This window comes from Bacillus sp. FSL K6-3312, from assembly GCF_038007485.1.
GTDB classification, from domain to species: Bacteria; Bacillota; Bacilli; order Bacillales; family Bacillaceae; genus Bacillus; species Bacillus pumilus.
This window is the reverse complement of the sequence record NZ_JBBOXI010000001.1, coordinates 1,898,321-1,955,991: the sequence shown is the minus strand read 5'-3', so window position 1 is coordinate 1,955,991 and position 57,671 is coordinate 1,898,321. Positions and strand designations below refer to the sequence as shown.

At 42.4% G+C, this 57,671-nt stretch carries 46 protein-coding genes, 1 other RNA gene and 1 pseudogene (1 of these 48 cut by a window edge); 13 read left to right on the top strand and 35 right to left on the bottom strand.

The features are described 5' to 3' along the window. A protein-coding gene (locus tag MHI11_RS10260; RefSeq protein WP_445661861.1) for a beta strand repeat-containing protein crosses the window boundary here: on the top strand, positions 1-2,735 show its 3' portion. It extends 2,029 nt beyond the left edge of the window; only the last 2,735 of its 4,764 coding nucleotides appear in the window; the start codon falls outside the window, past its left edge; the stop codon is at positions 2,733-2,735. Positions 2,736-2,756: 21 nt separating this feature from the next. Here the strand turns inward: MHI11_RS10260 and MHI11_RS10255 are convergent. From MHI11_RS10255 to gltB, 7 genes and pseudogenes are all read right to left on the bottom strand, one after another. Further along, a pseudogene (locus MHI11_RS10255) lies at positions 2,757-3,316 on the bottom strand (CatB-related O-acetyltransferase). Between the two features lie 64 nt (positions 3,317-3,380). Beyond that, positions 3,381-4,748 (bottom strand): MATE family efflux transporter, encoded by a 1,368-nt coding sequence (locus MHI11_RS10250; RefSeq protein WP_340961005.1) that lies wholly within the window; start codon positions 4,746-4,748, stop codon positions 3,381-3,383. A gap of 19 nt (positions 4,749-4,767) precedes the next feature. Further along, the gene (gene dacB, locus MHI11_RS10245; protein ID WP_340961004.1) at positions 4,768-6,252 is read right to left on the bottom strand and encodes a D-alanyl-D-alanine carboxypeptidase/D-alanyl-D-alanine endopeptidase; all 1,485 of its coding nucleotides are present in this window, start codon (positions 6,250-6,252) and stop codon (positions 4,768-4,770) included. Positions 6,253-6,379: 127 nt separating this feature from the next. Continuing rightward, positions 6,380-7,360 carry a pectinesterase family protein gene (locus tag MHI11_RS10240; protein WP_340961003.1) on the bottom strand — a complete coding sequence of 327 codons (981 nt, stop codon included), beginning with the start codon at positions 7,358-7,360 and terminating at the stop codon, positions 6,380-6,382. A gap of 92 nt (positions 7,361-7,452) precedes the next feature. After that, positions 7,453-8,148 (bottom strand): DUF421 domain-containing protein, encoded by a 696-nt coding sequence (locus MHI11_RS10235; RefSeq protein ID WP_044141266.1) that lies wholly within the window; start codon positions 8,146-8,148, stop codon positions 7,453-7,455. A 348-nt stretch (positions 8,149-8,496) separates the two neighbouring features. Then, complete coding sequence (gltD, locus tag MHI11_RS10230) at positions 8,497-9,981, bottom strand: glutamate synthase small subunit (RefSeq protein WP_340961002.1); 1,485 nt, start codon at positions 9,979-9,981, stop codon at positions 8,497-8,499. 16 nt (positions 9,982-9,997) lie between these two features. Next, entirely contained in the window at positions 9,998-14,569 is a 4,572-nt protein-coding gene (gene gltB, locus MHI11_RS10225; RefSeq protein WP_340961001.1) for a glutamate synthase large subunit, read from the bottom strand. A gap of 153 nt (positions 14,570-14,722) precedes the next feature. Here gltB and MHI11_RS10220 point away from each other — a divergent pair, with 153 nt between their 5' ends. From MHI11_RS10220 to MHI11_RS10210, 3 genes are all read left to right on the top strand, one after another. Further along, positions 14,723-15,625: a LysR family transcriptional regulator gene (locus tag MHI11_RS10220; RefSeq protein WP_044141269.1), complete on the top strand. Its 903-nt coding sequence runs from the start codon at positions 14,723-14,725 to the stop codon at positions 15,623-15,625. 94 nt (positions 15,626-15,719) lie between these two features. Continuing rightward, the gene (locus MHI11_RS10215; protein WP_340960999.1) at positions 15,720-17,453 is read left to right on the top strand and encodes an ABC transporter ATP-binding protein; all 1,734 of its coding nucleotides are present in this window, start codon (positions 15,720-15,722) and stop codon (positions 17,451-17,453) included. After that, positions 17,450-19,279, top strand: coding sequence for an ABC transporter ATP-binding protein (locus tag MHI11_RS10210; protein WP_065098167.1), 1,830 nt, complete (start codon positions 17,450-17,452; stop codon positions 19,277-19,279). Before MHI11_RS10215 ends, MHI11_RS10210 begins: the two co-directional genes overlap by 4 nt. A gap of 47 nt (positions 19,280-19,326) precedes the next feature. Here MHI11_RS10210 and MHI11_RS10205 read toward each other — a convergent pair whose 3' ends face one another. After that, positions 19,327-20,148 carry a MerR family transcriptional regulator gene (locus MHI11_RS10205; RefSeq protein ID WP_111912769.1) on the bottom strand — a complete coding sequence of 274 codons (822 nt, stop codon included), beginning with the start codon at positions 20,146-20,148 and terminating at the stop codon, positions 19,327-19,329. Positions 20,149-20,234: 86 nt separating this feature from the next. Between MHI11_RS10205 and MHI11_RS10200 the strand changes: the two genes are divergently transcribed. Further along, a complete protein-coding gene (locus tag MHI11_RS10200) occupies positions 20,235-20,804 on the top strand; it encodes a GNAT family N-acetyltransferase (protein WP_340960997.1) in 570 nt (189 codons plus the stop codon). 58 nt (positions 20,805-20,862) lie between these two features. On the opposite strand, the gene MHI11_RS10195 is transcribed toward MHI11_RS10200, so the two are convergent. The 3 genes from MHI11_RS10195 to proC are packed head-to-tail and all read right to left on the bottom strand — an operon-like array spanning position 20,863 to position 24,093. Beyond that, the gene (locus tag MHI11_RS10195) at positions 20,863-22,131 is read right to left on the bottom strand and encodes a glutamate-5-semialdehyde dehydrogenase (protein ID WP_340960996.1); all 1,269 of its coding nucleotides are present in this window, start codon (positions 22,129-22,131) and stop codon (positions 20,863-20,865) included. Between the two features lie 18 nt (positions 22,132-22,149). After that, positions 22,150-23,268 (bottom strand): glutamate 5-kinase, encoded by a 1,119-nt coding sequence (gene proB, locus MHI11_RS10190; protein ID WP_044141275.1) that lies wholly within the window; start codon positions 23,266-23,268, stop codon positions 22,150-22,152. A gap of 27 nt (positions 23,269-23,295) precedes the next feature. Continuing rightward, positions 23,296-24,093, bottom strand: coding sequence for a pyrroline-5-carboxylate reductase (gene proC, locus MHI11_RS10185; protein WP_445661860.1), 798 nt, complete (start codon positions 24,091-24,093; stop codon positions 23,296-23,298). 471 nt (positions 24,094-24,564) lie between these two features. On the opposite strand from proC, the gene MHI11_RS10180 reads away from it, so the two are divergent. After that, the gene (locus MHI11_RS10180) at positions 24,565-25,761 is read left to right on the top strand and encodes a cytochrome P450 (protein ID WP_340960995.1); all 1,197 of its coding nucleotides are present in this window, start codon (positions 24,565-24,567) and stop codon (positions 25,759-25,761) included. 129 nt (positions 25,762-25,890) lie between these two features. Next, on the top strand, positions 25,891-27,927 hold the full coding sequence (locus MHI11_RS10175; RefSeq protein WP_340960994.1) for a molybdopterin oxidoreductase family protein: 2,037 nt from the start codon (positions 25,891-25,893) through the stop codon (positions 27,925-27,927). A gap of 49 nt (positions 27,928-27,976) precedes the next feature. Here the strand turns inward: MHI11_RS10175 and MHI11_RS10170 are convergent, their stop codons facing one another. The 3 genes from MHI11_RS10170 to xylA all read right to left on the bottom strand — a co-directional run bounded on the left by MHI11_RS10170 (position 27,977) and on the right by xylA (position 31,626). Then, the gene (locus tag MHI11_RS10170; RefSeq protein ID WP_034620516.1) at positions 27,977-28,663 is read right to left on the bottom strand and encodes a glycoside hydrolase family 11 protein; all 687 of its coding nucleotides are present in this window, start codon (positions 28,661-28,663) and stop codon (positions 27,977-27,979) included. A gap of 90 nt (positions 28,664-28,753) precedes the next feature. Continuing rightward, positions 28,754-30,253, bottom strand: a complete 1,500-nt coding sequence (gene xylB / locus MHI11_RS10165) for a xylulokinase (RefSeq protein ID WP_340960993.1) — start codon at positions 30,251-30,253, stop codon at positions 28,754-28,756. 35 nt (positions 30,254-30,288) lie between these two features. Beyond that, positions 30,289-31,626 carry a xylose isomerase gene (gene xylA, locus MHI11_RS10160; protein ID WP_340911132.1) on the bottom strand — a complete coding sequence of 446 codons (1,338 nt, stop codon included), beginning with the start codon at positions 31,624-31,626 and terminating at the stop codon, positions 30,289-30,291. Positions 31,627-31,839: 213 nt separating this feature from the next. Here xylA and MHI11_RS10155 point away from each other — a divergent pair, with 213 nt between their 5' ends. Beyond that, the gene (locus MHI11_RS10155; RefSeq protein ID WP_340960992.1) at positions 31,840-33,000 is read left to right on the top strand and encodes an ROK family transcriptional regulator; all 1,161 of its coding nucleotides are present in this window, start codon (positions 31,840-31,842) and stop codon (positions 32,998-33,000) included. Between the two features lie 44 nt (positions 33,001-33,044). On the opposite strand, the gene MHI11_RS10150 is transcribed toward MHI11_RS10155, so the two are convergent. From MHI11_RS10150 to csaA, 3 genes are all read right to left on the bottom strand, one after another. Next, a complete protein-coding gene (locus MHI11_RS10150; RefSeq protein ID WP_340960991.1) occupies positions 33,045-34,652 on the bottom strand; it encodes a glycoside hydrolase family 43 protein in 1,608 nt (535 codons plus the stop codon). A gap of 23 nt (positions 34,653-34,675) precedes the next feature. Further along, complete coding sequence (locus MHI11_RS10145; protein ID WP_065098176.1) at positions 34,676-36,067, bottom strand: MFS transporter; 1,392 nt, start codon at positions 36,065-36,067, stop codon at positions 34,676-34,678. 513 nt (positions 36,068-36,580) lie between these two features. Continuing rightward, the gene (csaA, locus tag MHI11_RS10140; RefSeq protein WP_113768470.1) at positions 36,581-36,913 is read right to left on the bottom strand and encodes a chaperone CsaA; all 333 of its coding nucleotides are present in this window, start codon (positions 36,911-36,913) and stop codon (positions 36,581-36,583) included. A 231-nt stretch (positions 36,914-37,144) separates the two neighbouring features. On the opposite strand from csaA, the gene MHI11_RS10135 reads away from it, so the two are divergent. After that, the gene (locus MHI11_RS10135) at positions 37,145-37,624 is read left to right on the top strand and encodes a site-2 protease family protein (protein WP_003216048.1); all 480 of its coding nucleotides are present in this window, start codon (positions 37,145-37,147) and stop codon (positions 37,622-37,624) included. Here the strand turns inward: MHI11_RS10135 and MHI11_RS10130 are convergent. The 7 genes from MHI11_RS10130 to MHI11_RS10100 form a co-directional block, all read right to left on the bottom strand. Further along, complete coding sequence (locus MHI11_RS10130) at positions 37,614-39,245, bottom strand: YndJ family protein (protein ID WP_340960990.1); 1,632 nt, start codon at positions 39,243-39,245, stop codon at positions 37,614-37,616. The two genes, MHI11_RS10135 and MHI11_RS10130, sit on opposite strands and share 11 nt — an antisense overlap. Beyond that, positions 39,238-39,843, bottom strand: a complete 606-nt coding sequence (locus MHI11_RS10125) for a DUF4166 domain-containing protein (protein ID WP_340911149.1) — start codon at positions 39,841-39,843, stop codon at positions 39,238-39,240. The genes MHI11_RS10130 and MHI11_RS10125 overlap by 8 nt, the downstream gene beginning before the upstream one ends. Next, positions 39,806-40,687 carry a hypothetical protein gene (locus MHI11_RS10120; RefSeq protein ID WP_340911151.1) on the bottom strand — a complete coding sequence of 294 codons (882 nt, stop codon included), beginning with the start codon at positions 40,685-40,687 and terminating at the stop codon, positions 39,806-39,808. The genes MHI11_RS10125 and MHI11_RS10120 overlap by 38 nt, the downstream gene beginning before the upstream one ends. Positions 40,688-40,833: 146 nt before the next feature. Continuing rightward, the gene (locus MHI11_RS10115; protein ID WP_340960989.1) at positions 40,834-41,406 is read right to left on the bottom strand and encodes a TetR/AcrR family transcriptional regulator; all 573 of its coding nucleotides are present in this window, start codon (positions 41,404-41,406) and stop codon (positions 40,834-40,836) included. A gap of 3 nt (positions 41,407-41,409) precedes the next feature. Further along, entirely contained in the window at positions 41,410-42,129 is a 720-nt protein-coding gene (locus MHI11_RS10110) for an MBL fold metallo-hydrolase (RefSeq protein WP_044141288.1), read from the bottom strand. Between the two features lie 37 nt (positions 42,130-42,166). Continuing rightward, the gene (locus MHI11_RS10105) at positions 42,167-42,640 is read right to left on the bottom strand and encodes a GyrI-like domain-containing protein (protein ID WP_050943935.1); all 474 of its coding nucleotides are present in this window, start codon (positions 42,638-42,640) and stop codon (positions 42,167-42,169) included. A gap of 54 nt (positions 42,641-42,694) precedes the next feature. Continuing rightward, positions 42,695-43,627, bottom strand: a complete 933-nt coding sequence (locus tag MHI11_RS10100; protein WP_340911158.1) for a helix-turn-helix transcriptional regulator — start codon at positions 43,625-43,627, stop codon at positions 42,695-42,697. Positions 43,628-43,745: 118 nt separating this feature from the next. On the opposite strand from MHI11_RS10100, the gene MHI11_RS10095 reads away from it, so the two are divergent. Further along, positions 43,746-44,270 carry a mother cell-specific membrane sporulation protein gene (locus MHI11_RS10095; protein ID WP_111912793.1) on the top strand — a complete coding sequence of 175 codons (525 nt, stop codon included), beginning with the start codon at positions 43,746-43,748 and terminating at the stop codon, positions 44,268-44,270. Between the two features lie 34 nt (positions 44,271-44,304). On the opposite strand, the gene czrA is transcribed toward MHI11_RS10095, so the two are convergent. Beyond that, positions 44,305-44,634, bottom strand: coding sequence for a Zn(II)-responsive metalloregulatory transcriptional repressor CzrA (gene czrA, locus MHI11_RS10090; RefSeq protein ID WP_007500691.1), 330 nt, complete (start codon positions 44,632-44,634; stop codon positions 44,305-44,307). 186 nt (positions 44,635-44,820) lie between these two features. Here czrA and MHI11_RS10085 point away from each other — a divergent pair, with 186 nt between their 5' ends. Together MHI11_RS10085 and MHI11_RS10080 are read left to right on the top strand one after the other, a co-directional pair. Beyond that, positions 44,821-46,146, top strand: coding sequence for an APC family permease (locus MHI11_RS10085; protein WP_044141292.1), 1,326 nt, complete (start codon positions 44,821-44,823; stop codon positions 46,144-46,146). Between the two features lie 97 nt (positions 46,147-46,243). Next, positions 46,244-46,906, top strand: a complete 663-nt coding sequence (locus tag MHI11_RS10080; RefSeq protein WP_044141293.1) for a lysozyme family protein — start codon at positions 46,244-46,246, stop codon at positions 46,904-46,906. Positions 46,907-47,140: 234 nt separating this feature from the next. Here MHI11_RS10080 and prpB read toward each other — a convergent pair whose 3' ends face one another. From prpB to MHI11_RS10060, 4 genes are all read right to left on the bottom strand, one after another. Beyond that, positions 47,141-48,058: a methylisocitrate lyase gene (prpB, locus tag MHI11_RS10075; protein ID WP_185108868.1), complete on the bottom strand. Its 918-nt coding sequence runs from the start codon at positions 48,056-48,058 to the stop codon at positions 47,141-47,143. Between the two features lie 12 nt (positions 48,059-48,070). Then, positions 48,071-49,507, bottom strand: a complete 1,437-nt coding sequence (locus MHI11_RS10070; protein WP_044141295.1) for a bifunctional 2-methylcitrate dehydratase/aconitate hydratase — start codon at positions 49,505-49,507, stop codon at positions 48,071-48,073. Between the two features lie 2 nt (positions 49,508-49,509). After that, complete coding sequence (mmgD, locus tag MHI11_RS10065) at positions 49,510-50,652, bottom strand: citrate synthase (RefSeq protein WP_340911166.1); 1,143 nt, start codon at positions 50,650-50,652, stop codon at positions 49,510-49,512. A 168-nt stretch (positions 50,653-50,820) separates the two neighbouring features. After that, entirely contained in the window at positions 50,821-51,360 is a 540-nt protein-coding gene (locus MHI11_RS10060) for a DUF420 domain-containing protein (RefSeq protein WP_044141297.1), read from the bottom strand. 204 nt (positions 51,361-51,564) lie between these two features. Between MHI11_RS10060 and MHI11_RS10055 the strand changes: the two genes are divergently transcribed. Then, complete coding sequence (locus MHI11_RS10055) at positions 51,565-52,071, top strand: hypothetical protein (protein WP_340911169.1); 507 nt, start codon at positions 51,565-51,567, stop codon at positions 52,069-52,071. 151 nt (positions 52,072-52,222) lie between these two features. Here MHI11_RS10055 and MHI11_RS10050 read toward each other — a convergent pair whose 3' ends face one another. The 6 genes from MHI11_RS10050 to MHI11_RS10025 form a co-directional block, all read right to left on the bottom strand. After that, positions 52,223-53,014 (bottom strand): LysM peptidoglycan-binding and 3D domain-containing protein, encoded by a 792-nt coding sequence (locus tag MHI11_RS10050; protein WP_003216022.1) that lies wholly within the window; start codon positions 53,012-53,014, stop codon positions 52,223-52,225. A 256-nt stretch (positions 53,015-53,270) separates the two neighbouring features. Then, the gene (recQ, locus tag MHI11_RS10045) at positions 53,271-55,052 is read right to left on the bottom strand and encodes a DNA helicase RecQ (RefSeq protein WP_340960988.1); all 1,782 of its coding nucleotides are present in this window, start codon (positions 55,050-55,052) and stop codon (positions 53,271-53,273) included. A 133-nt stretch (positions 55,053-55,185) separates the two neighbouring features. Next, positions 55,186-55,371: non-coding RNA, 6S RNA (ssrS, locus tag MHI11_RS10040), on the bottom strand. Positions 55,372-55,503: 132 nt separating this feature from the next. Then, positions 55,504-56,004 carry a TraR/DksA family transcriptional regulator gene (locus MHI11_RS10035; RefSeq protein ID WP_340960986.1) on the bottom strand — a complete coding sequence of 167 codons (501 nt, stop codon included), beginning with the start codon at positions 56,002-56,004 and terminating at the stop codon, positions 55,504-55,506. A 91-nt stretch (positions 56,005-56,095) separates the two neighbouring features. Then, positions 56,096-56,743, bottom strand: a complete 648-nt coding sequence (locus tag MHI11_RS10030) for an SDR family oxidoreductase (protein ID WP_340960985.1) — start codon at positions 56,741-56,743, stop codon at positions 56,096-56,098. 172 nt (positions 56,744-56,915) lie between these two features. Next, positions 56,916-57,254, bottom strand: coding sequence for a PH domain-containing protein (locus tag MHI11_RS10025; RefSeq protein WP_024422682.1), 339 nt, complete (start codon positions 57,252-57,254; stop codon positions 56,916-56,918). Between the last annotated feature and the right edge of the window lie 417 nt (positions 57,255-57,671).

The window sequence follows — 57,671 nt, the reverse complement described above, 5'->3', positions numbered from 1 at the left end:
GAGTTACTGGTGCTACCGGCGATACTGGTCCTACTGGACCAACTGGCGCTACCGGAGTTACCGGGCCTACTGGAGCAACAGGTGTAACCGGAGATACCGGGCCTACTGGAGCCACTGGCGCTACCGGCGATACTGGTCCTGCTGGACCAACTGGCGCTACCGGCGATACTGGTCCTACTGGACCAACTGGACCAACTGGTGCGACCGGAGTTACTGGTCCTACGGGATCTACTGGTGTAACCGGAGATACCGGCCCAACGGGAGCCACTGGAGATACCGGCCCTACTGGAGCCACTGGCGCTACCGGAGTTACTGGTCCTACTGGACCTACTGGTGTAACCGGAGATACCGGCCCTACTGGAGTTACTGGTGCTACTGGAGATACTGGCCCTACGGGAGCCACTGGCGCTACCGGAGTTACTGGTCCTACTGGACCTACTGGTGTAACCGGAGATACCGGGCCTACTGGAGCCACTGGCGCTACCGGCGATACTGGTCCTACTGGACCAACTGGCGCTACCGGAGTTACCGGGCCTACTGGAGCAACAGGTGTAACCGGAGATACCGGGCCTACTGGAGCCACTGGCGCTACCGGCGATACTGGTCCTACTGGACCAACTGGCGCTACCGGAGTTACCGGGCCTACTGGAGATACTGGCCCTACGGGAGCCACTGGCGCTACCGGAGTTACTGGTCCTACTGGACCTACTGGTGTAACCGGAGATACCGGGCCTACTGGAGCCACTGGCGCTACCGGCGATACTGGTCCTACTGGACCAACTGGCGCTACCGGCGATACTGGTCCTACTGGACCAACTGGTGCGACCGGAGTTACTGGTCCTACGGGATCTACTGGTGTAACCGGAGATACCGGCCCAACGGGAGCCACTGGTGCCACTGGAGATACCGGCCCTACTGGAGCCACTGGCGCTACCGGAGTTACTGGTCCTACTGGACCAACTGGTGTAACCGGAGATACCGGCCCAACGGGAGTTACTGGTGCTACCGGAGATACCGGGCCTACTGGAGCCACTGGCGCTACCGGAGTTACTGGTCCTACTGGACCTACTGGTGTAACCGGAGATACCGGGCCTACTGGAGCCACTGGCGCTACCGGCGATACTGGTCCTACTGGACCAACTGGCGCTACCGGCGATACTGGTCCTACTGGACCAACTGGTGCGACCGGAGTTACTGGTCCTACGGGATCTACTGGTGTAACCGGAGATACCGGCCCAACGGGAGCCACTGGTGCCACTGGAGATACCGGCCCTACTGGAGCCACTGGCGCTACCGGAGTTACTGGTCCTACTGGACCAACTGGTGTAACCGGAGATACCGGCCCAACGGGAGTTACTGGTGCTACCGGAGATACCGGGCCTACTGGAGCCACTGGCGCTACCGGAGTTACTGGTCCTACTGGACCTACTGGTGTAACCGGAGATACCGGGCCTACTGGAGCCACTGGCGCTACCGGCGATACTGGTCCTACTGGACCAACTGGTGTAACCGGAGATACCGGCCCAACGGGAGTTACTGGTGCTACTGGAGATACTGGCCCTACGGGAGCCACTGGCGCTACCGGAGTTACTGGTCCTACTGGACCTACTGGTGTAACCGGAGATACCGGGCCTACTGGAGCCACTGGCGCTACCGGCGATACTGGTCCTACTGGACCAACTGGCGCTACCGGAGTTACCGGGCCTACTGGAGCAACAGGTGTAACCGGAGATACCGGGCCTACTGGAGCCACTGGCGCTACCGGCGATACTGGTCCTACTGGACCAACTGGCGCTACCGGAGTTACCGGGCCTACTGGAGCAACAGGTGTAACCGGAGATACCGGGCCTACTGGACCAACTGGCGCAACCGGAGTTACTGGTCCTACTGGACCAACTGGTGTAACCGGAGATACCGGCCCTACGGGAGTTACTGGTGCTACTGGAGATACTGGCCCAACGGGAGCCACTGGTGCAACCGGAGTTACTGGTGCTACTGGACCTACTGGTGTAACCGGAGATACTGGTCCTACTGGAGCCACTGGCGCTACCGGAGTTACTGGGCCTACTGGACCAACTGGCGCAACCGGAGTTACCGGGCCTACTGGAGCAACAGGTGTAACCGGAGATACCGGGCTTACTGGAGCCACTGGTGCAACCGGAGATACTGGTCCTACTGGTGCGACCGGAGTTACTGGGCCTACGGGATCTACTGGTGTAACCGGAGATACCGGCCCAACGGGAGCCACTGGTGCCACTGGCGCTACCGGGCCTACTGGAGCTACTGGTGCCACTGGTGCTACTGGCGCTACCGGGCCTACTGGTCCAACTCAAACGGCTCTTTATGCCGGAAATACAACCGGTCCTACAATCATTACTGTTGTTGGTGGTGCTAACATTGCTTTACCAAGTAATCAAAATATCAATGGATTTACACCGAATGGTTCAAATGATACTTTTACCGTACAACAAACAGGTAAATACTATATCACATACCAAATTAATACAACAGTTGCACTTTTAGTTAGTGCACGGCTACTTCTTAATGGAGCCACTGTCATCCCAGGCTCTATTCAATCACCGGTGGTCTCAACCACAATGATCAGCAACACATTAATTGTGAATTTAACTGCTGGAAATACGATATCATTGCAATTGTTTGGGGCAATTGTAACAGCTATTTTAATTGGTGGAGGGGCAACCGGGGCATCCCTTACAATCATCAGACTCAGTTAACGAAAAAAAAGAAGGGCTAATTTAGCCTTTCTTTTTTGTTTCTTCTATTGCGTTTATACAAGTTTCAATATCATTTGATTGTAAGAGATGAAAAATGGACTGTATGCTTGAAAACTTTAAATTCCACCATTCCAATGACTGAAGTTGTTCAATTATGTTAGAAGAAAAACGATATTTCATTAGCTGCTGCGGGTTTCCTGCCACGATTGCATATGGCGGCACATCTTTTGTGATGACACTATTTGCACCAATCACTGCCCCGTTTCCGATACATACTCCTGACATGATCGTCGCTCCATAACCAATCCAGACATCGTGTCCTATATGGACATCTCCCTTCGATTTGGGATGTCCTTTAATGTGAGAAGCTTCCTTGAAAATTTGATTAAACGGATACGTTGTGACCTAATCTGTACGGTGTTCACCGCCAAGGAAAATTTTTACTTCGTTTGCGATGGAACAAAACTTTCCGATGTTTAATGTCGTTCCTTCCCCCACGTTAGCACTTGGAAATCTGGTCCGGCATAAGAAAAATCACCGATATTGTACAAGCTCAGTTCACTTCTTTGATTCAAATACATAGAAAATCATACCTCCTTAAAAGTGATAGATATTCGTATGTATATGCTGCTTCACACTTTTACATTATGACTGCACTAGCGCTACAATCTGTTTTTTCTTCCATACGAGCTGATAGTAGCCGTATTGAAGGAGTAAGTTCACAAAGAAAGCCGCAGGATAGCCAATCCAGATGCCCTTGATGCCAAGGGTTGTGTAGTGCGATAGCACATAAGCGACTGGCACTTCTACAAGCCAAATGGAGCAAATACTAAAGATCGTTGGCCATAGAACCGTCCCGCTTGCTCTCATCGTGGCTGCAAAAATTTGAGCCGTTCCAAAAATAAGATAGCTCCAAAGTGTTATGACAACCAAACTATAGGCAATGTCTATCGTCCCAGGATCTGTTAAAAAGATAGATAAAATCTGTGGTGCGAAAATATAAACGAAAATAATGATCAATCCGCCTATCGCAAAGTTAAGCCCTAGCCCAATTTTAATGACATCTTTCAGTCGATTCATATTCCCTGCACCAATGAATTGTGCTGCAAAGATAGAGACCGCGATGCCAAGACTTACTGCCGGCATCTGCACATAGCTCACAACTTGATTGACAACACCATAGGCAGCAGTCGCCTGTGATCCATAATCATTGACAAAGGAAATAACAGCAATTTCTGATAAAGAAATAAGGATCATATTAATGCTCGATGGAATGCTGAGCTTTAACAACGTTTTAAGTAGATCCCCTTTCATTAAAAAATGCTTTCTAACCGATGCATCGATGCGAAGCGGGTGTTTTGTTTTATATAAGTAAATTTGTAGAATGATAAATGTCACAATTGTTGATATCACAGAAGCATACGCAGCGCCGTATAAACCAAATGCCGGTAGCCCCAGCCAGCCAAATAATAAAATGGGTAGCATCAAAATATTCGTTGCCGTACTAATCATTAAGAAATAAAAAGGCGTTTTTGAATCCCCTGTCCCTCGCAGGAAGGTCGTGTAAACAAAATAAAGAAATAAGATCGGCATAGAGATGAATAGAATTCTGGCATAAGCCGCACTTTCCTCCACGATATTCGCAGGTGTTCCCATGAGATTTAAGATATCTGTTGCAAAAAAACCTCCAATGATTGCTAAAGAAAGTCCGATCAAAAAAGTGAATGAAAGCGTTGTGCCAATAATTTCTTTTAATCTTTGTTCATTTTTTGCTCCATACGCTTGTCCAATAAGGATTGAACTTCCCGATCCAATTCCGATGGAAAAAGAAACGAGTAAAAAGAAAAGCGGAAAGAATGCAGAAATGGAAGCTACTGCATCCTCTCCAATCCATCTGCCGACAAGGACGATGGATACAAGCTGTCCGATTGATTGCAAAATATTGCTAAGCAAAAGCGGGACGAGAAAAATGGACATGGTTTTTACTAAAGGTTGATTGTTATCTAACGTCATGATGGTTCTCCTTCTCTATCTAAAGATTCTCAGCTAAAATGCTAACAATGTGGTCTTCTATCTCTTTCCCTTTCTCGTCATCAACAAGATGATTTAATAAAATGGAAAAAGCGACCGTCTTTCCGCTCTTTGTGTCAATATATCCAGAAAGTGTACTGACCGTAGTTAATGAACCTGTTTTTGCACGAACTTTTTCTAGTGTAGCAGGTTCTTTTAATCTGTTCCTTAACGTCCCTCCGACCATTCGGTCACTTGCCCCTGCTAACGGAAGCGTATGTACATAGGTCTTAAACCATTTTTCCTTTTGAATGTTTGTCAAAAATAACGTGAACTGATTGGCAGAAACAAGGTTAATAGGTGAGATGCCCGACCCATCTCGCAGCACAGTATGGGAAGAATCGATGCCAAAGGCGGGAAGCCGTTCATTCATGACATCCAGTCCATCGTCAAAGCTCCCTTTATTCTTCACTTGTTTTCCAAGTTCCTTCAGCAATATTTCTGCATGGGTATTGTTGCTGAGTTTCATCATGGAAACAAGGAGCTCTGATAAAGGCATCGATGAATGGGTGGCAATTTTCTTGGCTTTTTTAGGGACTTGTTTTGTTTTCAGCTGTCCTTTTACATGAATCCCTTCCGCCTTTAACGCTCGTTTCATTAAATCTAACGCATAAGAGGATGGCTCCCATAACGCTACCCATTGTCTAGATACACTCGCTTTCACCGGAATGGTGCCAGTTAAAGTGATTTTGTTGGTGCCGTGAGAGCGCTTAAAAGAAATCTTCTTTTTCCCTCCTTCTGGCACGGTTTTTACTTGATTGATAACTTGAGGGACAGAAGTCTTCGGAATTATGTCATAGGTCGCTTTTTGCCCTGCTTTTTTGCCTGGCTTTACTTCGAGAATCACGGTTCCTGCATCATAATCTTGATTCGGTGAAGCTGTGAGAGCAGAGATTTGTGCACCGTAATATTGATCCTCATCACTCCAAGGTAAATCAATCGAATATCTTGTGTCATCATACCATGTATCGTCTGCCGCAAGCTGTCCGCGAATCGTATGTATTCCGGCCTTTTTCACTTGTTTGGCAAGTGCTGCAAAATCCTCTTCTAATAAAGTCGGATCCCCGGTACCGCGAAGATACAGGTTGCCATGTAACGTTTTCTTTTGAATAGAACCATCTATCCAGATGTCTGTCGGGAATGTGTGTGTTTCTCCTAGTATATCAAGGGCGATGGCTGATGTGAGCAGTTTCATATTAGAAGCAGGAGTAAGACGAATATCGGCTTGATGTTCATAAAGAAGAGAGGAGTCAGAAGTATCGCGGACGCTGATGCCGGAGATCGCGCCCTCTAAATCAGATACTGTTCGTATAAATTCATCTAAAGCTGTCACCCACGGCAGTGAGTCATCACGAGCTGTAAGTTGATCATCTTTTGCTGAAAAAGGGAGAAATAAAATCGACAGGATGCATATTTGTAAAAACAAGATCTGTGAAAAACGCTTCACCCAATCCCTCCTTTTTTGTCGCAGCTAATTTTAGAAGAATATGTTCATTATACACAAAAGAACGTTTGTTCTCAAAGGTTTTTTAAACAGAAAAGTCAGCTTTCTTTGACGAAAACTGACAAGCTCTTTACCTTTTTTCTGGATTCCAGCCATCGGTTCCGCTAAGAACAGCTTGCACTGTGATTTGACTTGCTTCGTTTTTCGTTAAAATGCTGGACCATTTTACGCGGTTTGTCGAATTGCTTCCTGCCCCTGTCGATCCGTATTCTTTATATCTAGCTGTTCTTTCGTTATCACGGTTATCCCAGTTATGCCATCCATGTGCCTTTATATGATCATCCATTTTTGTATAGAGGAATGTCACAGCAGAATGAGGCCGCCACGGACGTCCTAAATAAACTGATTGAACAGCAGCCGTCCCCTTTTTGAGCGTAGAATCGATGAATACATATCCATACTTTTGAGCTTCTGTTGTGGATGCTGCAGTAATATACCCATTTCCAAGACTTTTTATTTCAGCTCTTTTAAACACGGCTGTAGCTGATCCAAAAATAAAATCGACCGTTCCTTCGATATAGCAGTTTTCATAATATTGCCGGCCTGTACCTGTTGCATAAAGCGTATCTTGATAGCCTAAGACCCGTATTTGTTTGAACGCAGCCCGGTCACCGGACACGTATAGTGCAACCGCCTGACCAGCATGTCTGCCGGCCGTATTTTGAAAGGTGATATTTTCTGCGTAAAAGTCGTTCGCACGAATCATTGTGCTTGAGCTATTTGTTGTGCTACCAGTACTTGCATTTGTATCATGATACGTCAGAATCGTCTTGTGTTGGTCTTCCCCGATAAAGGACACGTAAGGTTTATTTTGCGGAAGCAGGATTTTTTCTTTATACACACCATTTTTAATATAGATCGTTACGCGCTGTTGATTGTTCACTGGAATCGTATCAATGGCAGACTGAACGGTTTGAAATGAGCCATTTCCCTTTTGATCGACCACAAGGACACGATTTGTTTGATTCTGATGTCCGGCTGCTTGAAGTGAAGCTGAGTTCAATAGTAATAAAGACAAGACGACTACAAGCCATACCTTTCCATACTTCATCGTACATCTCCTCCTCTTTGTGAACGTTTTCAATCAAACATTCTTTTTGATCCTATTCATGACACGCACAAAAAAACATCCACTTATAGATGTTATGGATGTTTTTTAGACTTTTCATATTTCATTGCATAAATCCCTTCATTTTCAATCCATTCACAAAATAGAACGTCTCGATAAGAAGAAATGTGCTGCTTTTTTAATTGCTCACTCAGCCATGTTTCATCGAAGCCAGCTTCTTGTAAATCTTTTTTTAAAATTTCACCATCAATAATAAACGTTCTAGGCAATTTGACTTCTTTTCCCTTCACGTTCACATCTTCTGCGGTGGCTGTTGCGTATTTCATTTTCGGAAGAACGCTCACCGATCCATCTGTTTCCAAAATGGCATATTCAATTTCATTCAAGGCAAAATGACCCTTCGCGCGAATCAGTGTCTGCAACTGATTAAGATCAAGCATATTTTTCTTCAAGCGATTGTAGTGAATCTTCCCTTGATCAATGACAAGTGTCGGTCTTCCTTCTAAAAAGGCTCGAATACCTTTAAAGCGCTGTGAAAACCATTCAACTGTATAGATGAGAATGCCCCATACCGCAACAGCAAACAAAATATGCTGAATCTTGACTTCTGGGTCAAAAATGGCGTTTCCGACCATTTCCCCTAAAATCAGCGCAGAAATAAAATCAAATGGCGTGATTTGTGCGAATTGTGTTTTTCCTAATAATTTTGTAATAGAAAATAAGGCGAAAAATCCGATAAACAGTTCAATCAAAATGTTAAAAAACGGCACAAGCTTACCTTCCTTTCTTACTGCATTTATCTACAGCATGTACATGAAAGGAAGGATCTAAACCGTTTATACAAAGGCAGTAAAATCAAAACGTCGTCTTCCTAACCAATATGTCACACGTTTTGACATACCCGTGATCTAGTGCTTGAACGTCACCTGATGAAAGATAGATTTTCCAATCAGCTCACCCTTCCTTCAGCCAGCACGCTGCCTTTAGTTCGTTCTTTTAGCTGCATCTCCACTAGAGCGAAAAAAAGTGATAGTAAATCAAACCATATCTGAATCATAAAAAGCCATGATCACTATTGGATCATGGCTTTTCTATATCATAAACACCCTTTGTTTGACCTATTTTGGCAGAACCGAACTCCCCATTAAATAACGGTCTACCTCGTGCGCCACTTGTCTGCCTTCATTAATTGCCCAGACAATCAAGCTTTGCCCGCGTCTTGCATCTCCCGCTGCAAATACGCCTTCTACATTTGTTGTATACTCCCCATACTTTGCGTCAATGCGATTGTTTTTGCTGTCCACGCGAAAGTGTTTCACGAGTGGCTGTTCAGTTCCCTCAAAACCAATTGCAATAAAGACTAGCTGAGCCGGCCATACTTTTTCTGTCCCTGGAATCTCATGAAATTCAAACTTCCCATGTTCGTTTTTCACCTTTTCCATTTGAATCGTATGAAGCTCTTTTAATTTTCCATTTTTATCTGCCACAATTTTTGTGGTTTGAATGGAATATTGACGCGGATCTTCCCCGAATTTAGCTTGTGCTTCTTCATAAGCATAATCGAGTGAGAAGACGTAAGGCTGTTCAGGCCACATGTTATCCCCTACACGTGTATCCGGAAGCTTCGGATGCTTCCCGAACTGAACAACACTTTTTGCTTTTTGGCGAAGGGCAGTTGCAACGCAATCCGCACCTGTATCTCCTCCGCCAATGACAATCACGTCTTTTCCTTTTGCATCAATAAAGTTTTTGTCTTTAAATCCTGAATCCAGCATGCTTTTTGTTGCGAGGGTTAAATAATCCATCGCAAGGTGAATCCCTTTAGCTTCCCGGCCTTCAATCAACAGGTCACGCTGCTTTTGTGCACCTGTACAAAGGATGACCGCATCAAACTGTTCTTTCAGTTCATCGGCAGTGACATCCACGCCGATTTCTGTGTTCGTTACAAAATCAATGCCTTCTTGTCTCAACAGTTTGACTCTTCGCTCCACTACTTCTTTGTCCAGTTTCATGTTTGGAATGCCGTATGTCAGCAGTCCGCCAAGGCGGTCAGACCGTTCAAACACGGTGACGGCGTGACCTGCTTGGTTTAATTGATCAGCACTTGCAAGTCCTGCTGGTCCTGAGCCGACAATGGCAATTTTCCTGCCTGTACGGCTTGAAGGAATTCTCGGTGTGATCCAGCCATTTTCAAAGCCTTTATCAATGATCGTGCGTTCGATATTTTTAATTGATACAGCTGGATCATTGATAGCGACTGTACATGACCCTTCGCAAGGCGCTGGACATACTCTCCCAGTAAATTCAGGGAAATTATTTGTTTTTTGCAGTCTTTCGAGCGCTTCTTTCCATCTCCCGCGATACACAAGGTCGTTCCATTCTGGAATTAAATTGTAAATCGGGCAGCCTGACACGCCGCCTTTGATCTCCATCCCAATTTGACAAAACGGTGTGCCGCAATCCATACATCTAGCGCCCTGCTTCTTCAATACGTCATCTGTATAAGGAGCTGAATATTCTTTCCAGTCATTTTGACGAGTGAGAGGGTCACGTTCATTTGGCTTTTCTCTTTTATAATCCATAAAACCTGTTGCTTTGCCCATTGTCCTCTCCCCTTTCTTAATGAGCGAGGGCTGCTTTTTGCCCGTTTGCCGTTTCTTGATTTTTCGGTTTCGTGTTTGCTTCAAAGGCATACATGACCGCTTCCTCATGACTAAGGCCCGCTTGTTTTTGTTCTTCAATGCTTTGAAGCATCATTTTGTAATTTCTCGGAATGACCTTGATGAATTGATCCTTTTCTTGCGCCCAGTTTTCTAAAAGTGCCGAAGCTTTTGCGCTGTTTGTATAGTGAAGGTGCTCTTGAATCAGCTGTTTCACTTCTTGCTCTTCATCGTGATCTGTGAGTTTTTCAAACATGATCATTTCCATGTTGCACATTCTTTTGAACTGTTTCGCATCGGATGTATGGACATAAGCTACGCCGCCAGACATGCCTGCGCCAAAGTTTTTCCCGACGTCTCCTAAAATGACGACACGTCCGCCAGTCATATATTCACATCCATGATCACCGATTCCTTCAACAACCACCTGCACGCCTGAATTACGAACGGCAAAGCGCTCACCTGCACGCCCGTTAATAAAGGCTTTTCCGCTTGTCGCTCCGTAGAATGCGACGTTTCCGACAATCACATTTTCATGTCCATTTTGTACAAAGTGATCAGATGTTTTGACTGCAATTTTGCCTCCAGAGAGTCCTTTGCCGATATAGTCATTTGAATCACCTGTTAAATAGAGAGACATGCCCTTTGGCACAAAAGCACCGAAGCTTTGTCCTGCGGAACCAGTGAACCTTAGTGTGATCGTATCCTCTGGCAAGCCTTCTTCCCCGTAGCGCTTAGACACTTCACTTCCAGTAATGGTTCCGGCCACACGGTTGATATTGCGAATATTCAATGATAGATCAACCGGTGTTTGATGATTCAGCGCTTCCTGTACATAAGGGAGGATTTCATTCATATCCAGTGATTCATCAATTTTATGATTTTGCGGTGTTCTGAATGTACGAGCTCCTTCTGGCTGATAAAGCAGTGTTTCAAGGTCTAGCTGGCCTGCTTTCCAGTGAGCTTTTGCTCGTTCGCTAACTCCTAGAACATCCGTGCGTCCAATTAATTCATCCATTGATGTAAAGCCAAGTTCCGCTAAGATTTCTCTTACTTCCTCAGCAATAAACATCATGAAATTCACAATGTGGTCAGGGTTCCCCATGAATTTTTTGCGAAGCTCTGGATTCTGTGTAGCAACGCCGACTGGGCAAGTATCTAAATGACATGCTCTCATCATCACACAGCCCAATACGACAAGTGGAGCTGTCGCAAAGCCGTATTCTTCTGCTCCTAATATCGCAGCCATGACCACGTCGCGGCCAGTCATTAACTTTCCGTCCGTTTCAAGAACGACTCTTTCGCGAAGGCCGTTTAACACAAGGGTTTGATGCGCCTCTGCCAAACCGAGTTCCCAAGGAAGTCCTGTGTGTTTAATACTCGTTTTCGGCGAAGCTCCTGTACCGCCGTCGTATCCACTGATGACAATGACATCCGCCGTCCCTTTTGCAACACCTGCTGCAATCGTACCAACACCTGCTTTAGACACAAGCTTGACACTGATGCGGGCATCACGGTTCGCGTTTTTCAAATCATGGATCAGCTGCGCTAAATCCTCGATGGAATAAATATCATGATGCGGCGGTGGTGAAATCAATCCGACGCCTGGTGTAGATCCGCGTACATCTGCGACCCAAGGGTATACTTTATTTCCTGGCAGCTGTCCGCCTTCTCCCGGCTTTGCCCCTTGTGTCATTTTAATTTGCAGTTCATCTGCATTGACTAAATAATGACTCTTTACGCCAAAGCGTCCAGAAGCAATTTGTTTAATCGCACTTCTGCGATCATCGCCGCGCTCATCAACTGTAAAGCGAGCAGGATCTTCTCCGCCTTCTCCGCTGTTACTTTTACCGCCAATTCGGTTCATGGCAATGGCAAGTGCTTCGTGCGCTTCTTTACTTAAAGATCCAAATGACATGGCGCCTGTCTTGAATCGGCGCACGATGGATTCAGCAGATTCAACGTCTTCCAAACGAACTGGTTTTTGTTTTGGCTGGAAAGCAAATAAATTTCGAAGGAAGCCGATTCTTTCTTCGTCCGCTGCCTTTGTATATTGCTTAAATAGATCGTAATCTTCATTGCGGCATGCCCACTGAAGCGTATGAATCGTTTTTGGATTAAAGGCATGGTGCTCACCATTTTTTCTCCACTGGAAGTCACTTCCTGATTCGAGTGTTTGGTCAGTCGCTGCCTGATACCCTGCTTCATGACGAAGTTTCGCTTCATGCGCAATGGTCTCAAGGTCAATCCCGCCAAGCTGAGAAGCTGTTCCCGTGAAATACGCCTGAATGACGTCTTCACTAATGCCGACGGCTTCAAAGATTTGCGCTCCTCTGTAGCTTTGCACAGTGGAGATTCCCACTTTAGACATCACTTTGACGACACCTTCGGTTACGCTTTTACCAAACTTTGTGACTGCTTCATCGAAGCTGAAAGAGATCGCTTCTTCTGCAATCAACTGTTTGTACGTTTCATAGACAAGGTAAGGATGGATCGCATCTGCTCCATAGCCAATCAGTGCGGCAAAATGATGAACCTCTCTGACTTCGCCAGATTCAACGATCAGACTCACCTTTGTCCGTAAGCCTTGACGCACAAGATGCTGATGCAGTGCACTTAGCGCCAGAAGTGGTGGAATCGGCACTTTTTGTTCTGTCATGTCACGATCGGAAAGAATTAATAAAGATACACCTTCACGGATCGCTTTTTCCGCCTCTTCAAACATCGCATCCAGCCCGCGCTTTAAATCATCGGTGAAAAGAGTATGAATCGTTTTGCTTTTAAAGGCATTATGAACAATTGTTCTCAAACCGTTAAACTGCCCGCTTGTTAAGACGGGTGTATACAGTTTAATTCGTCGGCATGAATATTCATTCGGATGTAAAATATCTCCTTCAGCACCTAACCACGTCATCGTAGATGTCACAAGCTGCTCACGAATGGCGTCAATCGGCGGGTTCGTCACTTGTGCAAACAGCTGCTTGAAGTAAGAAAACAGAGACTGCGCACGATCTGATAACACAGCAAGCGGAGTGTCGCTTCCCATTGAACCGATTGGGTCCTTGCCTTCTTCTAGTAAAGGAATTAAATACTTTTGAATGTCCTCGTACGTATAATGGAAGGCACGCTGGCGCGTCAATAAATCATCCATTATACTAGAATTTTCTGAATTTTCTTCCGATCGATTGACGTGCACCATTTCTTCATCAAGCCATTTTTGATAAGGAAGTTCATTCGCAATCGTCGATTTCACTTCTTCGTCAGAAATAATTCGCCCTTCTTCTAAATCAATTAAGAGCATTTTACCTGGCTCAAGACGATCTTTATACTTCACATCCTCTTCATTAGTGTCGATCACACCGACCTCAGAAGAGAAAATGATATGATCATCATTTGTGACATAGTATCTTGCCGGTCTTAATCCGTTTCGGTCTAAGATGGCTCCGATTTGTTTACCATCAGTAAAGGAAATAGCTGTTGGCCCATCCCACGGCTCCATGAGAGAGCTATGGTATTCATAAAATGCCCGTTTCTCTTTCGACATGTGCGTGTTTTCAGTCCAAGGCTCTGGAATCAGCATCATGGCTGTATGAGCAGGTGTACGGCCTGCAAGTACAAAGAATTCAAAGGCATTGTCTAGAATGGATGAATCACTTCCGTCTGCATTCAACACTGGCAAAATCTTGTCTAAATCGTCTCCGAAAGCTTCAGATACGAATTGTTGTTCTCTTGCTCTCATCCAATTGATGTTTCCTCTTAATGTGTTGATTTCACCGTTGTGAATCAAGTAACGGTTTGGATGGGCTCTTTCCCATGTAGGGAATGTATTTGTACTAAATCTTGAATGAACAAGTGAAAATGCAGAAACAAATGTTTCATCCTGAAGATCAAGATAAAAAGCATCGACTTGATCTGATGTTAAAAGCCCCTTGTATACAATGGTTTGACTCGACAGGCTGACAAAGTAAAATTGTTTTTCCTCTGCTGTTCCCCAGTTCTCAGCCTGCTTACGAATGACATATAATTTTCTTTCAAATGACAAACGATCTGTGATCTTGTCGTTTGCCCCGATAAAGACTTGCCTCACAACCGGACAGCTCTTTGCTGCGACAGTACCAATTTTCCCGGCATCGACAGGGACTGTTCTCCAGCCAATTAATGTTTGACCTTCTTGTTTAATGAACCCGTTGATTTTTTGCTCGATGGCTTGGCGCGTTTTCTCGTCATCCTCTTTTGAAAAGAAGACCATTCCTACCCCGTAACGGCCCTTTTCAGGAAGTGCAAATTCTTTGCAGCTTTTTCTAAAGAAAGCGTCTGGTAGTTGTACCATTAAGCCGGCACCATCACCTGTATACGGATCACTGCCTTGCCCGCCGCGGTGATCAAGCTGGCACAGCATTTGTAATCCCTTTTTGACGATGCTGTGTGTCGCTTCCCCTTTTAAATGAGCGTACAGTCCGATCCCACATGCATCATGTTCAAATTCAGGACGGTAGAGACCTTGTGGTTGTGGTAGTTGATTATAAGTCATCGTTTCTCTCCCCCGTTTAAAAGATCCGTTTTTTCACAGTAATAAAATCTCACAAACTCTGTAACTTATTTTAAGTTTTCAAATTAATATAAACAATATATAATTTAGATGAAAACAATCTCTTTTTGAGATAGATGGGTGTGAAGTGTAAAAATGGAGCTTCGTCAGTTGCGTTATTTTGTAGAAGTCGCAGACCGTGAACACGTGTCAGAAGCGGCTGAAAACTTACATGTTGCCCAATCTGCGATCAGCCGGCAGATTGCGAATTTAGAAGAAGAACTTGGAGTGGCCTTATTCGAACGAGAAGGACGAAATATCAAATTAACGAAGATCGGCAGACAATTTTTAGATCATGTCAGAACGGCACTAAAAGCCATTGATTATGCGAAAGAGCAAATTGATGAATATTTAGATCCGCACAAAGGAACCGTCAATATCGGCTTTCCTACTAGCCTAGCAAGCCAAGTGCTACCTTCTGTTATTTCCGCCTTTAAGCAGGAATACCCAGAGGTCGATTTTTTACTTCGTCAAGGATCCTATAAATTTCTCATTGAAGCTGTAAAAAATCGAGATATTGATCTCGCCTTTTTAGGACCTGTACCGACAAACGATCCTCAAATAGAAGGAAATATTTTGTTTTCAGAAAGCATTTATGCCTTGCTGCCTGTCAGTCACCCCTTTAGCGGACAAAGGAGTATTCATTTAAGTGATTTAAGAAAAGATCATTTCGTGTTATTTCCAGAAGGTTATGTGCTGAGACAAATTGCGGTTGATGCTTGTAAGCAGGCAGGCTATGAGCCAACCATTTCATCTGAAGGAGAAGATTTAGACGCCATTAAAGGTCTCGTATCAGCTGGTATGGGCGTTACCTTATTACCCGAAAGTGCCTTTTATGAAACCACACCGCGCTTTACAGCGAAGATTCCGATCGATTTTCCGCAAGTGAGAAGAACCGTTGGAATTATTGCTTCTAAATCAAGAGAAATGTCACCTTCTGCTCATGATTTTTATGTGTTTGTGAAGGATTTCTTTTCTAAAATTGAACAATATAAATAATTTATTAAAACAAGACATTTCATTTGTGGAAATAATCCCTCTTTGTATATGATGGGTTACAGAACAACACACTATATGGAAGAAAGGTATTCGTATGAAATCAATTTTATCGTTTTTAAAGCCGTATCGGCTATCCGTTGTGTCCATTGTGATCCTCACCTTTTTAAGCAGTATGCTCCAGCTATATTTACCGACGCTTACGGCAGATATCGTCGATGTCGGGATCGTCCAAGGAGATATTGCTTACATATGGAAGGTTGGCGGCTGGATGGTGGCTTGTTCTTTACTTGCCATCTTACTCACGATCTGGAAGTCTTACTTGTCATCAAAGACTGCACTTGGCTTCGGGCGTGATATGAGAAGACAGCTGTTTGTGCATGTCGAACAATTTTCACTAGAAGAATTTCAAAGGATCGGGACGTCTTCCTTTATTACAAGATCAACAAATGATGTGAAACAAGTCCAAGATGTCACGATCATGATCTTACAAATGATGACGAGAGCACCACTCATGCTTGTGGGCGGAATTATTTTGGCTGTATCCCGAGATGCTGTCCTGTCTCTCATCTTTTTAGCAGCGCTTCCCCTTCTTGGCGGATTTATCTATTTGGTGTCGAGAAAAGCCATTCCTTTATTCGGTCAGCTTCAGAAAAAAACAGATCGGCTGAATTTAATTATGCGAGAATCTCTTTCAGGCATCCGGGTCATTCGTGCTTTTAACCGTGTAGATGATGAAAAGGAGCGTTTTCAAGAAGCCAACACATCCTACAAGGATACTGGTCTGAGAGTCAACCGTTTAATGGCTTACTTGTTTCCATTTATGCTCATCATCATGAACTTCACAAATATCGGTATTGTCTGGCTAGGTGCAAACCGAATTGATGCCGGAGAGATGGAAGTAGGGAATCTTATTGCCTTTATCCAATATGCGATGATGATTTTAATGGCACTGATTATGCTGTCGATGAGTTTTATTATGGTCCCAAGAGCACAAGCATCAGCTAAACGAATGAATGAAGTGTTAAACATGGAACCGAAAATTCAAGACAATGAAGGAACGGTTACTGACCTGCGCGCGCCCGCACAATCCATTCGCTTTGAGGATGTGTCATTTTATTACTCAAATGCTGAAAAGCCGGCAGTTCAAAACATTTCGTTTGAAGCCAAAACTGGCGAAACGACAGCTATTATCGGAAGTACAGGTTCAGGGAAAACCACTCTTCTTCAGCTAATGACGCGCTTCTACGAAGCAACTGAAGGCCGGATTACACTAGATGGTGTAGACATTAGAAAGCTGCCTCAGGAGAAACTAAGAGGCCAGATGGGCTACGTTTCTCAAAAAGCGGTTTTATTTAGTGGAACCATTGCCGATAATGTGCGCTTCGGCAGGCAAAATGCAAGCGATGAAGACGTCTGGCAGGCGCTGCGCACGGCGCAGGCAGAAGAATTTGTTTTGCAAAAAGATGGCGGAATCAAAGCGGAAATTGACCAGGGCGGATCGAATCTATCTGGCGGTCAAAAGCAGCGTCTTTCTATTGCAAGAGCGCTAGTGAGAAAGCCGTCATTCTATCTGTTTGACGATAGTTTCTCAGCACTTGATTACAAAACAGATGCGAAGCTTCGGGCATCATTAGAAGCGGAAAAAGCGCATGCAGCCCTCATCATTGTGACGCAAAGAATCAGCACAGTGAAGCATAGTGATAAAATCATCGTACTAGATGATGGGAAAATCGCAGGTATCGGAACACATGAACAATTACTGAAGGACAACCTTGTCTATCAAGAGATTGTTGCATCACAGGAAGGTCAGGAGGTGGAGCGAGGATGAGTAAAAAAATGTCTTCCGGCATGGGCCATAAAGGCGGCCACCCTAGAGGACCTGTCGCAAAACCAAAGGAATTTAAGAAAACACTGCTTCGTTTGATTGGCTATTTAAAACCAAGAAAGATTCAATTGATCATTGTCTTCATTGCAGCAGTCGGTTCAACCGTCTTTAACGTCATTAGTCCAAAGCTGCTAGGGGATGCCACCTCTTCCCTGTTTGACAGCTTTACACAAGGAACAGCTGTACAATTCGATGTCATTTCACGAATCTTATTGCTGCTTGTCGTGCTATACGTCGTTGCTGCTCTCTTTTCATTCGTACAGCAATATGTCATGGCGGGTGTCTCCCAACAGACCATTGCTGAATTACGGCAAGAAGCAAATGACAAGCTCACACGTCTCCCCCTTCGGTATTTTGATAAAACAACCCACGGGGACACGCTGAGCCGTGTAATGAATGATATCGATAATATTAATACTTCGCTTCAGCAGGCACTCACCCAAGTGATTACATCTGTCATTACGGTCATTGGGATTGTCGTCATGATGCTATTGATTAGTCCGCTGCTGACCTTGCTTGTTTGTTTAACACTGCCGCTCAGCCTGTTTGCGATTCGCGGTATTACGTCATTTTCTCAAAAGCATTTTAAAGCGCAGCAAAAAGAGCTGGGGATGATCAATGGACATATTAATGAAATGTTCACAGGGCATCAAACGGTTCGTGCGTATGGCTACGAAAAGAAAGCGATTGATACATTTGATCAATTAAACGAACAGCTGTATGAATCATCGAGGAAAGCGCAGTTCATATCCGGTTTAATGATGCCATTGATGACGTTTATCGGGAACCTTGGCTATGTAGCAGTCAGTGTAGCCGGCGGTATTCTTGTGATTAACGGGAATATTCGTGTCGGAGATGTGCAGGCGTTTATCCAATACACGCAGCAAATGTCTCAACCGCTCGTGCAAGCATCAAGCGTCGCCAACTTGGTTCAATCAGCGATTGCCTCTGCTGAAAGGGTTTTTGAAATCCTGGATGAGAAAGAAGAAAGTCCCGAGGAAGATGCAGCAATTGATCTTGAATCACTTTCAGGCGATGTGAGCTTTGAACAAGTTCAATTCGGATATGAAAAAGACCATCCAATTATTAAAGATTTGACTTTAGATGTAAAAGAAGGTCAAACGGTTGCGATTGTCGGGCCAACAGGCGCTGGAAAAACAACCATCATCAATCTTTTAATGCGTTTCTATGAATTAGATCAAGGCTCGATCCGTATCGGCGGCGTCAAAACAACTGATCTCAGCCGTCAGCAAGTACGCGACTTATTTGCAATGGTTCTTCAGGATACGTGGCTTTTTGAAGGGACGATTCATGACAATATTGCCTATGGCAGGCAGAACGTCTCAAAAGAGGATGTCATCAAAGCCGCCAAACATGCTTATGCTGATGACTTCATCCGCACGCTTCCAGACGGATATGACACACTCTTAACAGAAGATGCCGGCAATCTATCCCAAGGTCAGCGCCAGCTGTTAACCATCGCCCGTGCGATTTTATCTGATCCAAAAATCTTAATATTAGATGAAGCGACGAGCAGTGTGGATACACGGACAGAGATGCACATTCAAAAAGCGATGAATGAATTGATGAAAGGCAGAACGAGCTTCGTCATTGCACACAGACTGTCGACGATTAAGGATGCCGACCTTATTCTAGTCATGAAAGATGGCACCATCATTGAAAAAGGAACGCACAGAGAACTCTTAAAACAAAATGGTTTCTATGCAGACTTATATATGAGCCAATTTACGGAGAATCAAGTCGGTTAAATATAAAAAAGGATAGACACGCATCCATGCGGTCTATCCTTTTTTGGTTAATCTAAACGCTTTTTCACTTTTACACTGAGTTTCGTTATATACTCTGCTTCATTTTTAGACAAGAGTGAATGAAGCAAATACTCCTCAAAGACATCTCCATCCAGCATCATGTCCTCTTTCTCGATTACATCTAACAAGCGCGAATAAGCAGATTCAATCTCTTCATATGATCCTTGATCATACATCACCGCATAAAGGCCCGCAGGTTTTTTAACTGCTTCCGGCGCTTCCATTCGGCAAAACAGCTGATCTGACTGATGATAGTGACGCTGAAGGAACTGCTCTTTTTTTAAGACAGCACCATTTGCGGCAGCCCCTTTTATGCCAATTTCCTTTAGAAAATGTCCAACAATTCGAGATATTTCTTCTACGGATGTATTCATGTCAATCGGGTTCGATGCACTTAATACAACTGGTTCTTCTGGGAGCTCTTGAAACAGCACCTCCCCTATTTTTACAGATGATAGTTCATGCGTCGTCTCCATGACCCGCATAAGAAAAGACTGGATATCTTGAAGTTTTTCAATCTCTTGTTTGACCTTGTCTATTTGTTCTGCTGCTAGGCTTTGGAGCCTTTCGCGGGACGGCTCAGTGAAATATTGTTTTAACTCTTTTATCGGAAATTGCACAGCTCGAAGGGATTGAATCGCTATAAAATGATCAAATTGCTCAAGTGTATAGTAACGGTACCCATTTTCATGAACACCAGCTGGCTTAAATAAATCAATTTTATCGTAATAAAACAAGGTATCTTTCTTTACATCAAATAGCTTGGCAAATTCTCCAGTGAAAAATGTTTTTTGCACATCATTCATCATCATTAAGGCTCCTCTCTTGACTATGGAGTTACTCCACCCTTTATGATAACATGCAGAACACTACTACGCTTGGAAAGGATAAAAACATGAACAACATCACTCAACATGAAGTGACATTAGAACTGGCAAAAAAAGAGGACTTCCCTTCAATGAAAAAAGAGCTACAGAAAGCTTTTACAGCTGGCGTGATCGATGCATTTGGCGATGCGCATGATGGATCGATTCCTCCAGATGAAGTGATTGATGAATCTTTTCAATTGAATGAACACATTGTTTATCATATTATGCTAAATGACGAAAAGGCAGGCGGCGTTGTCATTAAAATCAACCAAGAGACCCAGCACAACTCAGTTGACCTATTATACATCTCTTCATCCTCACACGGAAAAGGCATTGGTCAGGCAGCATGGAAAGCCATCGAGGCGCAATATCCAGAAACGATTGTTTGGGAAGTTGTGACTCCGTATTTTGAAAAACGCAACATTCATTTCTATGTCAATAAGTGCGGCTTTCAAATTGTGGAGTTTTATCATATGAAACATCCAGATCCGAACGCACCTCATGAAACTGATCAAGAAAATCAGCATACTGCACCTGAAGAATTTGAATTTTTTAAGTTTGAGAAAGTGATGAAGAAAACCTGCTCTAGCCAATAAATATCTGCACCAAAAAAACACTACCCCATGAAAAAAGGTAGTGTTTTTTGAATCTCATCTAGCTTCTAATCTGACCGTCACCAGACAGAAGTAACTTCGTTGTTGTGAGTGCTGAAAGCCCCATTGGACCTCTGGCGTGCAGTTTTTGAGTGGAGATACCAATTTCAGCCCCGTATCCAAGTGCACCGCCGTCTGTAAAGCGTGTAGATGCGTTATGATAAACCGCCGCCGCATCGACTTCGTTTAAAAACGTGAGTGCCTGCTCTTCATCCTCTGTCACGATGGCTTCTGAATGTTTTGTACCGTACTTTTCAATATGGTCGATCGCATTCTCGATGGAATCGACTACCTTTACGGCAAGATCAAGACTTAAATATTCATCTGTCCAGTCCACTTCCTCAGCAGGAATGGCATTTGAAAAATGAGACAATGCAGCCTCGTCGCCATGTACGGTGACATGGTGCTCCAGCAGGGCTTCATTCAGCGATGCCGCATTTTCTTTCAGCCAATCGCGATGGATGATTAGCGTCTCAAGTGCATTACATACAGCTGGACGATTCGTTTTTGCATTGATGACAATCTCAATGGCTTTTTTCACATTGGCTGTTTGATCAATAAAGACATGACAGTTTCCTGTTCCTGTTTCAAGAACGGGAATGGTAGATTGTTCAACCACTGTTTTGATTAAAGAAGCTCCGCCTCGCGGAATTAAGACATCAATCCATTCTTTTAGATGAAACATCGCTTGAACCGATGAACGGTCTGTTTGTTCTATCAATTGCACCGCATCACGCGGGATCTTTGTTTGATCCAATGCTTCATGAATCACACTCACAATGGCTTTGTTGGAAGAAATAGCGGAGGAACCGCCTTTTAAAATCACTGCGTTACCTGCTTTAAGGGCAAGCCCTGCTGCATCGACAGTGACATTCGGTCTCGCTTCATAGATCATCCCGATCACGCCGAGCGGTACTCTTCGGCTTTTCACATGCAAGCCATTTTCAAGAGTCCATTCATCCAATATTTCTCCAACAGGATCTGTTAATCTCGTCACAAGCCGCAAGCTTTCGGCAAACTCATGAATTCTTTCTTCATTTAACATTAAACGATCCAAGAGTGCCTCTGAAAAGCCCTTTTCCTTCCCGGCATCTATATCCTTTTGATTCTCTTGCAAGATGAACGTGCTATTTTGTTCTAACGCTTCTGCTAGTTTCAGCAGTGCCTCGTTTTTATCCTCTGTATGAAGTAAACCTAGTTTTTTTGAAACGTACTTTGCTTTTTTTGCTTTTTCTTTGACCGATGTGACAACTTCAGCTGTCAGTGTCATGGAATTCCTCCCTTTTGGTTAGCAAACTGGTATCGATAGATCTAAATGACAAACAAATGCTTCAAGATCGACGACATGCACTACTTCATCCTGCAAGAAGTCACGCTTTTGGATGAGTTCATCTGACGAATAATTCACAATGCCCAGTCCGATTTCTCTTTCATCTTGATCTAATATACGGACGACATCCCTTTTTTTAAACGAACCCTTCACATTGACAATGCCATCGGAATCGAGGCTCCTCTCACGGTGCATGAGGAGTTCCTGTGTTTTCTCACGAATGACGATCTCACCTTTTGGTCCAGAATGAAAGGCAATCCACTGCTTCTTGTAATTCAGCGGTGCTAAATTTTCATCAGCAGTAAAATAAGTGCCGTCCTCTGTTCCATTAATGGCTTTGTCTAAAATGTGAGGCGTATCCGCTTTTCCTAAAAAGCCATTGATACCAGCGGCCATTGAAATTTTAAACGCATCGAGCTTTGATTTCATTCCGCCTGTGCCCACACTGCTGCCTGCATCTCCAGCCGCTGCTTCGATGTCTTCTGTGATGTCTGTGACTTCAAGAATTCGCTTCGCATTTGGGTTTGTATGCGGGTTATCTTCATACAAGCCATCAATATCAGATAAAATGGCAAGGAAATCCGCATCAATGAGTCCAGCTACTTTTGCAGACAATGTATCGTTATCTCCGAACTTCAAGCGGTTAATCGTCACTGTATCATTTTCATTGATAATCGGAATAATGCCTCGATCTAATAACACATTCATCGTGTTGCGCACATTTTGATAGCGTGTTTCATCTGAAAAATCACTTCTTGTGATTAAAAGCTGTGAGGCAATATAACCGTGTGATAAAAATAAAGTAGAATATGATTCCATTAAAAGGCCTTGCCCGATTGAGGCAGATGCCTGTTTTTCCGGCAGTGTTTTGGGTCTATCGATAAATCCTAGTTTTCGGTAGCCAGCTGCAACCGCACCAGATGAAACCAAAATGACTTCGTGTCCTTCATCTTTGAGTTTCACAATTTGATTGACGAGGTTTTCTAGTTTTTTTAAACTAATCTCTCCTTGAAAGCTAGTAAGAGAGCTGCTTCCGATTTTTACAACAATTCGTTTTCTCTCTTTATCTGCGTACACCTTATCACTCCTGTACCTAAGCTCTATTTATATAGATACTTTTTGTTTTTGCTGTTTGCTGATCTCTTTTGATCGATTGGTAGCATGTTTGACGGCCTGCTTGATTGCTTCTCCTCCGCCAAAATCATCTAATGCATTCAGTCCTGCAGCTGTTGTTCCATTTGGTGACGTAATTTTCTCTCTCAGAGTAGAAGGGTTTTCCTCTGTTTCTTGCAGCATTTTCGCAGCACCGAGAAGTGTCTGCGCGCCAATTTGGCGAGACAATTCCTTAGATAAACCTGCTTCTTCTCCTGCTTCTTCGATTCTTTCCATTAAGAAATAAAAATAGGCTGGTCCGCTTCCGGCAATTCCAGTGAAAATATCCATTTGCTCTTCCTGAATGGTATACACTTCGCCCATTTCAGATAAAAGAGCCTGACTCATGCTGATATGGTCGCCTTTCACATAACGTCCAGCACATAAAGCGGTCGCTGAAGCCCCGATCGTACTTGACGTATTCGGCATGACCCTCATCACGGGCTGCCCTTCATGCAGCATATCTTCAATATACGATTGCTTCACGCCTGCAAGGACAGACAAGATCAGCTGGTCTCTCTGAATATGAGGTTTTAACGATTCAAGTGCTGTTTCAGCATCCTTTGGCTTCATGGCCAGGATCAACATATCCATTTCTTCAAAAGGAAAAGAATCCATTGTGGCTGTTTGTATTCCGTAACGTGTCGTTAGTTCATTCAATCGAAGTTGATTTTGTCTGTTTGTTGCGTAAATTTGGCCTAGAGGCATTTGTCCTGATCGTACAATCCCTGCAATCATTCCTTCCGCCATAGAACCTGCTCCAATGAAAGCAACTTTCTTTTGATCAATGATATTGATCCTCTCCCTTGTTCGCTTTTTGTTCGTGTTTTTCGCACGTAAGTTATCGTAACATGATGAGAAATCGTGTCAAGAAAGAGCCAGCGCTTTTCAAAAGTCCCGAATACGCGTTCAACCGCTTGCTGTATGTATACTGACTGCGCTTTTGCAAAACAACAATTTAGATCTAAAGAACTATATGCATTTGCATCATAGTACCCTTTCGTTCGACTGAATTCTCCATTTTATTTTTGGTTTCGGTGACTTCAATTCTATTTTATAGAAAGCGCTATCATTTCTAATGGATTTCTATTTTCCTATATGACGAATGTGCTTGAATCTTCCGATTAGACTATTGACATATTTTAGAAAACATGTCCGTTGAAATGATATTTTACGGGTGATACCGTGAAAGGGAAACTAAGTGAAAAAGGAGCGTTCATAATGAAAGTGAAAGAAAACTATATCAATGTCATTCCAATGAAAGAAATCCGTTCGACCGATGACCTTCTTTTCCCGTTCCCTATTTACAATGAGCTACGTGCACAGAGTGATATTAGATATGATGAAACAAGAAAGTGCTGGGATCTCTTTCGATATGCGGATATCCAGTCTGTACTGAAGCAGCCAAAAGTGTTCTCATCACAGCGAGGAAGAAGCACGACAAAAACCAGTATTTTAACGATGGACCCACCAAAGCATACAAAAATGAGAGCACTCGTCAATAAAGCATTCACGCCAAAAGCGATTAAACAATTAGAAGATAACATTAAAGACCTGACACATGACCTGCTGCAACAAGTCAAGGATCAGCGTACGTTTGATATCGCGGAAGATCTAGCAGCTCCCCTGCCTGTCATGATTATTGCTGAGCTTCTCGGCGCAGAGGTAAAGGATAGAGCGTTTATTAAGAAACATTCTGATGCCCTAGTGGCAGGTGCTAAGGATGAATCAAAAGAAGCCATTCAAGCAGTAGTCGATATGCAAAAACGCGCAGAGGAAGAGCTGTCCACTTATTTTGCTCACTTGATCCAAAAACGAAAAGAATCCCCTGCTGATGACCTGATCTCACTTCTTATTCAAGCAGAAATTGATGGTGAGCATTTAACCGAGAATGAACTACTTGGTTTTTGTATTCTATTACTTGTTGCTGGTAATGAGACAACGACCAATTTGATTACAAATGCAGTAAGACTGCTAACAGAGCAGCCGCATATCGCCGAAGCAGTACGGCAAGATCCTTCTCTTATTCCTCAATTGACCGAGGAAACGTTACGCTATTACCCGCCTGTTCAAGCCATTGGGCGAATCGCGGCCGAGGATGTTGAGATTGCAGGCTCAAAAATTAAAAAAGGAGACTATCTCATTAATTGGGTCGCTTCAGCAAATCGCGATGAACAGAAATTTGACGATCCAGATACGTTCCGTCTTGACCGGAAATCAAACCCACATATGAGCTTTGGCTTTGGTATTCATTTTTGTCTCGGTGCACCGCTTGCCCGCCTTGAAAGTAACATTGCACTTGAGGTCTTACTCCAGACGTTTCAAGACATCACCTGTGCGGCAGATCAGCTAAAACCTATTCAAAGCACATTTGTTTTTGGGGTAAAAGAATTTCCTGTACAGGTCACCCGTTTTTAAAGTCCCTTTTGAGGGGCTTTTTTTCATTTTCTTCAATTCATCATCTCTTTCTTACCTTCCACCTCCGAACATGCTAAAATAAAGTCCATATAAAGTGATAACGGATTTCAGAAAAGGAGCCAAAAATTCATGACCGATTATACAGCAATGAAAGACGGAATATTCAAATCAGTTTGTTCGTTAGATTGCCCGGATCAGTGCGGTCTTTTGATACATAAAGAAAATGGAAAGATCGTAAAAGTGCAGGGAGATCCAGACCACCCCGTCACCCAAGGCAACATATGTAACAAAGTGCGGAATGTCACAGCCCGTTTATATGATGAAAAACGACTGACCACTCCTTTGAAGCGTGTTGGCCGCAAAGGCGATGGACAATTTGCTCCGATTACGTGGGAAGAAGCCATTGAAACCATTCGGCAAAAATGGACAAAGCTGATTGACGAAAAAGGTTCAGAAAGTATTCTGCCTTACAGCTTCTATGGGAATATGGGCAATCTGAATGCAGAAGGCATGGACCGCCGCTTTTTCTATCGTCTTGGTTCAAGTCAGTTAGACCGGACCATCTGTCAGTCAGCAGGAACGACTGGCTATAAATATACAATGGGTGCAAGCATTGGGACAGATCCAGAAGAGACCATTCATACGAAACTATTCATCTTTTGGGGCATCAATGCCGTGTCGACCAATATGCACCAAATCACCCTCGCACAAAAAGCGCGAAAGCAAGGAGCAAAGATTGTCGTGATTGATGTTCACAAGAACCAAACTGGACGGATGGCAGATTGGTTCATTCCGCTTCGACCTGGTACTGACAGTGCCCTTGCCCTTGGCATCATGCATGTCCTTTTTAAAGAAGGACTGACAGATGAAGCCTTTTTAGAATCTTATACAACCGGTCATAAGGAGCTGCGTGAGCATGTGAAGCAGTATGATCCAGACACTGTTGAGGGTATCACTGGGGTTTCAAAAGAGGACATTGTTACACTTGCAAGAATGTACGCAGAGATATCGCCATCTCTTATTCGTATTGGCAATGGTTTGCAGCACCATGATAATGGCGGAATGAGTATTCGAACCATTTCCTGCCTCCCTGCCCTCACTGGCCAGTGGCTCCACAAGGGCGGCGGTGCGATGAAATCAAACTCTTCTTTTCTCAGCTATAATGAAACCGCTCTTCAGCGGCCAGATCTATTAAAGGACGACACGCCTAGGTCATTTAATATGAATCAGCTGGGCAGTGTGCTAACGAATGCAGCGCCTTCCATTGATTCACTCTTTGTCTACTCGTGCAATCCAGCCGTTGTCGCGCCTGAAGCGAATAAAGTAAGAGAAGGTTTGCTGAGAGATGACTTATTTACAGTCGTTCATGATCTATTTCTGACAGAGACAGCTAAGTATGCAGACATTGTCCTGCCGGCAACATCCGCTTTTGAAAATGAGGATTTCTATACATCATACTGGCACCATTATATTCAAATTCAAGAGCCAGTGATTGAACGCTATGGAGAAAGCAAATCCAATACAGAAGTGTTCCGCTTGTTAGCCCATGCGATGGGCTTTGAAGATGAAGCCTTCCACGAGACAGATGCGGAACTCATGGAACAAGCCCTTCATCATCCAGAAAATCCGCATTATGAGGACATTTCATACGAGGCATTAAAAGAAAAGAAATGGATCAAAGCAAAACGAGGACCTTTCCAAGACTTAAAGCTCTCTACCCCGAGCGGCAAAATTGAGCTTTATTCTGAACAAATGAAAAAAGACGGATATCCAGCACTGCCAACCTACGTGCCCCTTTATCAGGAAAGCGAATATCCGCTTACCTTTATACCGGGACCGAATCATAATTTCCTTAACTCGACCTTCTCACTTCATGAAAAGCATCAAAAGCTCGAGAAGTTTCCTAAGCTTCACATGAATGAAGTTGATGCAAAGGCAAGAGAGATTGAAGATGGTGACATGGTGCGTGTGCTGAATGACCGAGGAGAATGCGAGCTTGTCGTGTCAGTCGGTCACAATGTATTACCTGGTGTTGTGGTCAGTCAAGGATTATGGGCAGATCAAAAAGGCAAAAAACAGCTAGTCAACGGACTAACACCTGATCGGCTAGCAGATATGGGCGGTGGTGCGACGTTCTTTTCTGGCAGAGTGGAAGTTGAAAAATGATCATAGACAGAAGAAAAGCCAGCAAAAACTGCTGGCTTTTTAATGCTTTCTATTGACCAATAAACAACTGGTTGGTCGTTACATTCGCACTTCCGTTGCTTTGATAGCCTTCTACAGTAAATGCCGTTTCATACATTTTGCCCATTGGCATCCCTAAGCTTTCCCATTTTTTGAAATGTGCACTGACAGATACCGTTCCACTCGTACGTTTCGATTGACGTACACTCCAATATTGCTTGAAGGTCGCAATTCCAATAATGGAAGGCTGATTGACACGGGTCGTTTCATAAATGTCATACGTGCCCCCATCTGCATAAAATGATCCTTTATACGCTCCTGTTGGGCGATAGGTGCCCCATGAATCAACAATGTAGTATTCTGCTAATGGAGATTGTGTCCAGCCATAGACACATAAGTAGGAATTCCCACCTGGGTTAAAGTTTGCGTTGTAATTGATAGAGATGTTACCAAGCTGATGATGAGTTTTAGTGGAATCAAACTTCTTTCCTTTTCTAAATAAAGCATTATTAATATTGTTCCAGCCTGCACTAAATGCCCCGCCGTTATTAAGTGTCATCGAGGTGTTTCCATGATCCTTCCATAATTCGTAATCATACCCGCTATGTGTACCTACTTCATTATTATAAATCGTTTTCGCATAAGCTGGTACAGCAGTCAGTGTCAACACAAACCCAATACACATCACAAACAACAGCCTCAATCTTTTCAAATTCATTTTCCATCCCTCTCCTTTTTTCATTAAAATTGTTCTGCCTTCTCTAAGATGAAGCGAGCTCATCACCTCCTTTCATGTCACCATTCTCTGCTAGACGGAACGGTATTGTTCTAACCCGGCATGGATGTCTCTTGTTTGTGTATAGATCTTTTGATACAGATGAAATAGATCAGCATATATACTTGCATGTTGCTGCTCTGGCTCATAGACAGCAGCTTGATGAATAAACTGATCTGCACATGTCTCAAGCGATGGATACCAGCCGCAACCAACGGCGGCCAGCATAGCTGCACCTAAAGCAGGCCCTTGTTCATTGTCTAACTGGATGACCTCAGCCTGAAAAATGTCTGCTTGCATTTGAAGCCATGTCCGGCTTCTTGCACCACCCCCAATGGACACAATAGAATCTATGTATTTTCCTGCTTGCCGGAATAAGGCAATAGATTCATTTAACGAGAAGGTAATCCCTTCTAGCACAGCCCTGACGACATGCGCCCTTTCATGCCTGCTGTCTAAACCAATCAAGCTTCCACGAATGGTAGAATCCGCATGAGGTGTTCTCTCCCCTACTAAATATGGCGTGAAGAGCAATCCATTCGCTCCTGGCGCGACATCAACTGCACCCTCTAAAAGTGATTGGAACGATTCCTCTGGAGCCAGTAAATGTTTTACCCAATTAAGGCTATATCCTGCTGAAAGGGTCACACCCATTGTGTAAAAAGCATCTTTTTTTGCATGATGAAACAAATGCAAGTTCCCTTGAAGCTCTCTTTCATGATCCTCTTCGTAAGAGAGAATGACGCCAGATGTACCAATGCTGCATAACGTGCGGCCAGAGGATAAAATACCAGCACCAATTGCTCCGCAAGCATTGTCTGCCCCGCCAGCAAAGACTTTTGCCCCCTCTTCGATCCCCGTCTCACGTGCAATGTGCGGCAAAAGTGTACCGACCTCTTCCTCTGATGAGATAAGCGGCGGACAAATATGAGGAGAAATATCAAATGCCTGACAAATTTCTTTACTCCACGCTTGCTCTCCAATATTTAACAGCAATGTGCCAGCCGCATCAGAATAATCGATATGAACAGTCCCTGTTAAACGAAATCTGACATAATCTTTTGGGAGTAAAAACATGTCGATTTGTTGATCAATTTCTGGTTCATGTTCCTTTACCCATAATAATTTTGGCAGTGTAAATCCTTCTAACGCCTGATTTTTCGTGATCTTTTGCAGCTGTTTCCCCAGCTTTTTTGTGATGCGTGTACATTGCGCAGTCGTTCGTGTATCATTCCATAAAATCGCAGGGCGGAGCACCTTGCGGGATTCATTTAAAAGAACCAGACCATGCATCTGTCCAGAAAAGCTGATGCCCTCTACTTTCTTTGAAAGGACAGGCTGTCTTGCCATCAGTTCTTTCATCGCAGCCACTGTCTGCTTAACCCAATCCTCTGGGTTCTGTTCACAATATCCAGGTTTATCTTGAATGAGGCGGTAAGGCTTAGTGGTCTCGCCGCACACCTTTCCATCCTCATCGACTAATATGGCTTTGACTCCGCTCGTTCCAAGATCAATTCCCATCACATACTTCATGTCTTCACTCCTTCAAAACAGGTCCGCTTCTTCAATCAATCTTCTAACAAGTATTGATTTAATCGGGCTTTCAACTGTTCCTCTCTTCCCGATTCGTTTCTGATTAAAGGGTGTTTGAGCGCATACTCTTCTAATGTATGAAAGTTTGCCTTTCCTTCTGAAATGTCACGGCCAATCCCTTCAGAAAAACTGCGATACCGGTGCTTGATCACATCTTCAAACACACGATCTTCTATGAGTCTATGAGCGACCCTCAGTCCTTTTGCGAATGCATCCATACCCGCAATATGGGCATACAAAATATCTTCAAGCTCAAAAGAAGCTCTTCTCACTTTTGCATCAAAATTGAGACCGCCAGTTCCTAGTCCGCCATTTTGCAAAATTTCATACATGGCAAGAGTTGTGGCATATAAATCGGTTGGAAATTCATCAGTGTCCCAGCCAAGCAGCGTATTCCCTTGGTTCGCATCCACAGAACCGAGCAATCCATGTATCCTTGAGACGCGTAATTCATGCTCAAACGTATGACCAGCAAGCGTCGCATGATTGGCCTCGATATTCAATTTGAAATATGAATCTAGTCCGTATTGCTTTAAAAAGGCAATAGATGTCGCTGCATCTGCATCGTATTGATGAGTGGTTGGCTCCTTTGGCTTAGGCTCAATTAAAAATTGGCCAGTGTATCCAATCTCCTTTGCATAATCAACAGCCATATGCAAGAATGACGCCATGTGGTCAAGCTCTCTTTTCATATCAGTATTCAGCAGAGTATCGTATCCTTCTCGTCCTCCCCAGAAAACGTAATTTTCTGCGCCAAGTTCTTTAGCTGTTTCGATGCCTTTTTTCACCTGTGCGGCTGCATAAGCAAAGACATCTGCATGACAAGATGTCGCTGCGCCGTGTACAAACCTAGGATGCTTGAACATATTGGCCGTATTCCACAGCAGCTTGACTCCGCTATCACGCATGTATTCTTTCATTCTTTCTAAAATGATGTCTAATTGCTGATTGGTCTCTTGAAGCGTATCTCCCTCCGGTGCAATGTCACGGTCATGGAAGGAAAAATACGGAACATCCAATAGATCAAACAGTTGAAAGGCTACTTCCAATCTAGCTTTTGCTAAATCCATCCCGCTATAGGAGTCCCAGGCCCTCTGCATCGTACCAGTTCCAAACATGTCTGTTCCATCAGCAGTCAATGTATGCCAATAAGCGACTGAGAAGCGCAAATGATCTTTCATAGTTTTTCCGCCAATCACTTCGCTTGGATCATAGTGTTTAAAAGCGAGTGGGTTTTTTGATTGTTTTCCTTCAAATTGTATTTTTCCGATCCCTTCTAAGCTGTGTAACGTTTTCATATTTGAGTTGGCCATCTTTTATTCCTCCTATGAATATCTTTGTAAGTTGATTCAACAAACTAATGTTCAATTGATGATCAATTCACTTTGAATTTTCCACATTTTTTAGTTTTTTAGAAATATTTTCGTTATAATAAAGTTAAAATCATCCTTCTTACAGATGACAGGCGAAGAAAAACAGCTTTTTTCTTCACTTAATCTAAAGACGAAACAAATGGAGTGGATAACATGGATATCGCTGATCAGAACTTTGTGAAAAAAATAAATCAAAAGCTATTATTAAAAGAAATTCTCCAGCATGCGCCAATTTCTAGAGCCAAATTATCTGAACGCACTGGGTTAAATAAATCGACTGTTTCCTCTCAAGTGAGTACATTAATGAAAGAGCAACTCGTCTATGAGATCGGCCAAGGTGAGTCTAGCGGCGGGAGAAGACCGGTTTTACTGATGTTTAATAAACGTGCTGGCTGCTCCATCGGGATTGATGTCGGCGTTGATTATGTCAATGGCATTTTAACCGACCTTGAAGGGTCCATCCTTCAAGAAGAGCAGATCAGGCTCCCATCAAGCGCTCCTGATGTGACCATACGCATATTAACTGAATTAATACAGCAGTTGATGGCACAAATCCCCTCTTCCCCATATGGGCTCATAGGTATTGGCCTATGTATACCCGGGCTAGTGGATGCCGATCAACAAATCGTGTTTACGCCGCATTCTAAATGGAAAAATGTTGACCTAAAAACAACGCTCCAAGACGCATTCCAAGTACCCATATTCATTGAAAATGAAGCAAATGCTGGTGCATATGGTGAAAAAATCTTTGGTGCCGCTAAACATTATGATCATTTGATCTATGCCAGCATCGGCACTGGCATTGGAATCGGGATCATTATCAATCATCATTTATACAGAGGTGCATACGGCTTTTCTGGTGAAATGGGACATATGACCATCGACTTTAATGGACCAACTTGCAGCTGCGGAAACCGTGGATGTTGGGAGCTGTATGCATCTGAGAAAGCCTTGTTTCAGTCCCTTCAAACAAATGATCAGCCCATCTCTCACCAAGATGTGGAACAGCTGGCAATGTTAAATGACATGAAAACGCTCAATGCCTTGCGCAACTTTGGTTTTTATCTTGGAGTCGGCCTCACAAACGTCCTGCATACCTTTAACCCGCAATCGATTATTTTACGAAACAAAGTGATTGAAGCGCAGCCGACGGTTCTACGTGTGATTCAAGAGGAGGTATCCTCAAGGATAGACACTCTATTCAGTTCACATGTCGAGCTGCTTCCTTCGTCATTAGGACACAACGCACCGGTATTAGGGATGACATCTCTCGTCATTGAAGCTTTTCTGCAAGATGCCACCCTCTCACCGTGACAGATTCATAAATAAAAAAGACAGCTCTTACCGTGTTGTCTTTTTTATTTATCTGTTTCCTCATAACGGAAATAGTTGAAATCAGCAGGAAGACGCTCACCACTTGTATCCTGGCACTGCATGCCGACAAATGCCCCTGTAAAAAATCCTCCTCCTCGAATGAAGTCATCAGATAGATGGCTAGATTCGAATATCACATCAATTTCCTTCCAGTCTTTTTGATCAAAAGAATAAGAATAGGTATATGTTTCTTTCTGAACGGTCACTTTTAAATACACATAGGTGACATCCTCTGGAATGACGATTTTTTGTGTCAATGGCTGAGAAAAGGAAAGGTTTTGACAGGCAGATAATTCAAGAATGCGGCCAAGTTCTTCGTCATATGTCACCTGAAGCGCTGTCCAATTTTCCGTATTGTAATAATTCACAAGACCAGCGGCTTGCTGAAAATTCTCTGGAAAGAACAACACAGCTGTCTCTGCTTCAAAATAAAAGCTTTGCCAGCGCCTTGCAACGAAAGCTTGAGTAAACTTAGATGTTAGAGATTCCTGACCGTATAACCTTAAATGCTGAGGTTTTTCCGTTAATGAACCGATCTGTTCAGTAAAAGGAATTCTTAATGTTTGGAAGTGTCTATTTAACGTTGATTCTTTAAACTCATCGACTGTATGGTAGGTAGGAGCAAAAACCTTTTCGTTGATCGCTGGCGCTTCAACCTCCAGCGTTCCTTCTTTTCCGCCCACAACATACGGCCAGCCATCCTTCCATTCAAGCTTTTGAATCGCTGTTTCTCTTCCTAAAGGACACCACCCTCTCTGTTGAAAAATAGATTCCTTGCTTGATTGAATAGGGCGGCCAGTCAGATGGGCGAGATACCATTCATTTGTATGCGTTTGAACAATGGAAGCATGCCCACATTTTTGAAGCGGATGTTCAGGCGTGTGAAAAGCACTTAAAATTGGGTTATCAGGATGAACCTCATAAGGCCCTTCAATCTTCGGGGAACGGGCAATTGTTGCCGCATGCTCGTACCTGGTGCCTCCTTCTGCTGTTAATAAATAATAGTAATCACCGATGTGATAAAGATGCGGTGCTTCTGTCAATTTAATCGGTGTGCCTTTAAAAATGACCTTCCGCTCACCAATGAGTTTCTTTTCCGTCACGCTATATTCCTGCAGAGCAATACCCGCAAAGGAATGGTGCTTTTCCCTATGATCCCACAGCATATTTAAGACGTATTTCTTCCCGCTTTGATCATGAAATAAAGAGGGATCAAAGCCAGAGCTATTAAGCTTAACCGGTTCACTCCAATCACCGTCAACTTCACTTGCCGTAACCAAATAATTATGACCATCTTTAAATGGACCATCCACTACTTTGATATCTGAATAAATAAGCCAAAACTGACCATCTGCATAGCTTAGGCACGGTGCCCATACTCCGCCAGAATCAGGATTCCCTTTCATGTCCAGCTGCGACGTTTTTTGCAAAGGACGCGCAGCAAGCCGCCAATGGACGAGATCCTTCGAATGATAAATTTGCACACCTGGAAACCATTCAAATGTAGAGACCGCCATGTAATAATCTTCTCCTACACGGCAAATACTTGGATCTGGGTTAAATCCTTTGAGTACTGGATTGGTAATTTTCATTCAACTTCCTCCTCTTTCACGACCTACATTTTAAAATCGTCCATATGATCGATATATACTTGATCCCTATTCTCAAGCTCCCTCACGACTTTTTGGTGCTCTTCTTCATCTAGGTTATAAAAATTAATATCAATCATCGCTAAAATCAGTAAGCATACAGGAATCACTGTTACCGTGATTAAAATGCCAAGCAATGCTTCTGGCGTCTGTATTTGGTTTGCAACATAGCCAAATCGATCGAGTACAAGCCCCGGAACAATTCCGCCTAATGCCATTCCAAATTTAAAGAAAAATCCAATGACTGCGTAGATCAGTCCGCCCATCCTTTTTCCAGTTTTATATTCGCCATATTCAACAGTCTCAGGAATGAGTGCCCACATGTAAGCACCGGCTGTAATACTCCCAGCAGCAGCAACGAGCCTGAAAATCAGTATTAAAGTGATTTGACTCGGCGGTATCACAAGTAAAGCAAGGAGACCTACGATATTCAGCGATAAAGAATAATTCAGCAGCTTTTTCTTTCCTAACAGCTTGTGCAGCTTCGGAATAAACGGCAGCACCATTAAAGCTGGCAGACTGCCAATGAGTCCGTACCATTTCACTAAATCTTCTCTGCCAAGGTTATACGTCACATAATAGATCCCAACAGAGTTGCTGATCGAGTTCACACCAAAAATAATAATAAAGAAAATGCTTAATACAACAAGCGGGCGATTCACTCGTAACTGGACAAAGATATCACTGAATTTAATCTTTTCCTCTGGCTTTTGAAGCGTGACACGTTCATTCGTGCTTTTAAAACAGAAAATCAGTAATGCGCCGCCAAGAACGCCGAGAAAAGCCATCGTCATCTGCCAGCCAAGTGCTGTATTTCCTGTCGTATCACTTAAAAAGGTCGCAAGAAAAGGTACAAAAAAAGCCACAACTAGACCGCCTAGATTGGCAAACACCATACGAACGGACGTAATACTGACAACTTCTTGGTTATTTCTTGTCATTGCAGAAGTTAAAGCACCATAAGGAACGTTGATGAATGTGTATGTAAGCGATAAACCAACATACGTGATGTAGGCATAAATGAGTTTACCCATTTCGGAAAAATCAGGTGTTGTAAAGCAAAGAATGGCAAGTACGACAAAAGGAAACGCACCGAATAACAAATAAGGTCTGAATCTACCAAAACGGCTGTTCGTCCGGTCCACCATTGCACCAATAAATGGATCTGCAAGCGCATCGATGGCGCGAACAACCAAAAACATCGTCCCTGCTGCTGCCGCTGATAAACCGTACACATCTGTATAGAAAAATAATAGATACGTAGAGACAGTTGCATAAATCAAATTACATGCGAAATCCCCTGAAGCATATCCCACTTTTTCAGACATACGAATCTTCTTTAAATTCTCACTAACCATGAGCTTTCTCCCTTCTTCACTTAACCTCTTCTAACGAACAGATGATGGAGGGCAGCAGCAATCAATACAGGAAATATAAAGCGCTTTCAATTTGTTATAAAAATGTAGCTGAACATCTCTTCCTTTCAGCTTAGCCCAAATGCGCAGCAAAACAGTCGAATGACAGAATCATCTCCTTCAATATAGGGATCAATACTTGAAATTCATCTTAGTTTATTGACCAAACAAACTAAGATGAATTCATTTTATAAAATCTGATCTGACTTTTCAATATATTTTGAAAAAATAATCCAAATAATTGATTTCTTGTCATTCGTCTTGTTAAATGATAAGAAAATCTGAAAGAATTCATTTAAAGGTTGCATTCAAGCTCATCCCATGCTATATTAATCAAGCGATGAGCTGAATTGTGTAAGTCGGGTAACATGTCTCTTTGAGACACACACGAATGTGGCGTGTGGTTATTCCGCCTCAATACGCAAAAGACATCTTCTTAGGAAGATGTCTTTTTTCTTACCCTATTTTTGTTCCATTCTCAACCGGTTCATCTGTCGCTAACAACACCACGTCTTCTTTTGACGGCATGCCTCCTAAGACAAGCACTTCTGATTTGAACCCTGCAATTCTTCTTGGCGGGAAATTAACGACCGCTACGATTTGTTTGCCGATAAGATTCTCCGCAGTATAACGCTTCGTCAACTGAGCACTAGATTGCTTTACACCGATTTCTTCACCAAAATCAATCTTGAGCTTCAACGCAGGTACTCTTGCCTCTGCAAAAAATTCTGCTTCTATGATCGTCCCAACGCGAATATCTAACGCCAAAAACTGTTCAATATCTGCCATCTGACTCTCTCCCCTTCGTAAAAGGTAACGTCATCTATTGATTATCCATTGTAGCACATTCCTTTTGTCATAGAGGAGGTTCAAAAAGCCTATACAGCGTTAAAATCGCCTTTATAGTTTACATAATAAATTTATTGTCATGTATTAAATGTTTGCATCCTGAAAATGAATTCAGTAAAATGGCAAATAATCCTACTGCTTCCTCCTAAATATATTGGGGAGGGTTCACACTTGTTTACATTATCGGATATGTGGACGTTTTGCTGGTCGTTTTTTGTCATTCTTCCTATTGTTGCCATCCTTCATCAGCTTGGCCATATTGTGGTCGCGTGGATGTTTGGAGCAAAGGTATCCTTTGCGCTTGGCAGAGGGAAAAAAGTGTTGAAAGTAGGCGTCGTTGAAATTAGACGAATCTATTTTCTAGATGCATTTTGCCACTATGAAGAAATGAGGAAAAATAACCGATTGTCGCACATTCTTGTCTACTTAGGCGGTTCATTATGCAACCTGCTCAGTGTTCTCATACTGAATACAATGATCGCCAATGATTTCCTGCCAGAGCACCAATTTTTCTATCAATTTGCTTATTTCTCAGTCTACTATGTATTTTTTGCACTGCTGCCAGTCCAGTATGCAGATCATCATCCGAGTGATGGGCAAGCGATTGTGAACATCATTCGGCACGGTGAACCATGTGACATCATTGACTAACATGATGACTTTCACTGTCAATATGATAATGAATCGTTAAAAAAGGAATACTGAACAGCTTCATTTGATGTACCGCTGTGAGACTTTGATCCGTCTCCGGCTTCATATGAAAGCTTTCTTCCATTGGCAGTTTCATGGTGATAAAAGGCGTATGCAAATACAATCCTTCGTCACCGCTACTGCCTTTTGGACATGCGCTTTTTAATAGAAAATCTTCTTTCTCATTAAAAGGCTTTAAAATAGCTGTCAGCTGAGAATACGGAAGTGGCAGCGCAATATTCATATAACCCGCAGCTGCATCGTAATGAAGAGCATAAAGAGCAAAAAAGACTTGCTCTCCTTTTACATTGTGACGTATCCAAGCCCGAACATTTTCCCTTTCTTCCTTCGGATGTTGAAATCTAGTCAGACGTCCCTTCATCTCATATGGATGACAAGATAACCCCAAATATAGCTGACCTATTTTCTTAAACAGTGGCTGAAGTAAAAAGACGAACGGCCTTACCCACCAATGAAAGCTGACGGCTGCTTTTAATGTAAAAGCCATAGGGTCTTCATAAAATCTGCGAATCACAGGTGAGACCCTATCAGCTGAAAACGTCGTTCCATTTAATTCATCAAGCGAATCGACTAAACCCAGCTTCTCAGGGTTATGCACGCTTTCCTCTTGAAAAGAGATCATTTGAAACCGGCCATGCACTTTTGAAATCGGAAAGTTCTTCTGCTTTAATTGATCCTTCGGCCCTTCAATCAGCCAGCCAATCAAACCCGGCAAAATCACAAAAAAAGCATTGATACTGCCATGAAACCAAATCATCTGATCAATGCTGATGTAGGTCACACGCATCAGCATACCAGCGGAATAAAGAAGTGATAACACGATCGTCCCCATTAAAACTAAGCTAGAAAACACAACAAGTCCTTTTGCCAAAGTCGACCGAAATCTTGTTTTCATACAAAGGATGCCATATATGTAGAGGGCCATCACATAAAGAATGACGCTGAACGTATCAAATAGACGGGAAAAGCTAATCCCAACAGCAATCATCACAGGCGACAGCAAAATCACCCAGCCCACCGCTTTGTATAAAGCTGTCTCTTTTGCTTGCTGCCTTCCTAATAATCCATAAAAAAGCGGGATAAAAAAAGCCGAGTAATGAAAATGAATAGCGGTCAAAAGAACAATGATCGGCGAAAATGTCATCACCTGTATATCTGCTGTGTACAGCCAAAACCACAGACCGCCTAAAGCGAGATACATCCATGCGCCATCAATCATGAGCTCATGAAGCGGAAAGATTCCTCTTTTCAGTAAACGACAAAAGCCAAATAACGCTAATAAGATTGTATATAAAAGCCATCCCGATGCAAACCAAGCAGAATGATAGATAAAAGCAGCGGTTGCACAAAGAGCTGCTAGTGGAAAGGCTTTCATTAAAAAGCCGATCAGCCTCTCTGGCTTGTGTTTCTTCCCTTCTTTCTCAAAAAAATGTAAGGCAGCGGGAAGAAAAAATAGAATTGCCATGAGAACAAAAAATTCTGCTACCCGGCCTGTCATTAAACGGGTGGCGATAAAACAAGACATGAAGATCAGACTGGATATCAAATGCCACTTATTCATCATGAGACACCCTTTCTGTAAAACGGCCTTTATATGTAAAAAGAGTACCAAACAGTCGATTTTTCACGTGGACATCAATGGTATATTCACCTGCATGCTCATCGTAGCCTTCCGTTACATCTGACACACCATAAAGCCATGAAGGCAGCGGACATTCCTTGCCGAACATCAAAAACTTCTGCCGGCCGGATTGGATGTGCAAGAAACCATGCTTTGTTACTGTAAAATGAAGCTCTGACACAAGAAATCTAGGCTTTCCAAAGTAGTCTAGTACTGTATGACTCTTCTGATCAATGATCATATCAGCATCAAAGTGCCGCTCCTTCTTTGGGAAATAAAACGTTCGATACCAGTGCATCCCTTCCTCCCCCTTATTTGTCACAAAAGGCTCGTTGACAATTTGGAAAGGAATGTTTTTCCCTCTCTCGGGGAAAAAACAACGAAACAGTGGACCCATTCTGAAGATCAATCGAATGAGTCTTGACCCGCCGCCTATTTCCTCCATAGTACCTTCAGCAGAAAACGCGCGGTTGTATCTCTCTTTTAGCTTTGGATGCAGTTTATCGTAATCCTTTACTTGATGACGATGAACGACCATGTCTACCTCCCCTTTTTCGTTTGATAGAAAATACATCTACACAATCTTTTAGGTTGATCATACCTGCAATCGACAAAATGAAAAATGCACTCATCACAAGCGGCTCATGAAGCGTCGTTTGCGGGGATAGGATCCCTATACAAAGCATAATGAGAAGAAACATACTTTGTAAAATGTAGAGATATTTCTTTGATAGTATGGGAATTAGCCATGATATGCCTAAAAGCGCATAAAACAATCGAAAACTCATGCTATGATCAAAAGCCGAATGTGAAAAAGGAATGACCGCTTGACATAGCCAGACGATGGCAAACAGCAAACAAATCCCGTAATGAGCAAGTGTTCTCTCTAGTAATAACCGAGGATGCGTTCCCTTTTCAAGCCACGTCTTTAATGCACCAAAACTAAAGGCTGTCATAAACCCGATCATTGGGCGAAAAAGAATCCGGTCTGCCCATGTCCATCCTTTTCCTTCTTTCGTTTTGTAATCAAATTGAGTTTGAAACACAATGTGGTCGCTTGTTTTCATATACTTCCAGTAGCCACTACCTTCTTTGATAAAAGACAATGGGTGTGACGATTTGAAATGAAGTGAGGATGCCCGCTCATTCCGTTCATCCATCATTCTTGTTCGATAAGCTCCTGTCCCTGTGACACTGAAACCAAACCCAAGATGCTTTTCATACAAAAAGGATTGGGGCTGTTCATTTTGAGGTTCATTTAATGAAATGGTTGAAAAGCGCAAATCCCATTGTTCATGAAGTTTTGGATTTTGCGTATATTCCCATACTTTCTCTATCGGTGCATGAATGGTTGTTTCCACATAAACAGGCTTTCTTTTCATCTGCCTCTACTCCTCTATGTGAATTATTTCACATAACAAGCATACCATGTTTCACAAAACTGTCAAATCTTTATTCTTTTTTGTCAAAAATTGGTTCAAGATGGTCGCTTCTTTAACATATCGGTTCACTACCAAAAAAAGACCTGTCAATGAGACAGATCTTCTTTTTGCAACACACCTGAGATATAAAGCTTGACCGCATAGCTCACACTGTCTTCAAGCTGTTCTTTTCGTTGAAATCCATTTTTATTTGAAATATCACCGAAGCCGTGCAATAAGCTTCTTAGTCCTCTGACCACATGTGTCATCTCTTCTTCTTTGACACCAAAACGGGCCATGATGGATTGGACAAATTCAACAAGGCGCTCTGCCTCACTTCTTACTTTTTTCTCCTCCATATGTGAAAAGGCCGCTTCATAAAGGCCTGGATGTTCGCGGACAAATTGAACATACTGTTTGGCAAAGGCTAACACAGTTTCTTCTTTATCCAATCCCTCTGTTACGTGTATACCTTCTTCACGTAGCATGGACAGCCCTTTTTCTGCGAGTGCCGCCTGAATTTCAAGAAGACCAGATACATGATTATAAAGAGAAGGTGGTCTGATGTTCAGCTTTTTAGACAATGTAGCAATGGTCAATGCAGAAAAGCCCTCTTCATCAACAAATGCGGCTGCTGTATCGATGATTTTTTCTTGCGTGATACCCATTCTTGGAGACACGGTTTACTGCCTCCCTTTCTTTAACTGATGCTGCCTTTTTGTTATGGCAGCTTGAAGCTTGGCATGAGGTTCCATGATAAGATCACCATGTCCTACTGCAAGACAAGATAAGGGAAGTGCCAGCAATTTTTCGGCACTTTTGAGTGCTGTTTCTGCATCCCAAGTGGCAAAAGCCGGGAACGGGAAGGTCAAGCGAAACTCACCCGTTACGAATAAACCGCCTTTTGTCACAAGTGCATCTCCTGCAATGACAATCCCTGACCTTTCATCGTATAAAGAAATGCTTCCAGGTGTATGTCCTGGTGTTGAGATGACTTTAAGTGACCCAATCTCGTCCCCTTCTTCGACAAGCACATCTGGTTTTGTGTGAATGTCTTTTGAAAAACTGCCTTTAATTTTTTGCTGAGGTTCACCAGGAAGCAAGGAAAAATCACCTTCAAAAAGGAGGGCATCGCGTTTTGATAAATAAACGACTGCCTCTGGAAAAGCCTTTTTCACTTCATCTAGTGCACCGATATGATCCATATGACTATGAGTGAGAATAATCTTGTCGATTGGCTTGTCTTTTTTGTGCGCAAATTCAATGATCGAGCTTGCTGCCATTTTTAAAGCAGCATCAATTAATATCAGTCCATTTTCTTCCTCAAATACATAGCAATTTACCGGAAATAGACGCGGCATCAATGTGAGCTGGTGCAGGCGATCAAAAGTTGTCAATCTCATCATATGTCCTCCTAAAACTAATGTTGTTAGTTTTATATTAACTAATGATATTAGTTTTAGCAAGCATTTCTTCATCAACCGCAATATAAATATCAATTTGCGCTTCTTTTGGATCTATAGATCTTTCATCATACCATTCAAAGTCGCCTGTATATGTGCGGTAATGGCGCTCATCCCACGCCCAAATCTGCTGCCATGTCTCCAACACAACCTCTTCAATAGGTCCCTTTCTCGTTCGGAATTTTGCGTAGGTCGATGAAGGAACCTCTATGACATGTTCTACCTGCTGATCCACGAATTGCCCAGCAGTAAATAAATAAGAGCCATGCTCATCTTTTTCATAATCTGAATATAATCCTATGACGGGCGCTTGCCCTCCGTGAAGCTGCTGCGCAAAAAATTGTTGCCAGAGTGGAGCAATCTTCCGCTCTTTTGTTTGCTCCATTTCGTTTGTTGTTCGAACAGACAACCCTTTCATCCATTGTTTCTCTAATGTCACGATATCGTACATACATTCTCATCTCCTTTTTTTCTATCATATAAAAAGAAACCTGACAACATTGTGTCAAGTTTCTATTCGTTTGAGAAATTGTTTCAACTGAATGTCAAACGCTTCTTTGACATGCTTCGGGGAAAGAATGTCAACATCTGGACCTAAATGGAATAGGAAACTATTTAACCAATCATCAAGAGGTACGGTAATGGTGGCAAGGTAAGTGCCGTCTGAACAAACATTCAATTCGTTCTCATCTACCCATTCCTTCACTTTCCCCACTGATGCTTCCGTTAACCTGAGCGTGACAGAGCTGACCGACGGTTGTTCTTGCCAAGAATCATTCCAAGGCTTTTCTTCGTTTTTGATTCTTTTCGGTTGAAAATAACCTGAAATGGTGACAAGACCCGTCATTCTAGTTAGCTTGAACAGACGAAAAGCTTTTTTTACACAACAGAACGCATACAAATACCAATGCCTCCCTTTTAAAACGAGCGTATAAGGCTCCACTTTGCGTGGAAGTGTTTCACCTTTCGCATTGCGGTAAGTAAACTGAATGTATTGGTGCGCTGACGCAGCTGTATGAATGAGCTGAAGCTTCTTTTCTGCCTGGCTGTCTTTTCCCCAGGAGCTTAAATCAATGAAGACATGATGCTGCTTTTCGTTTTCACACGTATGCGTGGGAATAAGCGATTTGATTTTTTTCAGTACATGTTCGCTTTCTTTAAAGGAATAGGCACTCGTCATGCTTTCGAGGGCTGTTAAAATGACCTCGATGTCATCATCAGTAAATAATTTTTTCTCTAAACGATAGTCCTCAACAAGTGAAATGCCCCCTCCTACTCCTTGCGTTGTCACAACAGGAATCCCAGCTTGATTGATGGTATCAATATCACGATAAATGGTTCTCACGCTCACTTCATGAAGTTCAGCAAGCTCTTTCGCTTGAACTTGCTTCTTGCTAATGAGCAGCATCACAATAGACAAAATGCGATCAATTTTCATGACTTTTCCTCTTTTTCATAAATGTAGGTTTTGATTTGATAAAAAAAGAAAGAATGGTAAAGATAAGTAACAGCCAGCATTCGTTTACATCCCTGCACGTGCAGGAGGAGGTTGCATCATGACACATAACGTGTGGCAGTTGTTCATGATTGGGATCATCATATTGATCTGCATGATCATTCGAATGAATCGAATGAGACGCTATCAGCTTGTACGCCCTATCAGGCTTTTGTTGAGAATGTATCTCTTTGGACTTTCTGCCCTTATTCTCCTATCAGAAGGATGGCAAAATCATAGTATCATCATCTATGCCGCTATTGGTATGCTTTTTGGAAGCAGCCTCGCTGTTCATGCCTATCAGACGATTCGCATGAAAGAAGAAAATGGCCGGCTGTATATGAAAACGAGTAAATGGATTGAAAGCTTCATTTTATGTTTGTTTTTATCTAGATTTGCCTTTAAATTGGTTGAACTGACAAAACATTCAATGACAAAGATCGATGTCATTGAATTGTATCAGCATATAGTGAGTGATGATGCCTTGACCATGCTCAGCTTTTTTCTGCTAGCTGCTTACTATATTGTTTTTTCTTATCACATGATGAAAGCAAATAAAAGATCAACTCATGTGCATCATGCATAAAAACCTTCCTATATGAAAGTAGGAAGGTTTTTTATCAATCGTGCTGTGCATGGTGAATCATCTGTTCAAGCACTTCCATCACATGCTGATCTTCAGGGCTGTAAAAAATCGAGGTCCCTGCTCGTCTAGATTTCACGAGACGAAGGTTTTTTAAAAAGCGCAGCTGATGAGAAACGGTTGATTGCATGAGATTCAGTGTTTCTGCTATATCATTTACCGAGTGTTCACCTTGAGACAGCAGGTGCAGAATTCGAATACGTGTCGGATCAGATAAAGCTTTAAAGGTTTGGGAGACAAGAAATAGACTTTCTTCATCCAGCTCCATCCTTTCCTGTTCTTGATTTGTATTCAGTTCTTCCTTCATTTTTCTTCACCTTTCTTGTCCGTCAAATCACGACTTATTCTATGTATCATCATATACCAAAACGTCCGGCGTGCAAAGAGAGCACACTTTAGAAAAAAGATTTACTCAAATAGCATTGACACTTGGTAGCATTCTTTTTAAAATGAGCATTATTTATTCATTTTTTTAGAGGAGCTGATAGGCAAATTGACTGAAGAGCCAAGACTAAAACGCAGCCTGACTGTCTTTCCACTTGTTGTGATCGGGCTTGCTTATATGGATCCACTTGTCGTATTTGATTCATACGGCATTGTGGCTCAACTGACGAAAGGACACGTTGCTACAGCTTATATATTTACGTTACTTGCATTACTATTGACAGCGCTTAGCTATGGGAATATGGTGAAGGCTTTTCCAAAAGCAGGATCTGCTTATACATACGCGCAAAAAAGTATACATCCTCATGTTGGCTTTCTTGTAGGCTGGACACTTTTACTGGATTATTTATTTTTGCCTATGGTGAATTTTGCGATTGGAAGTGCTTATTTAACCGCAGCCTTTCCTGATGTACCTCATTACATTTGGATCATCATACTTGCTATCGCCATAACGACTGTCAATGTAATCGGTATCCGGCTTACAGCCAACATCACGGCACTATTTGTGACCTTTCAGGTCATTGTCGCCGTCACTTTTGTTGGGTTTATTATGTATGGGCTCACGCAAAATGCAGGCAGCGGAGAATTATTGTCCGCCCGGCCTTTTTATTCGGCGAGCTTAGATCCAGCGCTTATTTTTTCAGGAGCAACCATTTTATGTTTTTCGTTTCTAGGATTTGATGCGATTTCGACCCTTTCTGAGGAAACCATTAAGCCAAAAAAGACGATCCCACTTGCCATCTTTTTAACCGTCGCCATTGGAGGCGTACTGTTTACCTTGACGTCTTATTTTTTGCAGCAAGTATTTCCAAATTTTCAGCAGTTCAAGCATCCCGATGCGGCCTCACTTGAAATTGCGGAATTTGTGGGCGGTGCCTTTCTCCACTCGTTCTTTTTAGCTGGCACAATGGTCGCTGTTATCTCTTCTTCCTTATCGTCACATGCAAGTGCAGCAAGGCTATTATATGCAATGGGTAGAGATGAGTCGTTACCGAAGCGTTTCTTCGGATATATTCATCCGAGATTAAAAACCCCTGTTTTTAATATTTTATTAATTGGCGCTTTCTCCTTAACCGCAGTCGTTGGCGAACTTGAAGTCATTTATTCCTTTATCAGCTTCGGCGCGTTGATTGGATTCACATTAGTGAACTTATCTGTTTTTGCGTACTATTTCATTAGACAAAAACAAAGAGGTGTACTCAATACATTGAGATACGCAGTGATTCCTCTGTGCGGGACGGCCTTTTGTATATGGCTGTTAACGAGCATCAGTACAAATGCATTAATCATTGGTTTGCTTTGGCTAATTATCGGTTTTGTTTATTTCTGCTACAGACTGAAAACAAGACCCGAATTTACATTTGGGTACGATTGATTAAAAGGTTTTCACTTGGTATCTTGTGCAGGATATGGCATAATAAAAAGGCTGTACTTCCCTTTTAAAAGCGGGGCAAAACAGGGGTGAACTGACCTTGAAAAAGAAAAAAACAGGATGTTTTGCCATTTCAGGCTGCTTCACGATTTTTCTGTTTGTTTTCGTATTAGTAGCCATTGTCATGTCCTTTAATCAAAAGGAGTTAAAAAAGCTGCCGATTGATACGGAATCAATTGTTTTGTCGAGATTGGATGATTTCAAACCGCTTGTAGAAACAGAGTTAAGAGATCAAGATTTAGATCAATATACCGCGTTAATCCTCGGTATGATGTATCAAGAATCAAAAGGCAGAGGCGGAGATCCAATGCAGTCCTCTGAATCTCTTGGTTTGAAACGAAATGAAATCAATGACCCTCAGAAAAGCATTAGACAAGGAGTCCATCATTTTTCTACTATGTACAAGCATGGGAAGAAAAAAGGCGTTGATTTGGAAACCATTATCCAAAGCTATAATATGGGAATTGGCTATATTGATTTTGTTGCAAAAAACGGGGGAAAACATTCCGAGAAATTGGCAAAGCAATACTCTAAAAAGCAAGTGAAACGAAACCCAGAAGTCTATACGTGCGGAGGCAACAAAGATAACTTCCGCTACCCATATTGCTTCGGTGACTTCACATATGCTGAAAAAGTTAAAGAAAAAACGAAAACAGTTGAAGAAAAGATGAAATTGGCTTCGTCATCCTCACCATCATCGTAAAAAAAGCACTTCCTAAATGGAAGTGCTTAGATTGTTGACAAAGTGCTAAAATGATGTTTATTTTAGCACTTTGTCTTCTTTTCAGCGTGACTTGAAAACCTTTGAAGTCTAGGAAGGACGAGTACCGGAGCGGAGCGAATTTGACATTCGTGAGCACCGGAGCGCAGACCTGACAACGAATGCGAGGGTTTGTCTACATGCTGAAGCACTTCCTAAATGGAAGTGCTTTTCATTTTATCGCTGTTCTTTTCCGATTTCCGGCAGGATCGTTTTCGCCAAATGCTGATCCATTTCCTCATATTCATCATAATGAATCGTTTCATACAGCTCTTGTCTCGTTTGCATGTCCTTTAGCATTCCTTGCTGCGTCCCCTTCTCCATGATTTCTGTAAATAAACGCTCATACGCTTTTGCAGCGACTCTGAGTGATGACACAGGGTAAATGACCATTTGAAAGCCAAATACAGAAAATTCGTCTGCATGATAATAAGGCGTCTTACCAAACTCCGTCATATTTGCAAGAAGCGGTCCTTTAATATTGTTTGACGCATGCGTGAAGTCCTCTGCTGTGATGAGTGCCTCAGGAAAAATAGCGTCAGCTCCTGCTTCTACGTAAAGATTGGCCCTGCGGATGACATCCTCCATCCCATTTACGGACCTTGCATCGGTTCTCGCAATCACCAAAAGCGTTGGTGCCGCTTGTTTGATGGCTTTGATTTTTGCGACCATTTCTTCTACTGGAACGAGCGATTTTCCGTTTAAATGTCCGCATTTTTTTGGCATTTGCTGATCTTCAATTTGAACAGCTGCCACCTTACTTTCTACCATTTCCTTTGCCGCCCTTGCAGCATTCAATACACCGCCATAGCCAGTATCCATATCGACCAAAAGCGGCAGCTGAGAAGCTCGAATGATTTCCTTCGCTTTTTCAGCCATTTCCGTTGAATGGATCATGCCGAGATCAGGCAATCCTTTGCTGGCACAAAAAGCGGCTCCGGATAAATAGAGCCCTTGGAAGCCCATTTTTTTTGCATAGAGCGCAGACATTCCATCGTGAACGCCTGGAATTTGAAATAAAGCTGATTTGTGCATTTGTTCTTGAAAGGCTGAGGCTAATTCTGCTTGACTTGATTCATCATTCACGATCCACACACTAGTTCCCCCTTATATGACGAATAGGTCCATAAATGCTGGTACGGTTGTTGTTTTTAATTGATTTGGATTTTGACAGAGTGACACAATTTGATCCACTTGTTTTTGTGGAAATCTCGTCTTCAAATGATAGAGCCATTTCTTTTCAAGCAGAGGAATCCCTTCCTGCCTTCTTCTGCGATGACCAAGTGGATATTCAATTTCGATTCGGTCTGTCATCGTCCCGTCTTTAAAGAAGATCTGCACACTGTTTGCAATGGATCTCTTTTTCGGATCTAAATAATCCGCTGTATATTGTTTATCTTCTTTGATGACCATTTGATCCCGGAGACGATCAATGACCGGATTTTGCGCTGTTTCTTCTTCATAATGGTCAGCTGTGAGCTCACCATAGATCAATCCAATCGCAGTAATATATTGCAAGCAATGATCGCGGTCTGCTGGATTATACAGCGGTCCCTTCTTATCGATAATCCGAATCGCTGATTCATGTGTTGTAATCTCTACTCGGTCAATGTCATCTAATCGACCTTTTACAGCGTCATGCAGGATCATAGCAGCCTCTGCAGCCGTTTGGGCATGAAACTCAGCAGGATAAGCAATTTTGAAAAGCACATTTTCGATGACGTATGATCCTAGCGGCTGAGCAAGTGTGAGAGATTTCCCTTTCATCAGAACATCTTCAAAGCCCCACTTCTCTGCACTAAGCGGCGTTTGATAGCCCATTTCCCCTTTGAGTGTCATCATTGCGAGTCTCACCCCGCGGCTTGTTGCATCACCCGCTGCCCATGATTTCCTTGATCCTGTGTTCGGGGCATGACGGTATGTTCTAAGCGGTGAATTATCAACAAACGCTTGCGATAAAACATGCTGCACGTCTTCCTTTGTTCCACCAAGCAATGCACATACAACAGCACTTGTTGCTACTTTGACAAATAGCACATGATCCAAGCCATTGCGATTCAGACAATTTTCTAAAGCCAGCACGCCTTGAATTTCATGTGCTTTGACGATCGCATGTAGTACGTCATTCATCGAAAGCGGCTCTTCTCCGTTTGCAAGCCGTGTTCTGCTGATGTAATCACTTACAGCTAATATTCCGCCTAAGTTATCTGACGGATGTCCCCACTCCTCTGCAAGCCACGTGTCATTATAATCTAACCAGCGAATCATACAGCCTATATCAAAAGCCGCTTGAACAGGATCTAGCACAAAGGAAGTACCTGGAACTCTTGCTCCATTAGGTACAACTGTTCCAGGTACAATCGGTCCAAGATGCTTCGTACATTCAGGAAAATTGAGCGCCAGCATTCCGCAGCCAAGTGTGTCTATGAGCACATAGCGTGCCGTTTCAATGGCTTCTTTACTCGTAATTTCCCCGTCTACTGCATAGGCTGCGATTTCTTCTAATAGCTGATCCGTTTGATTGGCGACTGCTGTTTTATTCATGTTCATTCCCCCATTTTTCCATCATCATCTGAAACTTTTAATCCTCTTGGCCCTAAATAACGGACTCTCGGTCTGAAAATGCGATTATGCAAATGCTGTTCAATGACATGAGCAGCTAATCCACTTGCCCTTGCAGCAAAGAAAATCGGTGTATAAAGTGAAATTGGAATCCCGAGCTCGTAATAAATAGGTGCGGCGTAATAATCAAGGTTCGGATAGAGGTTTTTCTTCTCTTTCATGTATGCCTCTCCTGCTACACACATGTCATAAAGCGCTGTATCTCCCTTTGATTCCGTAAGCGTTTTCAATGATCGTTTTAAAAGAGCGGCTCTTGGGTCCATTTTTCTCATGTATACCCTATGGCCAAAGCCCATCATTTTTTCCTTTGCTGCTAATTTCCGCTCAATCAGCGCAAGGAAGCCTTCCGTTGTTTTCCCTTCGAGAAGCATATGCATGACAGCTTCATTCGCTCCTCCGTGCAAGTCACCTTTTAATGAAGAAATTGCTCCAGTAAAAGCACCATACATATCAGAATGTGTGGATGCGATGACTCTAGCGGCAAACGTTGAATTAGGCAGCTCATGTTCACTATATAATGTGAGTGTTTGGTCAAAAGCGGTGATTTCGTCTTGGGTTGGCGTACGTCCTGTTAGCATGGTTAAAAAGGTTTCAGTGTAGGATTTGGTCTGATCTGGAGAAATAGCGGCGTCTTTTGTGAGAATATGATAGCTTCCAGCGACAATGGCCGGCAGCTGGCCGAGTAATCGAACAGCACGCTTTTGCTGGCATGCTTCTGATCGATCTTGTAATGCATCATCGTACCCACTAAGAGCAGATAGGCATGTTCTCATGGCATCCATCGGATGGGTGGTTTTTGGCAGCTTTGTTAAAATGGTTTGAATGGTTGGATGTAAGTTAGTTTGTGAGGAAATGTCTTGCTGAAATTGGTGATATTCCATCGCATCTGGCAATCTTCCATAAATAAGCAGATAGGCTGTTTCTAAATAGGTCTTTTTTTGTGCCAACTCGATGAGGTCATACCCGCGAATTACAATCTCTTCTTGCTGCACATCTAAGTATGAGATAGACGTTTCGCTTGCCACAATGTCTTCAAGCCCCGGTTTATACTGCAGTTGTTCAGTCATCATATAACCCCCGTTTCGTTCAATTGTTGTTCTCCAAACGAGCAAACGGCCAGAAATGATGTGAGTCTATAGATGGGAAGATACCGTGCAAGTCGGATACCCAATTCCCATTTTATCCAAAGCACTGCATCTTGTAAATAAAAGAACGTATGTCCAGTTGGACATACGTTAGCTGTAGTATGGAGAAATCATCATATACACAATGACGCCAGTGAGACTGACATAAAGCCATAGCGGCATTGTCCAGCGAGCAATTTTACGGTGACGCTCGACTTGCATCTGTGCACCTCTAAACAGCGTAATCAGGGCAAGCGGTACAATGACAGCTGATAAGACGATATGTGTGATTAAAATAAAGAAGTAAATTGGACGGATGATCCCTTCTCCTCCGAAATGGGTATCAGCTGCCATTGAGTGATAGGTCACATACGAAATTAAAAAGACAAGTGTCGTTGAAAATGCAGCAAAGATAAATCGTCGATGCGCTTTAATGTTCTTTTGTTTAATCATGATGAGTGCTGAAAGTAAAAAGATAAACGTAAAGCTGTTCATCACGGCATTAAGTAACGGCAAAAATGTAATATCCAGATGGCTAAATTTATCTGATTTTGGCATTAAAAATAATAAAGCGATTAATCCGTTGATGGCAATTGTTAAAATGATCACAACACCAGTGAAATTTTTCGGTTTCTGATTCTGTTCGTTCATGTTTGAAAACCTCTCTTTATTAGTTCCGACTAAGAGTATGTTATTTAAATTTCTCTATAAAGTCAATGAATTCGCTGTCTTCGTCGAATTTTAGACAAACTTGCAGGTTGCAGGCGTTCTAACGGCTTGAAAGATCCATCCACTTCCTTTAAAATTGGAATTTATGTGATTTTTATCATTGCTGATAGGAAAGGAGTAATGGACTTGTCAATCTTACAGGAAACAGCCAAAGATGTGAAGACGTTAGAGCAAGAATTACAGCAATTGCAGTTCCAAATGTATCGAATGCAAGAAAAGATGAAAGATATTTCGAAAAAAGCAAAAATCATTGGCATCGATCAAGCGAAAGAAGATGAGTGGCTGATCGTCTCTGCCATTGAAAGTGCAGATACATGTAAAATTATGCTCAGCGATTGTGAAAAAGCTTTTCGCGGACAATCTGATTTTTCCTTAATTGCGGAATATCCTGAAGAAGGAAAGATTCATATTGCCGATATTAAAGGTCCGCCAGATAATGGGTATGGCTCCATCTGCATGAAGCATTTAAAAGAAATCGCAAGAGATCAGAACATCCCAGTGATTACTGGCGACCTCGTCAAAAGAGACTGGGATCACGTGGATCGCTTGATTCATTTTTATGAAAAGCATCAATTTGATGTCCAGATCAATTGGAAAGAACAAAGCGGAGAAATTTATTGGGTGGACAGCTAACGACAAAAACCAGCGTGTATCATAAGATATGCGCTGCTTTTTGTCGAAAATGCAAATTTTTCAGAAAAATATGTGTATTTCTGACCAAAAAAAGGTATAATAAAAGCATCAGGCCGCCACCTGATGCTTTCTTCCAAAAAACAATTGTTTACTAGTTAAGTACTTTTACTTTGACTGATTTTACGCCCCAATTTTTCGCTTGGGATTTGCTTGGTACATGTACATCAATTTTGTTACCTTTAATTGCGCCGCCAGTATCTGCTGCGATGGCTTCACCGTAGCCTTCAACATAAACCTTACTTCCTAATGGAATGACATTAGGATCTACTGCAATTACTTTTGCATTTGGGTTTTTGTTTAAGTTTACCCCTGTTGCAGTGATACCTGAGATGCCACCATCATTTGCTGTATAAGCCGTAGCCGTAACAGTCATTTCTTTTTGTACACTCTGACTAGCAGAAGATGATTCTGCTTTAGCTGTTTCCTTTTTAGGAGCAGCTTTTTTCGTTGTTTGCTCTTTTTGGACAGGTTCCTGTTTTTGAACAGGTTCTGAGCTTACCGGAGCCGAGCTTTGGCCAGCAACACTTAGTGTTGAACCAACCATAATTATATCTGAGTTTAAGTTATTCCAAGACTTAATATCGCTAATTGACACATTGAATTTTTGAGCGATTTTCCAGAGGCTGTCCCCCTTCTGGACTTTATACTGCTCCTGAGTTTTCTCTTTTGAAGAGATTGTCAATTTATCACCTACATAGATCATATCAGTAGATAAATTGTTCCAACCCTTTAGGTCCTTTAGAGACACATCATTTTTTTGTGAGATTCCCCAAAGTGTATCACCTTTCTGTACAGTGATTTCCTTTGCAGAAGCTTGCTGCGCTCCAAATGCTGTTGTTGAGATTGCTGCAACAGCAACCAAGGACATAATAGTCTTCTTCATAAAGTAAATCCTCCCTTGTTAGCTTTTTATGGCGGCTAACGAGTGCTATCGTAACATATGTAAATGTCAATTCAATAACAAAACGATATGTTTTAGATTACAGTTCCTTTACATGAAACATCTCTCTCCATTGGTAAATCAGACCACAAAACGGCTTGATTCCCCGCCATATCAAGGTTTTACAAGGATTGAAAATGACCTGATGAAAACGCGTCCAAGTACAGCGAAAAAAATTTATTTTTCTTCTTCAAACTCTTTATTTTTTCTCTTTTTCTATAAATAAACGAATTTCTTCTAAAAAAACATCTCCATATTTCTCTCTTTTTTGAGCGCCAATCCCCTTAATTTGGAGTAATTCATCATCTGTTTTAGGCTCTACAGCTGACATTTCCTTCAATGTTTGATCAGAAAATACAACAAATGGCGGGACGCCTTGCTCTCTAGCTAGCTTCATTCTCAGCGCTCTCAATCGCTCAAATAATGCATCATTTTCTTGAATGGCCTCTGCTTTGATCGCCTGCTTTTTATACACTGTCTCTTGTCCAACTAACACTTTCTTCCCTTTATGGGTCACCTTCAGTGTTGGGTAAGCACCTTCAGACATGTGCAAATACTCTTCTGTAATTAAAAATTCAATGAAGTCACTGATTTGCTGAGCCGAATGTTGTTTCATTAAAGCATATGTAGGGAGACGATCGAAACCTAGCTCTAGCACTTTTTTATTTTTAGAGCCTGCCAATACTTGGGCGATCATCATTTTACCGAATCGCTCATTCATTCTCACTGTACAAGATAACACCATCTGTGCTTCTCTTGTGACCTCTTCACGCTCTCTTTCATCAAGGCAGTTGCTGCATTTACCGCAAGACGAACTAGCTGTTTGATCAAAATAATCCATCACAAATTGCTGCAGACATTGCTCAGTATGACAGTAATCCACCATTTGCCTTAATTTAAGCAGCTCATGCTGGTAGCGCGTCTCATCTTCTATTGACTGCTCAATGAGAAAGCGCTGCACTCTTACACCTTGAGGTGAAAACAGTAAAATGCATTCACTTTCAAGCCCATCTCTGCCGGCACGGCCAGCTTCTTGATAGTAGCTTTCAATATCCCTTGGAATTTGATGATGGATCACAAAACGTACATTCGACTTATTGATTCCCATGCCAAATGCTGATGTGGCGACCATCACCTGGATATCATCATTTAAAAAGAGGTTTTGCTGCTCTTCTCTCGTATGATCATCCAATCCACCATGATAAACACCAGCTTTGATCTTTTGTTTTTTTAGTCGATGATAAATGTTATCCGCTTCTTTACGAGTGGCGGTATAAATAATGCCAGACTCAAGACTGTTTTTCTTCATATATTGTGTGATGAAACGTTCACTGTTTTCTCCTTTGATCACTTGAAAGGACAAATTTTCTCTAGCAAACCCAGTAAAGATGGTTTCTTCTTCGTTGATACCAAGCTGTTCACATATATCTTGATGGACCTTTTTCGTCGCTGTAGCTGTTAATGCGACAATCACCGGTCTTTTTGACAGCTTGTTCAAGCATTCTTGAATGAAGCGATAACTTGGCCTAAAATCATGTCCCCACTCGGATATACAGTGCGCCTCATCAATCGCAATTAAAGGAATCGTTAACCGATCTAACAGCTGAAAAAAACGTTCATTTTGTAAGCGTTCAGGTGTGATATAAAGCAGTTCATATTCCCCTTTTTCGCATTTTTTCAGCCTTTCATTCATTTCAGCTGCGGACAGAGTGCTGTTTAAAAAGGAAGAACGTATGCCCATCTCATTTAACGCATCAACCTGATCCTTCATTAAAGAAATAAGCGGAGATACCACGATCGTTGTACCTTCCATCATTAGTGCAGGGATCTGATAGCAAACTGACTTCCCTCCGCCTGTCGGCATAATGCAGACGGTATCCTTTTGTTTATTTACAATCGCTTCAATGGCTTGTTTCTGTCCTTTTCTAAAGGCATCAAAGCCATAATATTGTTTCAGGAGTGCTTCTGCTTGTTCTAACATCCAATTCCCTCTCTGTCATTTGTTTTGTCCATTTTAACATAGATTCTTGCCTCTACAGGCGATCAGTTGAATTTCGTCTTTTTACAAAATAAAAAGCCATTTTCCGAAATGGAAAATGGCTTGAATCATCCTAGGAAAAGCTGCGGATGCCGTAATCTAAGTAAGAAAGTTTTAAACCACCACTCCTCAAAGTGGGTGTTTGCAGAAACGTTCCTGTCTTCCTCTCTAAAGAGGCATGACATTCCGGCTTCAATATAAAACTCCCTATTACAGCTTAAAGGTTAAAACTTAATTAACATTACGCGCATCGCAGCCTTTAAACTATATTACACGAAAGTTTATTAAATTTCAAGAGATCTTTTTTCTATAAAAGACTCGTGTATACAAAAGTTTTGTCCTTGTACACATAAGAAAAAATTATTCTAAAAAAATGTAACTTACACTTATTACCCTATTTTTCATCGTCTATGTCAACATCCTGCTCTTCCTCTAATCGTTCATACGTATCTGAATGCATCTGATCCATTGTTTGTCTATTTGTTAAATCACGCATTTGATCAGAGAAATTACGGTCAAACTCGTTTGGGTCTTGAGTGGTTTCTTCATTTTTCTTCGCATCGATTGAATAGCGTGTATAGGGAACTGCTTTTAAACGTTCATACGGAATGTCTTTCCCTGTTTTCTCACAGACCCCATATGTTCCGTCTTCCATTCGTTTCAGGGCTGCATCAATTTCAGCTTCAAGCTGGCCATCAACTTGGTCCAGTGTTTGTTCGGTCATGCGGTCTAAATAGATGCTCCCATGATCAGCGATATGATTTCCAACACCATTTGAAATCTCGCTGGATTCACTTAGCATAGATTCTTCTTTCTTTTTTGACCCTTTTACATCTTCCTTTAATTGATTCAATCTTTCGTATAAATCAGCTTTTTGTTCTTTCGTTAAGCCCACGGTCAATCACTCCTTTCTTATTACCTTCCCGCTGCAAGGGAATTGAAAACATCAAAAAAGCCGCCGCCTTATTGGCAGCAGCTTTCTTCTCTTACAAGGTACGAAGTGCTTCTTCTAATGGTTTATCTCCTTTAATTAAGTCAAAGGATTTATTTTTCACATTGGATTCTGTTAAGCTTTCCACAAGCACAGTGGCTACGTCCTCTCTTGAAATCTCAATGTTTTGATCATCTGGAATATGCTCCGCTGCTTCGATCTTTCCTGTCTTTTCCTCATGCAGCAAGGCACCAGGACGGACAATGGTATAGGAAAGCCCAGACTGTTTTAGGTGTTCATCTGCTTTTCTTTTTGCCTCATAATAAATTTCCATACTACCTTGCCCTTTTCCCTGGTTTGGATCATCGGCATTATAGGAACTGAGCATCACAAAATGCTGAATGTTTTCTTTTTTTGCTGAGTCAACAAGACGTTTTGCACCTTCTTGATCCACTGCAATCGTCTTATCTGCACCTGTTTTTGAGCCTGAACCAGCTGCAAAGATGACAGCATCTGCTTGTTTCACAGCATCTGTCACATCCTTTTCAAGATCACCGATGACAGGCGCTGCACCTAGTTCTTTTAGCGCATCCACTTGTTTTTCATCTCGAATGAGAGCAAGCGGCTCATGTCCTTTTTCTTTTAAATAACGAATGACGAGTCTACCTGTATGTCCATTTGCTCCAGCAACTAATACTTTCATTGTTCATTCTCCTTTCTGTATCTGTTTCATCTTTATCCTTTTTTGCTATCATTCAAACACCTAAACAAAATAGCCCTTCCCAGAAAATATGGGGAAGGGCTCAAGCAATGTGCGATCTATTAAAAAAGTAGAATGAGAAAAGTGCATGTGATCTATGTAATCGCAAGGTTGATCAGCAAAGATGTTTTGTCAAAATGGCTTGCACATCACTCAAATCCGTCTCTTTTGAAAAATCGAGTTCAAATACTTTTGAGCTTGTGACAAGCAGCATACCTGTGTCCTGATCAAACACGCCAGCTTCTTGAATGGCAAAACTTTCAATTGATCGATACGGCAAGGAGACCCTGACTTTCTTCTTAGAAAATACGCGGTTATCGCCAAAGATCAGTCGTTTATTGGTGAAACAAATTTGGTCGTGACGCAGTCTGTAAACAGCTTCAATTCTTTCCCCTTCAATTAGTAAGGATTCGAATTTCTTATCATTTTGTTTACTGACAGAAAAAATACCCACGTAAACCCCCTCTTCCTCCATCAAATTCCTTTATGAAAAAACGCCCACACGCTCTGTGGATACGTTTTGTTCTCACTTATAGAATACGCTATAAATAGTCGTTATTCCATTACGAATAGATTAAATTTCATTTAACTTTTTCTTTTTGATTCGATGCTCTTTCCTCTACTTATTTAGACAGTTAAAGCAGGAAAAAAGTTTCAGTTCTTTTTGAGAAAAATGGTTGAATTGTGACCAATAAAAAAACAGTGATTTTTTCAAATCACTGTCAGCGTGTAGACAAACCCTCGCATTCTTTGTCAGTCCTTGCGCGCCGGTGCTCACGAATGTGAAATTCGCTCCGCGCCGGTACTCGTCCTTCCTAGGGCTGCAAAGGTTTTCATGTCACGCTGAAAAGAAGACAAAGTGCTAAAATAA

Bases quoted from the DNA above. Each gene is read 5' to 3' on its own strand.
- MHI11_RS10250 (WP_340961005.1), bottom strand. From the start codon at position 4,748: ATGACGTTAGATAACAATCAACCTTTAGTAAAAACCATGTCCATTTTT.
- MHI11_RS10240 (WP_340961003.1), bottom strand. From the start codon at position 7,360: ATGAAGTATGGAAAGGTATGGCTTGTAGTCGTCTTGTCTTTATTACTA.
- gltD (WP_340961002.1), bottom strand. From the start codon at position 9,981: ATGGGCAAAGCAACAGGTTTTATGGATTATAAAAGAGAAAAGCCAAAT.
- gltB (WP_340961001.1), bottom strand. From the start codon at position 14,569: ATGACTTATAATCAACTACCACAACCACAAGGTCTCTACCGTCCTGAA.
- MHI11_RS10220 (WP_044141269.1), top strand. From the start codon at position 14,723: ATGGAGCTTCGTCAGTTGCGTTATTTTGTAGAAGTCGCAGACCGTGAA.
- MHI11_RS10215 (WP_340960999.1), top strand. From the start codon at position 15,720: ATGAAATCAATTTTATCGTTTTTAAAGCCGTATCGGCTATCCGTTGTG.
- MHI11_RS10210 (WP_065098167.1), top strand. From the start codon at position 17,450: ATGAGTAAAAAAATGTCTTCCGGCATGGGCCATAAAGGCGGCCACCCT.
- MHI11_RS10205 (WP_111912769.1), bottom strand. From the start codon at position 20,148: ATGATGAATGATGTGCAAAAAACATTTTTCACTGGAGAATTTGCCAAG.
- MHI11_RS10200 (WP_340960997.1), top strand. From the start codon at position 20,235: ATGAACAACATCACTCAACATGAAGTGACATTAGAACTGGCAAAAAAA.
- MHI11_RS10195 (WP_340960996.1), bottom strand. From the start codon at position 22,131: ATGACACTGACAGCTGAAGTTGTCACATCGGTCAAAGAAAAAGCAAAA.
- proC (WP_445661860.1), bottom strand. From the start codon at position 24,093: ATGGCGGAAGGAATGATTGCAGGGATTGTACGATCAGGACAAATGCCT.
- MHI11_RS10180 (WP_340960995.1), top strand. From the start codon at position 24,565: ATGAAAGTGAAAGAAAACTATATCAATGTCATTCCAATGAAAGAAATC.
- MHI11_RS10175 (WP_340960994.1), top strand. From the start codon at position 25,891: ATGACCGATTATACAGCAATGAAAGACGGAATATTCAAATCAGTTTGT.
- MHI11_RS10170 (WP_034620516.1), bottom strand. From the start codon at position 28,663: ATGAATTTGAAAAGATTGAGGCTGTTGTTTGTGATGTGTATTGGGTTT.
- xylB (WP_340960993.1), bottom strand. From the start codon at position 30,253: ATGAAGTATGTGATGGGAATTGATCTTGGAACGAGCGGAGTCAAAGCC.
- xylA (WP_340911132.1), bottom strand. From the start codon at position 31,626: ATGGCCAACTCAAATATGAAAACGTTACACAGCTTAGAAGGGATCGGA.
- MHI11_RS10155 (WP_340960992.1), top strand. From the start codon at position 31,840: ATGGATATCGCTGATCAGAACTTTGTGAAAAAAATAAATCAAAAGCTA.
- MHI11_RS10150 (WP_340960991.1), bottom strand. From the start codon at position 34,652: ATGAAAATTACCAATCCAGTACTCAAAGGATTTAACCCAGATCCAAGT.
- MHI11_RS10145 (WP_065098176.1), bottom strand. From the start codon at position 36,067: ATGGTTAGTGAGAATTTAAAGAAGATTCGTATGTCTGAAAAAGTGGGA.
- csaA (WP_113768470.1), bottom strand. From the start codon at position 36,913: ATGGCAGATATTGAACAGTTTTTGGCGTTAGATATTCGCGTTGGGACG.
- MHI11_RS10130 (WP_340960990.1), bottom strand. From the start codon at position 39,245: ATGAATAAGTGGCATTTGATATCCAGTCTGATCTTCATGTCTTGTTTT.
- MHI11_RS10125 (WP_340911149.1), bottom strand. From the start codon at position 39,843: ATGGTCGTTCATCGTCATCAAGTAAAGGATTACGATAAACTGCATCCA.
- MHI11_RS10120 (WP_340911151.1), bottom strand. From the start codon at position 40,687: ATGAAAAGAAAGCCTGTTTATGTGGAAACAACCATTCATGCACCGATA.
- MHI11_RS10110 (WP_044141288.1), bottom strand. From the start codon at position 42,129: ATGAGATTGACAACTTTTGATCGCCTGCACCAGCTCACATTGATGCCG.
- MHI11_RS10105 (WP_050943935.1), bottom strand. From the start codon at position 42,640: ATGTACGATATCGTGACATTAGAGAAACAATGGATGAAAGGGTTGTCT.
- MHI11_RS10100 (WP_340911158.1), bottom strand. From the start codon at position 43,627: ATGAAAATTGATCGCATTTTGTCTATTGTGATGCTGCTCATTAGCAAG.
- MHI11_RS10095 (WP_111912793.1), top strand. From the start codon at position 43,746: ATGACACATAACGTGTGGCAGTTGTTCATGATTGGGATCATCATATTG.
- czrA (WP_007500691.1), bottom strand. From the start codon at position 44,634: ATGAAGGAAGAACTGAATACAAATCAAGAACAGGAAAGGATGGAGCTG.
- MHI11_RS10070 (WP_044141295.1), bottom strand. From the start codon at position 49,507: ATGAATAAAACAGCAGTCGCCAATCAAACGGATCAGCTATTAGAAGAA.
- mmgD (WP_340911166.1), bottom strand. From the start codon at position 50,652: ATGACTGAACAACTGCAGTATAAACCGGGGCTTGAAGACATTGTGGCA.
- MHI11_RS10060 (WP_044141297.1), bottom strand. From the start codon at position 51,360: ATGAACGAACAGAATCAGAAACCGAAAAATTTCACTGGTGTTGTGATC.
- MHI11_RS10050 (WP_003216022.1), bottom strand. From the start codon at position 53,014: ATGAAGAAGACTATTATGTCCTTGGTTGCTGTTGCAGCAATCTCAACA.
- recQ (WP_340960988.1), bottom strand. From the start codon at position 55,052: ATGTTAGAACAAGCAGAAGCACTCCTGAAACAATATTATGGCTTTGAT.
- MHI11_RS10030 (WP_340960985.1), bottom strand. From the start codon at position 56,743: ATGAAAGTATTAGTTGCTGGAGCAAATGGACATACAGGTAGACTCGTC.